Annotated in this window: 44 protein-coding genes and 3 pseudogenes; 19 read left to right on the forward strand and 28 right to left on the reverse strand. The window is 48.0% G+C overall.

Annotated features, from left to right (window positions below; translation table 11 throughout):
• Positions 1-278 precede the first annotated feature (278 nt).
• Together HRU42_RS04635 and HRU42_RS04640 are read left to right on the forward strand one after the other, a co-directional pair.
• A pseudogene (locus HRU42_RS04635) lies at positions 279-550 on the forward strand (efflux RND transporter permease subunit); the annotation flags it as partial.
• A gap of 167 nt (positions 551-717) precedes the next feature.
• Entirely contained in the window at positions 718-978 is a 261-nt protein-coding gene (locus HRU42_RS04640) for an accessory factor UbiK family protein (protein WP_295029172.1), read from the forward strand.
• A 72-nt stretch (positions 979-1,050) separates the two neighbouring features.
• Here HRU42_RS04640 and HRU42_RS04645 read toward each other — a convergent pair whose 3' ends face one another.
• Positions 1,051-1,890, reverse strand: a complete 840-nt coding sequence (locus tag HRU42_RS04645) for a DUF417 family protein (RefSeq protein ID WP_295029173.1) — start codon at positions 1,888-1,890, stop codon at positions 1,051-1,053.
• Positions 1,891-2,109: 219 nt separating this feature from the next.
• Here HRU42_RS04645 and creD point away from each other — a divergent pair, with 219 nt between their 5' ends.
• The 4 genes and pseudogenes from creD (at position 2,110) to HRU42_RS04665 (ending at position 6,617) form a co-directional block, all read left to right on the forward strand.
• The gene (creD, locus tag HRU42_RS04650; RefSeq protein ID WP_295029174.1) at positions 2,110-3,498 is read left to right on the forward strand and encodes a cell envelope integrity protein CreD; all 1,389 of its coding nucleotides are present in this window, start codon (positions 2,110-2,112) and stop codon (positions 3,496-3,498) included.
• A gap of 88 nt (positions 3,499-3,586) precedes the next feature.
• Entirely contained in the window at positions 3,587-4,393 is an 807-nt protein-coding gene (locus HRU42_RS04655; protein WP_295029175.1) for a phosphatase PAP2 family protein, read from the forward strand.
• A pseudogene (locus HRU42_RS04660) lies at positions 4,387-4,620 on the forward strand (sodium-dependent transporter); the annotation flags it as partial. The gene HRU42_RS04655 and the pseudogene HRU42_RS04660, both read left to right, overlap by 7 nt.
• A gap of 62 nt (positions 4,621-4,682) precedes the next feature.
• Positions 4,683-6,617 (forward strand): hypothetical protein, encoded by a 1,935-nt coding sequence (locus tag HRU42_RS04665; protein WP_295029176.1) that lies wholly within the window; start codon positions 4,683-4,685, stop codon positions 6,615-6,617.
• An 83-nt stretch (positions 6,618-6,700) separates the two neighbouring features.
• Here the strand turns inward: HRU42_RS04665 and HRU42_RS04670 are convergent, their stop codons facing one another.
• From HRU42_RS04670 to ilvC, 7 genes are all read right to left on the reverse strand, one after another.
• Positions 6,701-7,843 carry an alanine--glyoxylate aminotransferase family protein gene (locus HRU42_RS04670; RefSeq protein ID WP_295029177.1) on the reverse strand — a complete coding sequence of 381 codons (1,143 nt, stop codon included), beginning with the start codon at positions 7,841-7,843 and terminating at the stop codon, positions 6,701-6,703.
• A gap of 378 nt (positions 7,844-8,221) precedes the next feature.
• A complete protein-coding gene (gene ilvA, locus HRU42_RS04675; RefSeq protein ID WP_295029178.1) occupies positions 8,222-9,772 on the reverse strand; it encodes a threonine ammonia-lyase, biosynthetic in 1,551 nt (516 codons plus the stop codon).
• A 1-nt stretch (position 9,773) separates the two neighbouring features.
• A complete protein-coding gene (ilvD, locus tag HRU42_RS04680; protein ID WP_295029179.1) occupies positions 9,774-11,624 on the reverse strand; it encodes a dihydroxy-acid dehydratase in 1,851 nt (616 codons plus the stop codon).
• 220 nt (positions 11,625-11,844) lie between these two features.
• Positions 11,845-12,768 (reverse strand): branched-chain amino acid transaminase, encoded by a 924-nt coding sequence (locus HRU42_RS04685; RefSeq protein WP_295029180.1) that lies wholly within the window; start codon positions 12,766-12,768, stop codon positions 11,845-11,847.
• A 103-nt stretch (positions 12,769-12,871) separates the two neighbouring features.
• The gene (gene ilvM / locus HRU42_RS04690; RefSeq protein ID WP_295029181.1) at positions 12,872-13,099 is read right to left on the reverse strand and encodes an acetolactate synthase 2 small subunit; all 228 of its coding nucleotides are present in this window, start codon (positions 13,097-13,099) and stop codon (positions 12,872-12,874) included.
• A 138-nt stretch (positions 13,100-13,237) separates the two neighbouring features.
• Positions 13,238-14,893, reverse strand: coding sequence for an acetolactate synthase 2 catalytic subunit (ilvG, locus tag HRU42_RS04695; RefSeq protein ID WP_295029214.1), 1,656 nt, complete (start codon positions 14,891-14,893; stop codon positions 13,238-13,240).
• A 506-nt stretch (positions 14,894-15,399) separates the two neighbouring features.
• A complete protein-coding gene (ilvC, locus tag HRU42_RS04700; protein WP_295029182.1) occupies positions 15,400-16,881 on the reverse strand; it encodes a ketol-acid reductoisomerase in 1,482 nt (493 codons plus the stop codon).
• Positions 16,882-17,068: 187 nt separating this feature from the next.
• Between ilvC and ilvY the strand changes: the two genes are divergently transcribed.
• Both ilvY and HRU42_RS04710 read left to right on the forward strand, forming a co-directional pair.
• A complete protein-coding gene (gene ilvY / locus HRU42_RS04705; RefSeq protein WP_295029183.1) occupies positions 17,069-17,941 on the forward strand; it encodes an HTH-type transcriptional activator IlvY in 873 nt (290 codons plus the stop codon).
• 153 nt (positions 17,942-18,094) lie between these two features.
• Positions 18,095-18,904: a GGDEF domain-containing protein gene (locus HRU42_RS04710; RefSeq protein WP_295029184.1), complete on the forward strand. Its 810-nt coding sequence runs from the start codon at positions 18,095-18,097 to the stop codon at positions 18,902-18,904.
• 25 nt (positions 18,905-18,929) lie between these two features.
• Here the strand turns inward: HRU42_RS04710 and cysE are convergent, their stop codons facing one another.
• From cysE to HRU42_RS04765, 11 genes are all read right to left on the reverse strand, one after another.
• Positions 18,930-19,700, reverse strand: a complete 771-nt coding sequence (gene cysE, locus HRU42_RS04715; RefSeq protein WP_295029185.1) for a serine O-acetyltransferase — start codon at positions 19,698-19,700, stop codon at positions 18,930-18,932.
• A 262-nt stretch (positions 19,701-19,962) separates the two neighbouring features.
• Positions 19,963-21,069 carry a hypothetical protein gene (locus HRU42_RS04720; RefSeq protein ID WP_295029186.1) on the reverse strand — a complete coding sequence of 369 codons (1,107 nt, stop codon included), beginning with the start codon at positions 21,067-21,069 and terminating at the stop codon, positions 19,963-19,965.
• A gap of 240 nt (positions 21,070-21,309) precedes the next feature.
• Positions 21,310-22,173 (reverse strand): 4-hydroxybenzoate octaprenyltransferase, encoded by an 864-nt coding sequence (gene ubiA / locus HRU42_RS04725; RefSeq protein WP_295029215.1) that lies wholly within the window; start codon positions 22,171-22,173, stop codon positions 21,310-21,312.
• Positions 22,174-22,284: 111 nt separating this feature from the next.
• The gene (gene uvrD / locus HRU42_RS04730) at positions 22,285-24,450 is read right to left on the reverse strand and encodes a DNA helicase II (protein ID WP_295029187.1); all 2,166 of its coding nucleotides are present in this window, start codon (positions 24,448-24,450) and stop codon (positions 22,285-22,287) included.
• 125 nt (positions 24,451-24,575) lie between these two features.
• The gene (locus HRU42_RS04735) at positions 24,576-24,929 is read right to left on the reverse strand and encodes a RidA family protein (protein ID WP_295029188.1); all 354 of its coding nucleotides are present in this window, start codon (positions 24,927-24,929) and stop codon (positions 24,576-24,578) included.
• 101 nt (positions 24,930-25,030) lie between these two features.
• Positions 25,031-25,972, reverse strand: coding sequence for an SPFH domain-containing protein (locus HRU42_RS04740; protein WP_295029189.1), 942 nt, complete (start codon positions 25,970-25,972; stop codon positions 25,031-25,033).
• On the reverse strand, positions 25,969-26,916 hold the full coding sequence (locus tag HRU42_RS04745; RefSeq protein ID WP_295029190.1) for a slipin family protein: 948 nt from the start codon (positions 26,914-26,916) through the stop codon (positions 25,969-25,971). Before HRU42_RS04745 ends, HRU42_RS04740 begins: the two co-directional genes overlap by 4 nt.
• Positions 26,917-26,973: 57 nt before the next feature.
• Positions 26,974-27,435: an NfeD family protein gene (locus HRU42_RS04750; RefSeq protein ID WP_295029191.1), complete on the reverse strand. Its 462-nt coding sequence runs from the start codon at positions 27,433-27,435 to the stop codon at positions 26,974-26,976.
• 421 nt (positions 27,436-27,856) lie between these two features.
• Positions 27,857-28,618 (reverse strand): uridine phosphorylase, encoded by a 762-nt coding sequence (gene udp, locus HRU42_RS04755; protein ID WP_295029192.1) that lies wholly within the window; start codon positions 28,616-28,618, stop codon positions 27,857-27,859.
• Between the two features lie 457 nt (positions 28,619-29,075).
• On the reverse strand, positions 29,076-29,540 hold the full coding sequence (locus HRU42_RS04760) for a hypothetical protein (protein ID WP_295029193.1): 465 nt from the start codon (positions 29,538-29,540) through the stop codon (positions 29,076-29,078).
• A 308-nt stretch (positions 29,541-29,848) separates the two neighbouring features.
• Complete coding sequence (locus tag HRU42_RS04765; protein WP_295029194.1) at positions 29,849-30,733, reverse strand: radical SAM protein; 885 nt, start codon at positions 30,731-30,733, stop codon at positions 29,849-29,851.
• Between the two features lie 215 nt (positions 30,734-30,948).
• On the opposite strand from HRU42_RS04765, the gene HRU42_RS04770 reads away from it, so the two are divergent.
• Positions 30,949-31,194 carry a hypothetical protein gene (locus HRU42_RS04770; protein WP_295029195.1) on the forward strand — a complete coding sequence of 82 codons (246 nt, stop codon included), beginning with the start codon at positions 30,949-30,951 and terminating at the stop codon, positions 31,192-31,194.
• Positions 31,195-31,255: 61 nt separating this feature from the next.
• Here the strand turns inward: HRU42_RS04770 and HRU42_RS04775 are convergent, their stop codons facing one another.
• The 3 genes from HRU42_RS04775 to HRU42_RS04785 form a co-directional block, all read right to left on the reverse strand.
• Positions 31,256-31,714 (reverse strand): GNAT family N-acetyltransferase, encoded by a 459-nt coding sequence (locus HRU42_RS04775; RefSeq protein WP_295029196.1) that lies wholly within the window; start codon positions 31,712-31,714, stop codon positions 31,256-31,258.
• Positions 31,715-31,868: 154 nt separating this feature from the next.
• The gene (locus HRU42_RS04780) at positions 31,869-34,463 is read right to left on the reverse strand and encodes a TRAP transporter permease (protein ID WP_295029197.1); all 2,595 of its coding nucleotides are present in this window, start codon (positions 34,461-34,463) and stop codon (positions 31,869-31,871) included.
• A gap of 147 nt (positions 34,464-34,610) precedes the next feature.
• Entirely contained in the window at positions 34,611-35,573 is a 963-nt protein-coding gene (locus HRU42_RS04785) for a TAXI family TRAP transporter solute-binding subunit (protein WP_295029198.1), read from the reverse strand.
• Between the two features lie 664 nt (positions 35,574-36,237).
• On the opposite strand from HRU42_RS04785, the gene HRU42_RS04790 reads away from it, so the two are divergent.
• Together HRU42_RS04790 and HRU42_RS04795 are read left to right on the forward strand one after the other, a co-directional pair.
• Positions 36,238-36,963, forward strand: coding sequence for a YebC/PmpR family DNA-binding transcriptional regulator (locus tag HRU42_RS04790; RefSeq protein ID WP_295029199.1), 726 nt, complete (start codon positions 36,238-36,240; stop codon positions 36,961-36,963).
• Between the two features lie 241 nt (positions 36,964-37,204).
• Positions 37,205-38,245, forward strand: coding sequence for a DUF4382 domain-containing protein (locus HRU42_RS04795; RefSeq protein ID WP_295029200.1), 1,041 nt, complete (start codon positions 37,205-37,207; stop codon positions 38,243-38,245).
• Positions 38,246-38,337: 92 nt separating this feature from the next.
• Here the strand turns inward: HRU42_RS04795 and HRU42_RS04800 are convergent, their stop codons facing one another.
• Positions 38,338-39,693: an SO_0444 family Cu/Zn efflux transporter gene (locus HRU42_RS04800; RefSeq protein ID WP_295029201.1), complete on the reverse strand. Its 1,356-nt coding sequence runs from the start codon at positions 39,691-39,693 to the stop codon at positions 38,338-38,340.
• A gap of 2 nt (positions 39,694-39,695) precedes the next feature.
• Positions 39,696-40,175 (reverse strand): Zn(2+)-responsive transcriptional regulator, encoded by a 480-nt coding sequence (zntR, locus tag HRU42_RS04805; RefSeq protein WP_295029202.1) that lies wholly within the window; start codon positions 40,173-40,175, stop codon positions 39,696-39,698.
• Between the two features lie 310 nt (positions 40,176-40,485).
• Here zntR and purH point away from each other — a divergent pair, with 310 nt between their 5' ends.
• Positions 40,486-42,075, forward strand: coding sequence for a bifunctional phosphoribosylaminoimidazolecarboxamide formyltransferase/IMP cyclohydrolase (gene purH / locus HRU42_RS04810; RefSeq protein ID WP_295029203.1), 1,590 nt, complete (start codon positions 40,486-40,488; stop codon positions 42,073-42,075).
• A gap of 186 nt (positions 42,076-42,261) precedes the next feature.
• Positions 42,262-43,554, forward strand: a complete 1,293-nt coding sequence (purD, locus tag HRU42_RS04815; protein ID WP_295029204.1) for a phosphoribosylamine--glycine ligase — start codon at positions 42,262-42,264, stop codon at positions 43,552-43,554.
• A 66-nt stretch (positions 43,555-43,620) separates the two neighbouring features.
• Here purD and HRU42_RS04820 read toward each other — a convergent pair whose 3' ends face one another.
• Positions 43,621-43,830, reverse strand: coding sequence for a hypothetical protein (locus tag HRU42_RS04820; RefSeq protein ID WP_295029205.1), 210 nt, complete (start codon positions 43,828-43,830; stop codon positions 43,621-43,623).
• A gap of 144 nt (positions 43,831-43,974) precedes the next feature.
• Here HRU42_RS04820 and HRU42_RS04825 point away from each other — a divergent pair, with 144 nt between their 5' ends.
• The 4 genes from HRU42_RS04825 (at position 43,975) to HRU42_RS04840 (ending at position 47,774) form a co-directional block, all read left to right on the forward strand.
• Positions 43,975-44,676 carry a spondin domain-containing protein gene (locus HRU42_RS04825; protein ID WP_295029206.1) on the forward strand — a complete coding sequence of 234 codons (702 nt, stop codon included), beginning with the start codon at positions 43,975-43,977 and terminating at the stop codon, positions 44,674-44,676.
• 11 nt (positions 44,677-44,687) lie between these two features.
• Positions 44,688-45,422, forward strand: a complete 735-nt coding sequence (locus HRU42_RS04830; RefSeq protein ID WP_295029207.1) for a spondin domain-containing protein — start codon at positions 44,688-44,690, stop codon at positions 45,420-45,422.
• 82 nt (positions 45,423-45,504) lie between these two features.
• Positions 45,505-46,245, forward strand: a complete 741-nt coding sequence (locus HRU42_RS04835) for a response regulator transcription factor (RefSeq protein WP_295029208.1) — start codon at positions 45,505-45,507, stop codon at positions 46,243-46,245.
• Between the two features lie 53 nt (positions 46,246-46,298).
• A complete protein-coding gene (locus HRU42_RS04840; RefSeq protein ID WP_295029209.1) occupies positions 46,299-47,774 on the forward strand; it encodes a HAMP domain-containing sensor histidine kinase in 1,476 nt (491 codons plus the stop codon).
• Between the two features lie 121 nt (positions 47,775-47,895).
• Here HRU42_RS04840 and hemE read toward each other — a convergent pair whose 3' ends face one another.
• On the reverse strand, positions 47,896-48,960 hold the full coding sequence (gene hemE / locus HRU42_RS04845) for a uroporphyrinogen decarboxylase (RefSeq protein ID WP_295029210.1): 1,065 nt from the start codon (positions 48,958-48,960) through the stop codon (positions 47,896-47,898).
• 502 nt (positions 48,961-49,462) lie between these two features.
• Here hemE and rsd point away from each other — a divergent pair.
• The gene (gene rsd, locus HRU42_RS04850; protein WP_295029211.1) at positions 49,463-49,930 is read left to right on the forward strand and encodes a sigma D regulator; all 468 of its coding nucleotides are present in this window, start codon (positions 49,463-49,465) and stop codon (positions 49,928-49,930) included.
• A gap of 289 nt (positions 49,931-50,219) precedes the next feature.
• Here the strand turns inward: rsd and HRU42_RS04855 are convergent, their stop codons facing one another.
• Positions 50,220-50,957: a hypothetical protein gene (locus HRU42_RS04855; protein WP_295029212.1), complete on the reverse strand. Its 738-nt coding sequence runs from the start codon at positions 50,955-50,957 to the stop codon at positions 50,220-50,222.
• A gap of 250 nt (positions 50,958-51,207) precedes the next feature.
• Positions 51,208-51,381, reverse strand: a complete 174-nt coding sequence (locus HRU42_RS04860) for a hypothetical protein (protein ID WP_295029213.1) — start codon at positions 51,379-51,381, stop codon at positions 51,208-51,210.
• Positions 51,382-51,539: 158 nt separating this feature from the next.
• On the opposite strand from HRU42_RS04860, the pseudogene HRU42_RS04865 reads away from it, so the two are divergent.
• Positions 51,540-51,756: pseudogene (locus HRU42_RS04865) on the forward strand (alkaline phosphatase); the annotation flags it as partial.

The raw sequence follows: 51,756 nt of genomic DNA on the forward strand, positions 1-51,756 counted from the left end.
AGATTAAAAAGGGGTTCGAAGCTGGCGATCATACCAGAAACTCTCAGGTTTCAATCTGACAATTTAAATTTCCAATTCGTTGCATAATTTACATATAGAGAATTGCGTTCGGTAATTCTCTAACTTAAAATAGCGGCCGCACGTCCATTTACGCAGAATCCAACCGATTTTATAGGCAATACAAGTGAATGGATATTGCCTGCGGCCGAAAAATCATCGCCATCCAAGGGCACAAGGACTGCCTACGCAGCAAATAAGCCATGAAGCCAGTGTCGATACTCAGCAAGATGGACGCGATCAAACTGGCGGCTAGCATACGGTTACGCCCTATCCTAATGACAACGGCGGCCATGATTTCCGGCCTTATTCCTTTGTTATTCGCCGTGGGTGATGGTGCCGTCGCACGTTTCAATATCGGATTAGTGATCGTGTCAGGCCTAGCCATAGGCACCCTGTTCGTGCTACCTGTGATTACACCTATTTAGCACAGCGGCATCAAGCACTCCCAGTATTCGACGAAGCACTCATACTCGATACGCCACAAGCTTAAGTTTTAAGTTTTAAGTTTTAAGTTTTAAGTTTTAAGTTTATAACACTAAGGCCTGAATATTTTATTCAGGCCTTTTTATTTTCCAATAGCGGGTATGCTCAGGTACAATCCAGCTAATATTAAAAGCACTCGTATTTAAAGTATTAGCCAACGGCGGACCATAGATAATGATCAATCCAAAGAAAATTGAAGAAGTTGCCAAGCAATTAGCCGAAAGCCTGCCGAGTGGCCTGAAGCAATTCGCCGGTGAATTTGAAGATAAGAGTAAGCAGATCCTGCAAAACCAATTGATGAAGTTGGATCTAGTGTCCCACGAAGAGTTTGAAGTGCAGCAGCATGTTTTACTCAAGACCCGTGAAAAGCTCGAGGCCCTACAGGCACAGGTCAACGCGCTGGAAAAGAGACTCAACGAGAGTGACAGCGAATAAGTTTAACCTTATATCACTCGATATAAGGCATGACAAAAATCAAGAGCGCTTAAGCGCTCTTTTTATTGCCAGCTATTTGGCTTCTGACTTATTCGCTGCAAACAGCAATATACATCCTGCCAGCAAGACCAGGTCCTTGACGATAAACTGACCACTGCCAGTCAACAAAGGCAAGCCCCGGCTCATCTCATAGGCCGGTAAGCTGATGATAAAGGTCTGGGTCGCCATAAACGTTAATGCCGCAACCGCTAAGCCAAATGTCCTGGCCCAGACATATTTCCCACCGATAATAAGCCCAAAGACCGCAAGCAACTCAACCACGCCGATAAAATATGAGCCATGAAGTACACTAAAAATATCGTAAATCCAGCTAAATAGTGGACTCGTCGTCATCAATCTCTCGATGCCATCTGCTTCGAACTGAGTAAACTTCATGCCGCCTATCCACAGCATCACCAATACCACTCCGGCCCAGATGATCTTAAGTGAGAAGCGATTTAACTTTTGATGACCGGCGTAATGAGAGGCAATAAAAGCAGAGACGCCGACGATGGCCAGATACTTAATCAAACCCTGTCCGGCACCGATGGCCGGGAACCCGCCCAGACTATCGATCCAAACCGGGTGAGTGAATAACATCAGCATAGGTATCAAGGCCATTAGCGAATAGAGATAGAGGCCTGCATGACTCAGTTTATGCTTAGGAAAGATTAATGCAGCGACCACGCTCAGCTGTATGACGCCTAACAAGGCCGATAGCCAAGGGAGATCAGGCAAGCTTATGGTCGCGACTTGTTTAGCAAAATAGTCGACATCTAGGGCTGTAAATCGATTCATTGCAGTCGTCAGTAGGAAGAGTCCCAATAACACGCGTGCAACGGCTAACCCAGGTATAGATTTAATCTCAAACATTTCAATCTCCAATTCAGATGCAGCAATAGACCCTTAAATCGGAATAACTATTACACTGAAACTGAATACAATTATCTATCTAGCGCAGTTACCAATAAGCATAAGCTCCACAATTCTTCACAAGATTGCCATTTTTTCGCCATCATTGATCATAGCTTAGCCCCCATATCCATGAAGAAATTTGTTCAAATGGTGCCTATCACATTAGAGGGATTTTTCATGCTAGATCTTTTAACTTCTGCTAAAACTAATCTTACCCATAAAATACTACTGGTTGCGCTCTTATCTCTCTTGTCACTCATCCCATTGGGTTTAGTGATGGATATGGTTTGGGAAAGAGAGAACTTATACCACCAAGTGGTGGAGGAGATAGGTCAATCTTGGGGGGAGCGACAGCAGATCTCCGGGCCTGCTCTCGTCGTGCCCTATACCTATCAAGTTGTGCAAGAGACTGTCAATGATGAAGGCAAGGTCAGAAAATTTACCAGCACTTATCAGAATGAACTGGTGATCTTACCTAAGAAGCTAACGCTAAATATCGATCTCACCCATGACTTTCGTTCCAGAGGCATATTTCAGTCTCTGGTCTACAATGCACGCATCACAGGCTCTGCGAACTTCGAAGTCGCTGCGGCTAAGGTGCCAAACATGTCTAAGTTCGATATCGAAAATGCTCGTATCGTCTTCGGTATATCGGCCAATCAAGCCATAGATAAAATAGAGACCTTCGAGCTGAGAAGTGAATCTACAGGGGCGCTAATCGTTCAATCCAGCATAATGTCGGGCACAGGCCTATCAAACCAGATAGGACTGAAACGAGGCTTCCACCAACCCATTAAGCTAGAAGGTGGGCAGAAGAAATTAACCTTAAATTTTGCCGTTAAACTGAGAGGTTCACAATCTATCAGCGCACTCCCTCTGGGGGAACAGACCAGTATCCAGATCAGCGCCGATTGGCCCCACCCCAGTTTCAAGGGAATACTGCCGGCACATAGAGAAGTCACTCAGCAAGGCTTCAGTGCCAACTGGGAGATCAGCCATCTCAGCCGTAACTTTCCTCAAATTTTTAGCAAGAATCAAGAGATCGACTTGAGGGAGATAGAAGCCAATACGATACTGTTCGAGCCTGTCACTCACTACGGTAAAATTGAGCGTTCGGTGAAATACGGCCTGCTGTTTATCATACTCAGTTTCATCATATTACTGATATTTGAACTGAGTCAGAAGACCAGCCTGAGCCTGATCCAATATCTGCTGGTGGGATGTGCCATGACACTATTTTATCTCTTGCTACTGTCTCTATCTGAGCACTTAACCTTTTCACTGGCTTACATCATAGCGGCCAGCGTCCCAATCACTTCAGTTTCGGCCTATGTTGCCAGTGCTACATCCTGTATCAAGCGTGGCGGGATCATGTCAGCCATGTTGATAGCCCTATATACTGTGCTCTACTCCATCCTCAAGCTGGAAGATTATGCCCTGCTCATGGGGACCGGCCTCCTAGTGGTCATCATGTTGATCCTTATGTATGTCACTCGAGGGGCAGGACAAGAGACTTTGAACTCAGATAAACCCGACGACACCAGCCGAGTCGACCCATCAAGTTAACGATATTTAATTGATATTTCTGCCAACAGGGCTAGCTTGCCGCGAATGCGCAAGTTAGCCTAGGCACTTTTAAAATGAGGCTATCCCATTGAAGCGCCCATCCTCCTTTATGCCTTCCGTGCTAATTCCTATGATACTGGGCTGGATATTCCTGCTTATCATACCCGGCATCCTGTTTGTCTCTGACATATCGTTATTTCCCTGGTTGTCTCTCGATTCCACTGCGGCCGAAATACTTTTTTTGATAACTTCAAGTGGAACGTTTCCCTATGGCGTCGCGACAATATTCTTAGTATTACTCCTAAGCTATCGAAGACTGGAGCACTCAAGATTTTTTAGCCTATTTTTCGCTATCTCACTGAGCATGTGTACCATACTCGGACTCAGCCATTACCTTAAACCTTTCTTCAACGAGGCGCGCCCTAATGCGGTCTGGCTAGAGCAGCATTACTTGCTTAACACCGATAACTTTTACTCTCTTTCCAAAGCCGAGCGCAAAGAGCAGATGATGGCAGCAGTCAATCAGATCGAACACGCCGACACAGAGATAACCTTAGCGCCATTAGTGAAGCAGCATTGGCAACATGAAGTAGACTTTTCATTTCCCTCGGGGCACACCTTACTTGCTATCACCTTGACCATGGTTGCCAGCTATTACCTCCTGATAGCGGGTAATATATGGATATCCAGCCTGCTCTTTTTCTGGAGCATCGCCATGGGATTCAGTCGCATGCTACTGGGAATGCATTGGACGCAAGATGTACTCGCCTCGACTCTACTCGGTGGAATCATCGGACTTCTCAGCCTATTGGTTATTCACAAGGTATTTCCTTTAGTCTGGTCGATTTCGTCCAAACTAGCCCCACGGCAGATAAAAGCGGATCGGTCGCCATGATGATCATTCCCGCCATGTATGTGGCGCAGCATAACGGCGTACAGATTTTCGCCGCAGATGGCAGCCTACTTAATTCTGATACCTTAGGTGGTAACCTGCAATATATTTTAGCCTTCGTATTCTTCATCTTGATGACCATCTCAGGTCTGACATCGGCTATCTCTATCCTTGAGGTACCCACCAGCTACCTGATGGAAAAGAGAGAAATGGGCCGCAACAAGGCCACCTAGTTAATAGTCGCCTTAAGCATGGTGTTGTTAATTTTACTCAGCTTTAGGGAAGGAACTAAGTGAAAAAAAAACGTACTCAGCTCATCACAATGGTCAGCATAATTGTGACTATTGTATTTTATTTTTTATGGCCTACCCCTCAAAAAGTGCCGGCTCAGTCTAGTGTGAACGATATTGATACTGTGGCCAACACAGTTAATGCATCAAAAGAGATGGATACTCATGCTCCCAGCCTATCCGTCACCCGTTATCAACAGTGCAAACAGCTCATTGAAAATAGCCGTGCTAAATCGAATAACTTTGGTCGCTCCCAAGATTGGAGTAAATACCTCAATGACGGATACTCGATTGATGACATCACATCGGCAATCGATCACTTCTCAAACTCAAATTTCGCCGCCAGCTGGCGCGACGAGCAATTAAAGAAACAATCACAACTGAGCCTAAATAATTTAAAGATAAATGAATTATTGAAAAACGAAATCCCTGATCTGCCTGAAGATTTTAAGTTTAAAATCGCAGTTCCCAAACCAGCATTAGAAAGCATTGCCGATTTAACCGAAAAAGCGGCATTACAACTTATTAAAACGACAGAATTAAGCATCGATGATGTCGCTTGGTTAGTCAAACAGGAAGAGCTCTCTCAACAAGTATTAACTGAAGCCATAAACAAATTAGATGATATTAACCAAATGCTTGGCTATGACTTTATAGGGGATGAACTGCTATTATTGATTGATGTAGCAGCTTTTGAGGGGCGGGATCGTGTTGTCAGCCAACTTTTACAACAACACAGTACACTGTCTAACGATGCTTATCTTGGCTCGACCATGGAGCATGCTTTAGCCAAGCTGAGCTATGTCCTAGGAAAAGGCATTGAGGATGGTGCAGTTATCAGTCAGATTAATATTATAGAACAACTACAAGGCCTAAATGCAGCCGCCTTCTTCGATACACAAACGGATCAATCAGTATCAGGCTCCTTCCCGCGACACTCTTATCATTTTACCGAACAACAACTCGCCTCACTATCGGCGCACTATCAGCTAGACCTAACGCAAATACCAGCGAGAAGAAGGTTAGCTTTCGACCCCGATGCAAAACTGATCGTTAGACTCAGCCAAGAGCGAGACCTGTTACTTGAGAAAGAGGCTTCACCAGAACAACTACTTTCCTGCCAAGCTAGAATTTCTAAAATCGATAAAAAATGGCAACCAAAAACGCTTAACTATTATATGACTCAGCTAAAAAATGAGCATAGAGTAGTGAATGCGATCAACCTTCACAATATCGAACCAGCATTAGCACAATGTTTTATGGCAACGCAACAAACGCACCTCCCATTTTCTCACCCAAGAAATAAAGCACTAGAATCCAAGGTTTTTGGTAAGAAACTGCGTAACAATAAAATTCTTGAAGTAATAAAAATCATTGAATCCGCTAATTTAACAGAGGCACAACTGCGCTGGTTTTTCTATCAAATCCTCCCATGGGACGCCAGTTATTATCAAGCTTTACAAAGTAGTCGACTTAGGCAAGAACAGATAGATTTTACGTTACTGATGATGTATGGAAGAAATAACTCAATTTATTTCGAAGAGCTGCACATCAATGGACTCGACATTACTGGAACGGATCACACAGGAAAGACGCTTATTTATCTTAGCATCGAAGGACGTAAGTTAGATTTACTCAGTTACTTAGTCAGCCAAAGGAGTGACTATCATGATAAGCCTATCGGCACAGATCCTTTATACTTAGTAATAGATTCAAGCTATTACTTCAACCCAAAAAAAGTATTGGATTACCTTGAGGTATTGATGCAGCTCTCGCCACCTGTACACGACTACCATAGAAGAGCATTAGCACTGCTACGACTCAAATACCCTGAGCTCTACAGCCAAATATCAGCACGCTTTGGCGCATTAAAAATAACCGACGACACCCCATTACCTCTGGCGAGCTGTTACGGTAACAAACTTAACTCGGGATAAGCAAAACGGTTAACTGATAAAAAAATGCCAGTAAGTCTAGCTTACTGGCATTCGATTACGGATTATTTTGGCCAATATTAGATCTAATTCAACACTTCTTCCAAGGCTTTAAGACAAAGCGCTACATTCTCTCTTCTAGCGCCAAAGCCCATCAAACCGATGCGCCATGCTTTACCTGCCAGAGCGCCGAGACCGGCGCCAATTTCGAGGTTATAGTTTTCCAACAGCTGCTTACGCACTGCTACATCATCGATACCTTCCGGGATATAGACGGCGTTGAGCTGAGGCAGACGGCAGGTCTCTTCGACCACAAACTTAAGCCCTAATCCCTCGAGTCCTTGTCTGAGCACCTGGTGCATATCGGCGTGACGTTGCCACGAAGCCTCTAGGCCTTCTTTAGCCAGTATACGCAAAGACTCATGCAGGGCATAAAGCGCGTTAACCGGCGCCGTATGATGATAACTGCGCTTGGCACTGTTATCGGCGGTACCACTCCAATAGCCCATGACCAAGGTTTGATCCAAAAACCAGCTCTGCACTGGGGTGGTGCGACTCTTGATTTTCTCAACTGCAGCCGGAGAAAACGACACCGGTGACAGGCCAGGTACGCAAGAGAGGCACTTCTGGCTGCCGGCATAGATGGCATCTATGCCCCACTCGTCGACCCTAAGCTCGACGCCGCCCACTGAGGTCACGGCATCGACTATAGACAGGCAGTCATATTGCTTCGCCAGGCCGCACAAGGTTTTAGCATCGGACAGGGCACCGGTAGAGGTTTCGGCATGAACGAAGGCGAGAAACTTAGCATCCGGATGGGCCTTCAATGCCGCCTCGACATCGGCAGGACTGACCGCCTCTCCCCACTCATTATCGACCATCACAGCCGTGGCTCCGACGCGCTCGACGTTTTGACGCATACGCTCGCCAAATACACCGTTGCGACAAACAATCACCTTCTCACCCGCCTCGACCAAGTTAACGAAGCAGGTCTCCATGCCGGCACTCCCCGGTGCCGACACGGCTAAGGTCATCTCATTTTTAGTCTGAAAGGCATACTGAATAAGCGCCTTAAGCTCGTCCATCATGCCAACAAACAAAGGGTCTAAATGACCGATAGTGGGACGCGCTTGAGCGGCTAATACCTCAGGGTAGACATCGGAGGGGCCGGGCCCCATCAAGGTTCTACGCGGGGGATGAAACGCATCGATACTGGGTGCTGCTAACATATGACTTCCTCGAAAATCCCTTACATTAAAGATAAGGGGTAACTGTTTGATTAGTATCTAGTCTTAAGACAAAACACTCATTCCCTACGTATTATATTATCTAGCGTCACCTTGACTATGGTGAAGTGATTCTTGTGCCTTATGACATCTTATTGTCTATATCTACCTATCACAAGTGGACTAATGCTTGATGTCCAAATTCAAACCGGCGTTTAAAAGATAACATAAAAAAAGGACGCATATGCGTCCTCCGTTTTATTCGCTATTGCACCGACTCTGCCCGACTCCAGTATTCGAAATGTTCACTTCGAGACATATCTCTGCACTACTTTAATCTTCTTGCCTGTGCTATTAGCCATTTATCTCGACAAGACTAGCCTAATCTCTGTTAGCTAAGAACAGCTTATAAGCCGGACTCTGAGTCTCTTCATGATAGACGAAGCCCAGCTCGGTTAAGAACTGCTGAAATGCCATGTTATCGGACTCGGGAACCTCGAAGCCAGCCAAGACGCGACCGAAAGCGGCGCCATGGTTTCGATAATGAAACAGGCTGATATTCCACTTACTCTGCAGGGTCGTCAGAAACTTAAACAGGGCGCCAGGATGCTCGGGAAACTCGAAGCTGAACAGGCGCTCATCGAGCTTCTCCGGCGGATGCCCGCCCACCATATAGCGCACATGTAATTTCGCCGTCTCATCATGGGAAAGATCTTGCACCTCGAAGCCATCACTCTCCAACCTTGCAATGATTTTATCCAGCTCGCTCTGGCCTTCCGATAGACGGATCCCGGCGAACACTACCGCCTTATCCCGACTGCTGAAGCGATAATTAAACTCAGTCATCACCCGCTTTTCTAACAATTCACAGAAGCGCAGGAAGATACCCGGACGTTCGGGGACTTTAACTGCCAGAATAGCCTCTTTTTTCTCCCCAAGCTCACAGCGCTCAGAGATATATCTCAGGCTATGAAAGTTAACATTGGCACCACTGAGAATGGCGGCCACCTTCTCACCTTTACCCGCATCGCCCATATACTTCTTTAGACCAGCCAGAGCCAGGGCTCCGGCTGGTTCGGCTATGGCGCGAGTATCTTCGAAGATATCTTTCACCGCGGCGCAGATCTCATCCGAGCTGACGGTGATCACATCATCGACATATTCCCGTGCTAGCCTGAATGGCTCGGCGCCAATCTGCTTAACCGCGACGCCATCGGCAAACAAGCCGACCTGAGGTAAAATAACCCGCTCACCGGCCTCTAAGGCCGCCTTTAAACAGGCAGAATCTTCCGGCTCGACGCCAATAATTTTAACCTCGGGCATCACAGCCTTATAAAACGCGGCAATGCCGGCGATCAGGCCGCCACCGCCCACGGGAACAAAGACTATTTCTAAGTCCCTTCGTTGCTGCAGCATCTCCTGGGCTATGGTGCCTTGCCCAGCAATCACGGCCTCATCATCGAATGGCGCCACGTAGACGCGACCATCTGCAGCCGCAAGCGCCTGAGCGTAGATATTAGCCTGATCGAAGGCCTGACCATGAAGTACCACCTCACCGCCGAGACGCCTGACCGCATCGACCTTGATATCCGGAGTCGTTTCCGGCATCACGATCACCGCGCTGATGCCAAGCGCAGCAGCCGACATCGCGACCCCCTGAGCATGATTGCCCGCAGAGGCACACACCACACCACGCTGACACTCATCGGCTGTGAGCTCAGATATCTTGTTATAGGCACCACGCAGCTTGAAGGAGTGCACGGGTTGCATGTCTTCGCGCTTGAGGAACACCTGACAGCCCAGGCGGGCCGACAGCTTATTCAAACTAGAGAGTGGCGTGACTTTAGCCACATCATAGACAGAAGACAATAAGATCTTCTGTAGATAATAGTGCGCCAGATCTAGCCTAGCATTGGAGCTTGATGCCAACATATTAATCCTCCAACATGGTGACATCTCGCACCGCGCCTTTATCGGCACTGGTCGCCAGCAAGGCATAGGCCTTGAGTGCCAGAGATACGGAGCGTTCACGCCCAACAGGCTTCCAGGCCTGCTTACCGCGCCCTTCCATTGCAGTGCGACGAGCCGCTAATTCACTGTCACTGATGGCAAGTTTGATCGAGCGCGCCGGAATATCGATCTCGATTCTGTCACCTGTCTCAACCAGAGCTATGGTGCCACCAGCCGCCGCTTCTGGCGAAACATGGCCGATAGACAGGCCGGAAGTACCACCAGAGAAACGACCATCTGTGATAAGCGCACACGCCTTACCTAGGCCGCGAGACTTAAGGTAACTGGTCGGATAAAGCATCTCCTGCATACCTGGGCCACCTTTAGGGCCTTCGTAGCGAATGACGACCACGTCACCGGCAACCACCTTGCCCCCCAAGATAGCGGCAACGGCATCATCCTGGCTCTCGAACACACGGGCCGAGCCGACAAAGGTATGATTATCTTCATCCACGCCCGCTGTTTTGACGATACAACCATCGATGGCTATGTTACCGGAAAGCACCGCTAGGCCGCCTTCCTGACTAAAAGCAAATTCACGCTTACGGATACAACCGCCTTCGCGATCGTCATCCACACTATCCCAGCGACAATCTTGACTGAAGGCCCGAGTGGTCGGGATCCCCGCAGGTCCCGCCGTGAAGAACTTATGTACCGCCTCATCTTTACTCTGGGCGATGTCCCATTTGGCCAGTACCTCTTTCAAGTTTGTACCCGCCACATGGTAGGCATCGTTATGAATGAGGCCGGCTCGGTCGAGCTCGCCTAAGATACCCATCACGCCACCGGCGCGATGCAAGTCTTCCATATGATACTCAGGGCTCGCAGGCGCCATCTTGCACAAATGAGGCACCAGGCGTGACAGCCTGTCGATATCGGCCATGGTGAAATCAACTTTTGCCTCATGAGCCGAGGCTAACAGGTGCAATACCGTGTTACTTGAGCCGCCCATGGCGATATCTAAAGTCATGGCATTCTCGAACGCCCTAAAGTTAGCGATATTACGTGGCAATGCAGACTCATCGTCATGCTTGTAGTAACGCGTAGCCAGGTCCATGATGCGGCGACCCGCTTCTAAGAAGAGCTCGCGTCTGTCGGCGTGAGTGGCCAGCATGGAACCATTACCCGGCAAAGACAGGCCTAAGGCTTCGGTCAAACAGTTCATCGAGTTAGCGGTAAACATGCCGGAACATGATCCGCAGGTAGGACAGGCGCTGCGCTCAATCTTATCGCTGTCTTCATCCGATATGCGATCGTCCGCACCCGCCACCATGGCATCAACCAGATCCAGTTTGATGATGTTACCCGAAAGCTTAGTCTTACCCGCTTCCATTGGACCACCGGAGACGAAGATCACCGGAATATTGAGGCGAAGTGCCGCCATCAGCATACCTGGGGTGATCTTGTCACAATTTGAGATACACACCAGGGCATCGGCGCAGTGGGCATTGACCATATACTCGACGCTGTCGGCAATAAGCTCACGTGAAGGCAGGCTATAGAGCATGCCGCCGTGGCCCATGGCGATACCGTCATCTACCGCGATTGTATTAAACTCTTTGGCGATACCGCCCGCTGCTTCGATGGCGCCAGCGACTAACGAGCCCATATCTTTGAGGTGCACATGACCGGGAACAAACTGAGTAAATGAGTTGGAAATCGCAATAATTGGCTTACCAAAATCACTATCTTTAACGCCGGTGGCACGCCATAGGGCGCGGGCTCCGGCCATGTTACGACCTTCGGTACTGGTAGCTGAACGTAATTTAGGCATTGCGATTGTCCTTATTGAGCAGGGTCGAGGTGCTAGTTCCTAGTGCCTAGGAAGAGCAGACGATTCAAGATTATAGTTAACATTTTTAAACCTAAAAGATATAAACTTTCAGGTAGTGTATATTTCAATTGTGTGACTCATAAGCAAACCTAAAGATGACTTAATGTTTAGGTCATGTTCCACCACGAAGTGGCATCAATAGCGATGCGAAACCGATCTATTATAAGACCTCTAACCAACCCCACTTGTCTTGGGTCTCACCGGTAAACAGGCCGAAGAAGCTCGCCTGTATCGACTCTGTGATGGGGCCGCGCTTACCGGCGCCAACATCGATTCTGTCGACGCTGCGCACCGGCACGATTTCTGCCGCTGTGCCCGTCATAAATATCTCATCGGCGAGATAGAGGAACTCACGGGACATGGCCTCTTCGACCACTTCATAGCCCTTTTCACGAGCCAGGATGATGATGCTATCTCGAGTCAGGCCCATAAGGATGGCCGACGTCGAAGGTGGTGTATAGATTTTTCCTTTCTTGACCACGAACAGGTTAGCACCAGCACCTTCGCTGACCAGACCATTCACATCCAGGGCTATGCCCTCATCGAAGCCGTTACGCTTGGCTTCGGTGGAAATTTGAATCGATGACAAGTAGTTACCACCGGCCTTAGCGCCGGTAGGTATGGTATTGGGTGCGAGACGATTCCATGAGCTCACAGCCACATCGACCCCAGCTTCCATACTGTCTTCACCTAGATAGGCGCCCCAGGGGAAAGCCGCAACCATGACATCACACACGGCATCTTTAGGCGGAGTGATCCCCATGCCTACATCACCATAGAAGGCCAGCGGACGAATGTAGGCACTCTTGAGATCATTCTTCTGCACGCTGTCACGACAGGCCTGCATCAGCTCATCATGCGTATAAGGAATTGGCATGCGGTAGATCTTAGCCGAATCGAACAGACGTTGCACATGATCGGTAAGACGGAATCCCGCCGGGCCCAGGTGAGTATCATAGACACGGATCCCTTCGAAGACAGAAGATCCATAATGTAAGCCGTGAGACATCACATGCACCTTAGCATCACCCCAAGGTATTATCTCACCATTGAACCATATAAACTCTGCTTTCTTCGTGGTCATCTCTATTTCCTCACTCTCTGTCAATATTCATTGCAACAGGCGTTAACTGTTCACTTTGTTATTATCGCTAATCTAATAGCCTGTCATCAGTATCTAGTAAGCCTTAAGCCTGTACCCGACAGTCGATCACATCGACAAGCTTATCTAGCTGATTAGTCAGTAGCTCTATGGCCCGTTCACTCTCGACATGCATTGTGAGTCGAACATTGTGCTCACCTGCTAACTGCATATCCATCTTGGTCACTTTAAAACCGCGATGGCGTACCACTCTCAATACACGCTCCAACACTTCAGGCTGCTGCACTAAGGTTAAGCTCAATTGATAACTCATCTCTACTCCTATCCACTCGTTCTTACCTGCGTTGTGCGTTAAGTCTGCTTGTCCATCATGTCTGTTTGTCCATCTCTTCCATCATGTCACGATTACTGGCACCCGGTGGGACCAGTGGCCAGACCTTGATGGAGAGCATCATGTCTGTTTGTCCATCTCTTCCATCATGTCACGATTACTGGCACCCGGTGGGACCAGTGGCCAGACATTGTGAGCATCATCAATCCTCACATGCAGCAGATATGGGCCTTCGCAGCTAATTAAATGATCTAACGCTTCTTCTACCTGATCACGTGTGGTGATGGTGCGGCCGGGAATGTCGAATGCCGATGCCAAGGTGACAAAATCTGGGTTATCGGAAAGATCGGTCTCGCTGTAACGCTCCTCGAAGAAGAGCTGCTGCCACTGTTTCACCATGCCCAGCTTCTGGTTATCTATCAGCAAAATTTTAACCGCCAACTTACGCCGTTTGATGGTGGTGAGCTCTTGCACATTCATCATAAAGGAGCCATCGCCGGAGACGACCACTACGGTCGCATCGGGACGGGATACCTTAGCGCCGATGCCGGCAGGAAGGCCGAAACCCATGGTTCCCAAGCCCGAGCTAGACAGGTGGTCTTCAGGATTACGGAACCACATATGCTGGGCCACCCACATCTGATGCTGGCCAACATCGCAAGTCACCACACTATCTTCTGGCAATTTATCGGCTAAGCGTTTCAACATGGCGGGGGCGAATATTAGCTCACCTGGGCGATCATATTTCCATTGATGCTCGGCTTTCAATTGCCCAACCTCTTCGCGCCAGGGAGCAATAGCTAACTCGGTCGTCAATGCGGGCAACACCTGACGTAGATCGCCGGCGATGGCCACTTCCGGCAAGCGTAATTTACCCAACTCCGCCGCATCGATATCCAAATGAATCACCTTGGCATGCTCGGCAAAGGATGCTAAACGACCGGTAACCCTGTCATCGAAACGAGCGCCGACCACGATTAACAGATCACACTCCTGGACGGCAATATTGGCCGCCTTGGAGCCATGCATGCCTAGCATGCCCAGATAACCCGACGTGTCTTTTTCTATGCTACCCAGGCCCTTTAGTGTGGCCACAGAGGGAACACCCGTGGCCTGGATAAATGCACGCAATTGAGGAACGGCTCTCGCCATACCTACGCCACCACCCACATAGAGCATAGGTTTATGGGCTTGTTTGAGTAGCGTCAAGGCATCATCAAGTTTGCAGGTATCGGCTTGAGGCTGAGGGGACTTCTCCTGAATGGGAGTCGAGTACTCGAACATAGCGATTTGGATATCTTTAGGAATATCCACCAGCACAGGACCCGGACGCCCCGATGCTGCGATCTCGAACGCCTTATACAGGGTCGGAACCAGCTGCTCTATCTCGGTCACCATGAAACTGTGCTTAGTACACGACAGCGACATACCCAAAACATCGATTTCCTGGAAGGCATCGGTGCCAATCACGGCGGTAGATACCTGACCTGTGATGGCGACAACAGGCACAGAGTCAAGCAAGGCATCGGCCAATGAGGTCACTAAATTGGTAGCCCCAGGACCCGATGTCGCGAAACACACCCCAGTCTTACCTGTCGCACGGGCATAACCTAAGGCTGCAAATGCGGCGCCCTGCTCATGGCGACTCAATAGGTGTTCCACCGGTGCACCGTAAAGCGCATCATAAATCGGCATGATAGCGCCGCCAGGGTAACCAAAAATATTCGTCACCCCATGGTCGACTAGCACCTTGATCACGGCATCGGCGCCGCGCATCATCTGCCCACTATCCGCTTGTCCGGCCTCTGAATTGTCTTGCTGTGTCTGCCCTTGTTCCATCTGTATCTGTCACTCCATGCCGAACCTTAGCGGTTCAGTATTTGTAGGGTAAAGCCGTTTTGCATATTTCTTAGTCGGGCTTTAAACGAAAAAACCCCCGGTCCTTGCGGAGCGGGGGGTTAGTTGCAATCTTTACCTAATTAGGTTTATCGATGCGCCATGGGAGCCCCCCGCAGTGATCTAATAATCACTAGGGTAATAATCTCAATAATGAGTAGGGCTGCCTGGTTTACCATGCTTTGACTGTTTCCTAATGAGTTTGCTTAAATTCGGTGTTTTCTCGATTAAGATCGCGAGACCATCAATCAATACCACAAAGCCAATAAAAAACACAACAAAACCTTGTTACCGAGAAGAAACACCTGGTTTCATCATGCAAACGATACGTCAAAAATGATCCTTTGATTTTTCGGTTAACCTAGCCTCAATCTTGAAATTATCTGTTACTTCTCTTCGACGATTTGCTGCATAGCCGTCATATGGCCGCGTAGCTCGGCACCAATCTTCTCCACGCCAGTACCACGAATGGCGGCATTGACTTGGATTAGGCGTTGGTTATCGACACCATTGCAATTGTCGCTGAGTCCGCGACCTAGGTACTCCGGAGACATGGCATTGACGAAGTCACGCAACATAGGCACGGCGGCGTGATTAAACAAGTAACAACCATATTCGGCGGTATCTGAGATAACCACGTTCATCTCGTAGAGACGCTTACGTGCAATGGTGTTAGCTATCAGTGGTGTTTCATGTAGCGACTCGTAGTAAGCCGACTCTGCGACTATGCCAGCAGACGTCATGGTATCGAACGCCAGCTCGACACCGGCCTTGATCATGGCAACGAGGAAGATACCCTTATCGAAATAGGTTTGCTCGTCGATATCTTCGTCGCTAACCGGTGCATTTTCGAAGGCGGTCTCGCCTGTTTCGGCGCGCCACTTAAGCAAGTTTGCATCATCGTTGGCCCAATCGACCATCATGGCGCGAGAAAACTCCCCACCTATGATGTCATCCATGTGCTTCTCGAACAGAGGAGCAAGAATGCCCTTCAGCTCTTCGGCCATGTCAAAGGCCTTGATCTTAGCTGGGTTAGACAGGCGATCCATCATGTTGGTGATGCCACCGTGCTTTAGAGCCTCAGTGGTGGTCTCCCAACCTTGCTGAATAAGTTTCGCCGCGTAGCCTGGCTCTATACCATCGCTGACCATCTTCTCATAACCTAAGATGGCGCCAGTTTGTAGCATGCCACAAAGAATGGTCTGCTCACCCATAAGATCAGACTTCACTTCGGCAATAAATGATGAGTGCAGCACACCCGCACGGTCGCCACCGGTAGCGCTGGCATAGGCCTTAGCGATATCGAAACCTTGCCCCTTAGGATCGTTCTCAGGGTGAACCGCGATCAGAGTCGGTACGCCGAAACCACGCTTATACTCTTCACGTACCTCGGTACCCGGACACTTAGGCGCGACCATGATGACGGTAATATCTTCACGAACCTGCATCCCCTCTTCAACGATGTTGAAACCGTGAGAGTAGGAAAGTGTGGCTCCTTGCTTCATCAGCGGCATGATCGTACTAACAGCGTTAGTGTGCTGCTTATCCGGCGTCAGGTTAAGCACAAGATCGGCATCGGGAATCAATTCTTCTATGGTACCGACACGGAAACCGTTACCCGTGGCCTTTTGATATGAAGCACGCTTCTCTTGGATCGCCTCGGCGCGAAGTGCATAAGCGATATTCAAGCCTGAATCACGCATATTCAAACCTTGATTGAGGCCCTGAGCACCACAACCTAGGATGACGATATTCCAGCCCTTAATGAAGTCACAACCTTGGCTAAATTCATTAAGGTCCATGAAGCGGCACTGAGCCAGCTGTTCTAATTGTTGACGCAAATTCAGAGAGTTAAAATAGTTAGCCATCTGATGTACCACCTTTTGTATCGAATTGAGGAGAGCTGCTTCATGGGCTTAGATAACGTGAGCACGAGCAGTGATTGAGATCACTATAGCTGATGATTCTAATTGCTTAAAATGATATATTCGGGATACTATATTGCATTTTTTGCAACACCGATTAACTCAGTCCCTACGCCCTAATGAGGTAAAAATGGATATCAAAACAATCAAACTTTACCTGCACCTATCGGAAAGCCTGCATTTTTCCAGAACGGCTCAGGCCATGCATGTCAGTCCTTCGACCCTGAGTCGAGTCATGCAGAGGTTAGAGGATGAGGTCGGTGCCCAGCTTTTCCTCCGAGATAACCGCAGCGTCGCCCTGACCAGCGCCGGCGTCGAATATCGCCACTTTGCCGAGCAGACCTTAGATCACTGGACTAAGCTCAAGACCAAGATTGACCCTAAACAAGATCTGCTTAGGGGCAGATTGAACCTCTACTGTTCGGTAACTGCGGCATATAGCCACCTGCCTGGGCTACTCGATAGCTTTAGGCGGGAGCATCCTCTTGTTGAAATAACCTTGACCACAGGTGACGCCGCCAACGCGGTTAGCGAAGTGAAAAATAACCGCGCCGATATCGCCATCGCCGCCCTGCCTGACCCTTTCCCGGAAAATCTGCACTTCGCCAAGATAGATGACATCCCTCTAGTCATCATAGCGCCAACATATCGCTGTCAGGTGCAGGAATTATTAACTGAGTCATATATTCCCTGGGACCGTCTGCCCTTTATCGTGCCTGAACATGGGCCGGGGAGACAACGCATCGACAACTGGTTTAAGCAGCTGGGCCTGACGCCCAACATCTATGCCCAGGTCTCAGGGCAAGAGGCGATGGCCTCTATGGTGGCGCTAGGGTGTGGGGTGAGTATCACACCTGATATTGTTATTAATAACAGTCCTGTACGCGATAGAATTCAGATCATCCCGACTCCCATAGATATCCCCCCCTTCGAACTAGGTTGCTGCTGCAGAAACAATAAATTAGATGACCCGATAGTCGCGGCCTTTCTGAAAGTGATATAACGAATACCATTGCATAAGGCAATTAAAGGCTGGCACCGCATTTCAGTCTGGTTCGCCGCTACCTCCCGCATAATAAGTTCATCTATACTTAATTCAGAAACAATAAATCCACCACATGCCTGCTTAACTTATTGGAAATATCTACAGAAGACTATGGATATTCTTGCGATTGTCTTGGTAATTATTGGATTGTTAGGCCTTATTGCCTCTCTGGTTCCCACTCACCAGCTCTGCAATATTCCCGACCATCACCATAATGGCTGGCTAATCTTGATCAGCATGATCCTTATGTTTATTTTCGGCTATCTGGGATTCTTGTGGACCCTATTTACTCACCAAGGTGATACCTTAGACTTAATCATAGCTATCATCTTCTGTGGCGGTGGTGGCTTTGTCTATCTAGTGACTAAGATGAGTCGAGAGACCATCTTTGAACTAAAGCAAACCATTAGAGAGAAGCACTATCAAGCTCACCATGACCCTTTAACTGGCCTGCCCAATCGCAATCAATTTTATGAAGATATCGATAAGCTGATCGCCACCGAAGGGCAGATGTTTAGCTTCTTGATGATGGATCTCGATGACTTTAAAATGATTAATGATACATACGGTCATGCCGAAGGCGATCATGTACTACAGGTCGTTGCAGAGAGGATAATCAAGGTGATTCCACAAGGTGCAATTACGGCGAGACTGGGTGGCGATGAGCTTGCCCTAGTGCTTCCATACACCTTGGCCGAAGATGCAGTCACAATAGCTCGAGTCATCCAAAATGAGTTACTAAAAGAGATTAGCAGTGAAAACCATTGCATCATAATCATAGGTGTCAGCATAGGAATAGCTCAATACCCCAAAGATGGCGATGGTAGAAAAAGTATCATGAAGAGTGCGGATATAGCCATGTATCATGCTAAGAAGAGCGCCGAGCATTACCAGATATATGCCACCCAGCTCACACGATAGAAAGCAGGTTAATTGTCTGACTCGGCTATATCGTTTGTTCCATGGTTTCGGCTGGGCACATAGACTCGGGCTTACCGACCACTTTGGCGGGTACACCGACTACTGTGGTGTGAGCCGCAACATCGGTCAATACCACAGAGCCTGCGCCTATCTTAGCCCCTACCCCGATCTCGATATTACCCAATACTTTGGCACCGGCACCTATCATCACCCCGGCACGGATCTTGGGATGACGATCACCCTGCTGATTTCCCGTGCCACCTAATGTCACTCCTTGCAGCAGAGACACATTATTTTCGATAACCGCTGTTTCACCGATAACAATACCCGTAGCGTGGTCAAACATGATGCCCGTGCCCATCTTACAGGCCGGATGAATATCGACACCGAATACTTCCGAGTTCCGACTCTGAATGAATTGCGCTAACTCGGTGCGGCCCTGATTCCAGAGACAATTTGCCAGGCGGTGTACCTGAATAGCCTGGAACCCCTTGAGGTTCAAGATGACCGTGAGGTAACTTACAACCGCGGGATCGCGCTCTTTCACCGCCTTAATATCTGTGGCCACATTGGTTAGCATCTGCTCGCAATGGATGAAGGCTTTATCGAACAATTCACGGAAGGTAAAAGGCGACACCACTCCATCTGAGAGTTTATTGGCCACGATAAAGCTGAGCGCCGAACCCAGACAATCGTGATTGAGTATCGATGAATAAACATGACTGGCAAGCAAGGGCTCCTTACGAACCAAGGCTTCGGCTTCGACCCTAAGCTGTTCCCAAACTTCATAACGCATATGACGTAAACTCTTAAATAATGAACAAAGAAGATGTGAAAATTAAATATCTGTAAAAAAAATGCAGCAACGTAAAGTCTAACCTAATCTGAGAAGAAAACATTAAGCTATAAGAGCAAATAGCTATATGGCATAACCAACTCAAACCAGTAGCGTAATACAGGACAGCGTTAGGAACCGAGTAACATTAAATATTCACTAATGAATAAGTTGATAAATCAATCGGTAAATTTCTGTACTAGACCAGTAAACATATTCTTAGTCATTGGTTCACACCCGAGTTAACCTGAGCCGGAAAATCATCGGATTTACCCGCGAGTTCACTAACTTGGTTCTGACTCATCAGTGCATCTTTAGCAAAAATATTGTCGGAATATTTTTGGATATAGTCGGCTAATTTCTGAGGCTCAGAGACATGCATATCGATGACCTCTACTCGTTCGGTCAGTTGGCCTAGGCCACCAAAATAAGTCTGAGGCCTGATAAAGCTCAACTTGATATTGCTGCTATCACCATAGCCGAAATGCAGCCCTTCCTTGTCACTTTTTCTCGGATAACTGCCCAATTCAACACTTTTTATCTCTTCAATTTTTATGGATATAAAGCCCCAGACACTATTGTTGATAACCAGCTTGTTTTTATGACCATAGATAGAGAAATGGCGGGAGATCCTGTAATTGGCAGCCAGCATGATCACACCATAACCAGTAATGCTCGACACTATAATGGCCAGCAACTCACTCCAGGGAGAGATGATCACATAAGCTAAGGCGGCCATGACCAGGGTCCCCAGAGTCATCATCAACCAATGCCATCTGGCAGCCGAACGTAATTTTAGACTGGTGATGCCGCTGACATGATTTCGTGACAAATAAGGAATGGCGTAGTACCAGCTCGCAGGCTCCGATGCCAAGACGAGTGCCAATGAGCGTTTCTTATCGTCTTCTTCTTGAAAGGTATCTAAGATATGCACTCTGGGATCAGCGGATAAGTTACGTGCCTGCCACAGAGCCTTGATGATACTCACCATAAGATATAATTCGATAGCCAGTAATATGGCAATTATCGGGTAACGCAGCCAGGCGATAAACTCAAAATAGCTCGCTATTTCAGCCGGAAAGCTCAACCTTGCCATCAAGCTACTCGAGCTAAAAATGAGCAGCATCTTCCACAGCTTCTGCTCACCCACCTTGATAATGCAATACCAATAGATAGCCGGCAGTATGAAGAAATACAGCATCGAGAATACCAACACATACAGATGGCTATTTGTCTCATCGAGGTTTTCTGGAAGCAGCTGAAAGCCCAATGTATAACTGATGATTGCACTGACAAGAAAAATCAGCCTGAACTTTATACTAGACCTCATAAGCCCCTCCAACGAATAGATGTTGTCATCATGTTACATGATATCTTTTGCCTAGGAAGGAATTAAATCGCTGTGGTCACTGACATATCGCCAGTGGCTTTGAGGCGTTCAATTTTAATGATGCAGGGGCCTTGAGTATGTAAGTCTGTTGCTGAAATTGATAATCACGCTCGAACCAATGAATGTAGAGACCCAGAATGAAATAAACATTGAGCCAGCAGGCTCAATGTCTTAAAAAGTTTAAATAAGGTAATCAACGCCTAAGGCAACAAACAGGGCTAGACCTGCCCAGTTATTATTCAGGAAGGCCTTGAAGCAGGGAGCCCGCTCTCTGGCGTAAATCAGCTTCTGTTGATAGAGGCTAAAGCCAACAAACGTGATCACACCTAAGGCATATACCAGACCACGGTCTGCCGCCCAACCCGCCGTAATAAAACAGGCTAATGCGCCAAGCTGAAACAAACCAATGATCTGCCTATCATATTGACCAAACAAGATAGCAGTAGATTTGATGCCAACTTTCAAGTCATCTTCTCTGTCCACCATGGCATACATGGTGTCGTAGGCCACGGTCCAGCACCAGTTGGCGAAGAATAACCACCAAGCCTCGGCGGGAACACTGCCGGTCTGCGCCGCGTAGGCCATAGGAATCGACCAACTCCATACCACACCGAGAAACATCTGCGGCATGTTAGTAAAGCGCTTAGTAAAGGGGTAGATGACAGTCAATATGATGCCAACGACAGATAACTGGACAACCAGAGGATTGAGCATCAAGACTAGGCCCAAGGCAAATAGGCCCATTACTGCAAATAGTAGCAGCGCCTCTTTGCTGGATATCTCACCACTGGCCAGGGGCCGGGACTTAGTCCTGTCTACGTGGGAGTCGAGGTCCCTATCGGCGTAATCGTTAATAATACAACCGCAAGCGCGCATCACCACCACACCTAAAATAAAGATCACCAGCACCTTAACATCGGGCATGCCACCAGCGGCCAATATCAACGCCATCAGGCACGGCCACAACAGCAATAAGGTCCCTATTGGGCGGTCCATACGGGAAAGACGCATATAAACGTCTAATTTCCCCTTTAAAAAACTCATCATTCAGGCTCTCCCAATACCGCTCAAACGCTTAATTTAACGTTATAAATCTAACCAGGTTAATCATCATAAATGACATATGACCGACACACTCAAGGACTATAGCGCTTTTCAGCAAGTCTCCAGTCGAGCATAAGCAACAACCAGCCACTTACTGCCGACATCATAGAAATTGACTTGTACTCTGGCTTGGGAACCACTGCCCTCGGTATTGGTCACCTTACCTTCACCAAACTTATGGTGCATCACCCCTTGGCCTACCTTAAAGCCCGAATCATTCACCACTATGCTACGAGTAAGAGTAGTACTGGTTCTCCTAGGCGTACTCACCTGAGTCTTAAGGCGGATCTCCTCCACATGCTCAGTGGGGATCTCTTTAATGAAGCGTGATGGCCTGGCGAAGTTTTCCCGGCCATAGATTCGACGCGTCTCGGCATGGGTGATGTAAAGCTTCTCCATGGCCCGAGTCATGCCTACATAACAGAGACGACGCTCTTCATCGAGTCTATCCCCTTCATCCATAGCCATCTGGCTGGGGAATATTCCCTCTTCGACACCGGACATAAACACCACAGGAAACTCCAGGCCTTTAGCCGAATGCAATGTCATCAGCTGCACCGCATCGGTAAATGCATCCGCCTGCCCTTCTCCGGCCTCGAGCGCAGCATGAGATAGGAAAGCACTAAGCTCACCCATATCTTCTATCTCTTCGGGCATGATAAAGGTACGTGCTGCGGTGACGAGTTCATCGAGGTTTTCCACACGAGAACGCGCCTTTTCGCCTTTCTCAGCCTCATACATGGCCTTGAGGCCTGACTTGGCTATGATATGGTCGGTAGTGCGATGCAGGGTCATCTCTTGAGTATCTTGCTGCATCTCTACGATGAGGTCCATGAAGCCACGTACAGCATTAGCCGCACGTCCACTGAGCAGCTTCTCCTCGAGGGAGCGTAAGCAAGTTTGCCACAGGGTTAACTGCTGCTGCCTTGCGGTAGAACGTAAGATATCGAGTGTGCGTCCACCTATCCCGCGAGCAGGAGTATTGACCACGCGCTCGAAGGCCGCATCATCATCTTTATTGTTGATGAGACGCAGATAGCTCATGGCATCTTTGATCTCTTGGCGCTCGAAGAATCTCAAGCCACCATAGATACGATAGGCTAAGCCCTTGTGAAGTAAGGCTTCTTCTAAAACCCGAGACTGAGCATTAGAACGATACAGGATGGCGCAACTGCTTAGTTCTCCGCCCATATCGTGCCAATCACTGATGCGTCCAACGATAAACCTAGCTTCATCCATCTCATTAAATGCACAGTATATTGAGATAAGCTCGCCGTCTTTATCTTGGGTCCACAATTTCTTACCCAGGCGATCTGGGTTATTGGCGATCAATGCGTTAGAGGCCTTGAGGATATGACCGGTGGAACGATAGTTTTGCTCCAGACGTATGGTGTTAGCCTTGGGAAAATCCTCGAGGAACTTGTGTAAATTCTCGACTTGAGCACCGCGCCAACCATAGATGGACTGATCGTCATCGCCGACAATCATCACATTAGCACCGTCGCCGGCCAGCACACGGATCCAGGCATACTGAATCGCGTTGGTATCCTGGAACTCATCCACCAAAATATGCTTAAACCTGTCTTGATAATGTTTAAGTACATGGGGCTTGTTGAGCCATAACTCATGGGCACGTAATAGAATTTCGGCAAAGTCGACCAGACCGGCTCTATCGCAGGACTCCTGATAAACTTGATAGATCTGCAATAGATTCTGCTCTATTGGGAAACCACCCGCATCGATGTGCTTTGGCCTTAATCCCTGATCTTTCTTGCCGTTGATGTAGCCCTGGGCTTGACGAGGCGGATATTGCTTCTCATCTAAGTTAAGACTCTTAAGAATACGTTTGATTAGACGTAGCTGGTCATCAGAGTCGATGATCTGGAACGTCTGGGGCAAGTTAGCGTCTTGATAATGGGTTCTTAGCAGACGATGGGCTAAACCGTGGAAAGTCCCTATCCACATGCGGCCCATATTGCTGCCACTGACCTTCTCCACTCGCTCGCGCATCTCTGCCGCCGCTTTATTGGTGAAGGTTACCGCTAAAATTGAATATGGACTCTGCTGTTCGACCTGCATCAGCCAGGCAATTCTATGGGTCAATACCCGAGTCTTGCCACTGCCAGCCCCTGCCAATACCAACATGCTGGATAGCGGCGCCCCTACAGCTGCGCGCTGCTCATCATTCAGGCCGTCTAGTAAAGAAGATACGTCCATTCTTGCCTCCAAAAAATCGAGCAAGCAGTATAACAGGAGCGGGGGATGAGATCCTAGGTTCTAGGCAGTTATAGCTGCGAAGGCCGTCATCTTGGCTTCTCCTTCCTCGCGCCTAAAACCTAGTTTTAGACCTTCTGTGCTGCCACCACAGATATCTCGACTAATAATACATCACGGGCCATCTTAGCCTCGACACAGGCACGAGCCGGTGCATGCCCCTCGGGAACCCAGGCGTCCCATACCGCATTCATCTCGGCGAAGTACTGCATATCCTTGATATAAATTGTCGCAGAAAGAATATGCTCTCTATCACTTCCCGCCTGTTCAAGCAGAGCATCAACCTTTTCTAGCATGCTGGATGTCTGTTCGGCTATGCCTTGGTTGGCGTCTTTGCATACCTGACCACAGAGATAAATAGTGCCATTATGCTTAACGATACGACTCATACGGGTACCCGTTTCTAAACGTTCAATTGTCATTGTAATGCCTTGTTAAAGAGGTTAAAAAGTATTTTTCAGCAATGAAAACGGCCCAACAAAGGTGTGGGCCGCGAGTGATGTAAGCTTGGCTTATCTAGGCACTATTTCTGTGACGAGTCATCCTTGAGGCCAATGCTGTCCATCCAATAATCGAAGTCCATCATATTGCCAGGTAGCACTATTTTACTGGCACTATGACTCAAACCATCGAGTTGCTTAAGGTATTGAGCCCCGAGCTGCATACGCACCACATTCTGCCCCCCAGGGGCGGAGATGACTTCTGCTATACGCTCTATAGATTCAGCGGTTGCACGAGAAATAGTTAATATCTCCTCTGCTTTACCCTCTGCTTCATTGATGCGACGTTGCATCTCACCCTCAGACAGGTTAATCATCTCAGTCTTAAGCCCCTCAGAGCGATTGATCTTGCTCTGCTTGTCACCCTCACTCTTGGCTAGCAAGGCACGGCGTTCACGCTCGGCATTCACCTGCATCTCCATGGCTTTCTTTACCGTATCGGGTGGAGTGATATTCTTGATCTCATAACGATGGACTCTAATCCCCCATGCGGCCCCCGCCTGATCGAGCACTTCGACCACCTTGGCGCTAATCACATCACGCTCTTCGAAGGTACGATCTAGGGCTAGAGTGCCTATGACAGAACGCGTCGTCGTCTGGGCTAACTGAATGGCCGCGTAACGATGATCTGTGATGCCATAGCTGGCTTTAACCGGATCTATCACCGAAATATAGATCACCCCATCGACCTCAACATTCACTTCATCGCTTGAGAAACACTCCTGTGGTGGCACATCTATGGTTTCCTCTTTTAGCTCATGGATATAGGTCACCTTATCGACGAAGGGGATCAAGGCATGGAAGCCTGCGTCTAAGGTAGAATGATATTTGCCTAAACGCTCGACGATAAAGGCCGATTTTGTTGGCACTAAGCGAATAGATTGAAATAATTTGATGATGAAGACGGCGAAGATAAGCCCCCAAATGCCCAACACGATAAAATCTGTATCTATTCCTGCAATCATGAGCGAGCTCCTTTCACTGTATTAGTCTTTGACGAAGAGGAGCTTACTGCATTGGTCACCTGCTCCATCCCCTCAAAAAAACCTTCCAACTTAGCCATCTCGGCTGGCACAACAGAGACATCAGCCTGTTCCAATATCTTACCGAGCTGACAGATAAACTGTTCTTTTAATTGCATATTCATTGCATCATTACCGCCATTAACGGCCAGTGCCGTCGACAACATACCCATGCCTTCCGCTTTCGCCTTGGCAACTATGCTGATCTCCTTAGCCGTCCCCTTAGCCTCGTTGATACGCTTCTGCTTCTGGCCCTCGGAGACATTGATTGCTTCTTGTCTCTCACCTTGAGATAAGTTGATCATCGCCGCTTTTTCGGCATTGGCTAAGGTGATCTCGGCGCGCTTTCTTCGCTCCGCCTCCATCTGCTTCTCCAACGTATGAATGACGTGTCTCGAGGGGGTGATATTCTTTATCTCATACCTGAGTACCTTGATGCCCCATGAGGCGGAGGCTTTATCTATCTCACGCACGATGGACTCGTTGAGGCTATCCCGCTCAGAAAACGTCTGACTCAAGCTCAATTTACCTATCTCAGAACGCATAGTTGTCTGAGCGAGATTAACCGCGGCAAGACGGTAATTTTCGATGCCGTAACTGGCAAGCTTGCCATCCATCACCTTGAGATAGACTAAACCGTCGACCTCAAGCTGAGTATTATCTTTCGAGATACAGCTCTGGGGTGGCACATCTAAGACCTGCTCACGGATCTCATGCTTATATGCGACCCTATCGAAGAAGGGGATCAGGAAATGAAATCCAGGTTGTAGTACGGCACGAAACTTTCCTAGACGCTCGATAACATTCACTTCGCGCATGGGGACGATTAACATTAACTTGTACAGCATAAAAAAGATAAACAGCACAAATAGGGTAAACACAAACATAGATTCCATCCTTACTTATTGATTAATCTGTTGTTAAATAGACCACGGGTTATTTGATTATTCTGTCCCTTCGTAGGGCTCGACAACGAAGGCAATATTATCTCTGCAGATGATACGCACCCGAGATCCGGCTGCTATTTCGCTGCCATCACCTAGCGCTGACCATTCAGTTCCTTGAAACTCGATACGGCCTTGTTTCTGCGCTGGGCCTATTGCCTGTTTAACTAGCGCTATTTGATTATAGAGATCCAACTCCTCGTCCGTGCTGGCCACATGAACATCTCCACCGACCAATTTCTGCGTCACTTGTCTAAAACTCAGCAATAGAACGATAGATACGATAAACCACAGGGTCAAGGCCTGCACGATTCCATCGACGACCCCAACAGCCAAGGCTCCAGCAACCAGTAAACAGGCGCCGCCGAGTAAGATGACAATGCCACCCGGGATAATTATCTCCGCCAGCATCAAAAAAACACCCAGACAGGCCCAGATGAGGATGGGATTAGAAAACTCCATATTTCCCCCTAAAATCATAGTTTCCATAAAAAACCACTATATCAGTAGTTAGCACCTTTCGCGACATAATATGTCAAGCGTGAGCGTAAACTGAGTTGCTCTTGTCACAATAGTTTGATTAAAAAGGATTATTCTGATTATTGATTATTGATTATGATTATTATTTTTATTCATACCCTTACCCCTGCGTGAACGAGTCAGTTTCGGCCCAACCAAGATGAACAACCAATGGCTTTATTTAGTGGTGTAGACGGCATAGAGCGGCACACCTATGCGGTGAGCGCCACAGACCATTTCTAATCCATAATAACGAAAAAGGCGCCTGAGGCGCCTTTTTTATATCTGTACTCGTGTCCAAGCTGCACTAATTAGAGCTAAATTGAATCAAATAGCGCTAATTGCAGCTAAGCTCTGACTGATATTATTCAGCCAATAATTTCTTCGCCGCCGCAACAACGATCGAGATGGCACTGACCTCTGTTTTCTTCATCATAGCTTCATCAGGGATCTCCTGCTGAGTACGATTCACGATAACACCCGCAACACAGGCTGCACGCCAACCTTGAGAAGCACACATGGTGAATAACGTCGATGATTCCATCTCATAGTTCAACACGCCTAAGTCTTGCCACTCTTGCATCGAGCCTTTGAATTGACGAGTCACTCGACCGGAAACCGTATCGTAACGCTCTTGACCTGGATAGAAGGTATCGGAAGATGCGGTGATGCCGATATGTGGCTCGAGACCCGCTTCGCGACACGCAGCGACCATAGCGGTAGTACATTCAAAGTTAGCAACGGCAGGGTACTCCATTGGAGCGAAGTGCAAGCTTGCACCATCCAAACGTACCGATGCCTGTGTCACTATCACATCACCAACATTAACTTGAGGTTGAATTGCGCCCGTCGTGCCTACGCGTAAGAAAGTCGTCACGCCCAGTTGCGCCAACTCCTCAACGGCAATAGATGTCGATGGACCACCGATACCCGTTGAGCAGATAACCACGGCTTTACCGTCTATATATGCCAGATAACTGGTATATTCACGATGGCTGGCTAGAAATGTCGCCCCTTCCATCAATTCGGCTATACGCTTTACGCGCTCAGGATCCCCTGGCACTATCGCCAAACTTGCTCCATCTAACATTTTTTTGGTCAAGCCTAAATGAAATACATCAGACATGGTGAAAACCCCTTTCAATTTTGATTATAATTTTCTGCTAATTTCGACTTTAACCTAGTATCGAAGCAGATAAGGTTAACTCGATCACACTTTTTCTGGCAACTGGTAAATATGTGATGTAATCCAGTTACAAAAAGCGATTCCTTGGTCTATCGTGTCTAAATAGCATAGATGTCCATAGAGCTCAGTAAGATAGGCACACTTGCGAAGCCAACTCGTTCAAATTAACTCATTTTAGTCTGGTTGCCTCAAATCACATTCATCGCTATAAACTGAGCTAATCTAAACTTGAATCAGGGGAAAAACTGCGGGAGGGATTCTCGAGCCTCAAGCAAGCCGAATAAATCAGGGCTTGGTGTGAGACTTCACTGAAAATGGGCGCTAAGCGCCCATTTTATTTATAACCTGTTAGCTAACACCAGAATATCGAAGCGGCCATCACTAGGCGCCACTGAGATTATTTCAACTCCATGAGCAAGGCTTCACTCGACTCAATAAAGACCACATCGATTATTTTAAGTTTATCTAAGCGGATCAATGTCGCCTTATCTTCCTCACCGGGTAGCATATTAGTCACATCCCCTTCCCTATCCAGCCCCATGGAAAAAGGCAGTTTTTTCATCTTAGGAATAGCCACGAATCTGGCAATTAAAGAAGGCATGCCACTGATATCTGACACATACACTAAGCTATTAAGGCCTTGCTGATCATCGGCCTTAAGCTGTTCGAGGGCTTCCTTGATGATATCGCCGCCTTTCATGTTGCGGCTGAACAACAGGACCTCAGTGGCAGAAGATACTGTCACTTCATTTTCAAACTGATCTTGCAGTTGGAACGAGGACATAAGCTCGCCCTCGGCATAGAAAGATGCCTGAGTAAAGCCGGCAAACAGGGTACAGATGGCAAAAATAAACGCTCTCATTATTTAGTTCCTGAATTAAGTCATATGAGGCGATAGAGTATCCTACCCCTACTGATATCACCTCAAGTGTCGCGCTAATTGATGATCTTCTTCACGTTGAACCTCAAGTAGCACAAGATGCCAACAGGCGCCCTAGCAAAAGGCTAACAATATAGCGACAAATATCAACAGATATGGGTAACCCGGTCATCCAGCCTCAATGAGAAGGGCATCAATGGCTTCAACCATATAGCCAGCCAGGTTATTACTCCATACCCTAACTGCCCCTAGTCATCCCCAAAATACATACATGAGCCTAGATTAGGCTGCTAGAGACCCCGCTGCCATTCCTGTCTGAGTATCGTCTCATGAGGTCTGTGTATTGCACCTTCGACAAGAGCAAGCAGCTCGTTCTTGTCCTTGCCTAATACGCCTTTGAGCACCAGATAATTCGATGCATGATCCGAACGAAATATCGTTTTATTCAACTCCAAATTTTGTAACAGGGTATGCATTTCCTTGAATAGCCCCATCTGATCGGGCAGTTGAAAAATTCCGTCATAGGCTTTATCCATTCTCTGTGTGCCCAAGGGCAAGGTCACGACTAGAGTCGAAAGGAATTCTGGCTGGGCAGCATTCATCAAGCGAGCCGAGTTGATCGCATGCTGCTCAGTGAGATCTGTTCCACCTAAGCCATTGAGAATCATCACAGATGACTTTATACCGGCAGCCTTTATCTTATGCAACGCCTCCAGGGAAGACGCATAGGTCTCACCCTTCTCGATACGCTTAAGCACCTCATCGTCGCCACTCTCACAGCCGATATAGAGTAAGGATAAGCCTAGTTCCCTCAATCTAAGCAGCTGTTCTGGGCTCTTATTTTTCAGGTTTCTCGGCAAGCAATAACTGCTTATTCTTGTAACCTGAGGCAAGTGTTCCTTGATCAGCAAACAGATCTCTTCCAGTCTGGAAAAAGGCAGGCTCATGGCATCGCCGTCGGCCAGAAAAACCCGGCCAACACTCACTCGCCGACGAGCAATCGCCTTTATATCATCGGCCACTTTATCCATTTTCTGGGCACGAAAGCGTTTCTGTGGTGCCGTGTACATGTCACAGAAGCTGCACTTATTCCAGCTACAACCATTAGTCACCTGCAAGATAAGTGACTTCCACTCAGATGGGGGACGAAACACAGGCTCGATATAATTCAGCAAGTTAACCTCTTCTAATAAACTTATACCTAATAAAGTGTGAACTAGCTCTCAAGAAAGACTTTTATCGATTCGTAAATAAGCATACGATGATATAGTTCACTTTTCGATCAGCGCGAGCTGTCACTATAACAGTTCACCTAGCCTCTCTCGAGAGGGAGCGCACGAATTGCGGCAACAGACAGGCAGCATCGGCCTGCATACGTGAAGATGAAAATATGCAAATAGCACAACAACCGCAAGATAGGCGAAGTACCGAGCTGGAGCAAAGCGAACATTGGTACTTAATGACCGCCGAGCAAAAGATCGCATTATACAGCCTACATAGATTCGGTTATCGACTCTTGTTTGTCCGCCATTTGCCCTCTGGACCATTAGCAGTGATCGCACAGCATGACCAAGTGGCGAGTATCGATCAGGATGGTGTAGTCGATTTCGACGCTGAGATCCAGCTAAGGGAATGATAGCAATTTATTGTGGTCATCCCCAGAAAAGAGCGCTCCCCCTTATCCCTGGAGTGCAACTTTATTTACCGGTTTTATAGAGCATATCCAGATGTGGGATCCCATCCTCCAGATACACCTCAGACACAGGATCGAAGCCTAACTTCTGATAGAAACTCTGCAAATATTCTTGTCCGCCTAACTGAATATCCTCATTGGGCCAATAGGTACCAGCGACTCTCATGGATTCAGCCATCAGTTGATGGGCGACACCGGCTCCCCTAGCTTGCTCTGCCACGGCAACACGGCCAATACTCACCTCTGGATAGCTCACACCCGGGGCCAACACTCGTGCATAGGCCACAATATCACCCAGAGAATTTCGTCCAAGCAAATGCCGTGTTTCACTGTGTCGGTCTTTATCATCCAGCTCCGGATAGGGGCAGTTTTGCTCCACCACGAAGATATCGACTCTGAGCTTTAGCAGCTCATATAACTCATCGACTGAGAGTGCATTAAATGCCAAGTCGCTCCACTGCATTTTCATTCTCCGTCAGGGCAAAAACTCAGTCTATCACAAGGCCCATAAATCTAAGCCTCACTGCCCGGATTTCATCTCAATGCCAAACACACAGACATAAAAAAGCCGCGAACTGGGTGTTCGCGGCTGATTCGATGGTGTTAACTAGAAACGCTTAGTAACCCGGCACAGACTCGGCTAGCGGCTCAGATTCTACTCTTCTACGCTGACGCCAGAAGACGAATCCTGCCAGCATCAGGGCCGGAATGAATATCCATTCTTTAGCGAAGCGAATATTCGTCTGTTGTACCGCGATAACTTGCTGATCGAAGTCAATACCTGCCTTCTGGGCGTTACTGGAGAAACCGACCATGTCGACTATTGTCTGGCCTTTATCGTTTTGCACCAGCATCAAGCCAGCATCATCGAGACGTTGCTGGGCAGTATCAGCCTGAGGCAACTCCAGCATCACCACCATCTGCTTACTCTCACCTCGATACGTTTGATAACCCATCATCAAGCGTAGCGGCTCATCATCTTGCAGCGTCTCAACAACCTGAACTATCTCACTACCAGGAAGGTCAATAAACTCAGGTTGGAACTGATTCAGCCAAAAATCAGGACGAACCAGGCTAAAGGCGACCAGAATAAGTAGCGCCGACTCATAACGCTTATTGAAGGTCACGAAATATCCCTGCATTGCCGAAGCGAACAGACACATGGCCACTAAGGTATAGCTAAAGATGAATATCATCTGCCAGATGCTATCTATGCCCACCAAGATGATGTCGGTATTGAAGATAAACATAAACGGTAGAACCGCAGTCAACATGGCATATTTAAAGGCTTGCACCCCAGTCTTAATCGGATCGGCCTTAGAGATTGCCGATGCCGCGAAGGCCGCCAAACCCACTGGAGGAGTGATGTCTGCCATGATGCCAAAATAAAACACAAACAGATGCACCGCGATAAGCGGCACAATCAAACCATGCTGAGCACCTAAACTAATCACCACTGGCGCCATCAGGCTAGACACAACAATATAGTTGGCCGTTGTCGGCAGGCCCATGCCCAAGATCAGGCTGATCACCGCGATCAAGACCAACATCAAGCCTAAGCTACCACCGGACAATACCTCCACCAGCTCGGTCATCACAGGGCCCAGGCCTGTCAAGGTCACGGCGCCGACGACCACACCGGCGGCGGCAGTAGCCACGCCTATGCCGATCATATTTCTGGCCCCGATTTCTAAGCCATCGAGCAGATCTCGTACACCCGCCTTGATATCAGCCATTCCCCTATTCTGTCCCCTGAAGAAGCTAAATAGCGGTCGTTGTGACAAGAGAATAAAGATCATAAAGGCGGTAGCATAGAAGGCCGAAAGACCTGGAGATAGCTTCTCCACCATCAGACACCAAACTAAGATAACCACAGGTAACAAGAAGTGCAGACCAGACTTAACCGTAGGACCAAGCTTAGGCAGCACAGGCATAGTACTGTTAGCATCGTCTACCTCTAGGTCCGGATACTTAGCACTGCGAGACACCAGGAAGACATAGGCCAGCAAGGTGCCCACAGAGATGAGCCAAACCGCGGCATCACCAGTATTGGTCTTGATAAAATCCAATACAAAATACACCACACCGGCGAGAATAATCAGGCTGGAGATGGTGATACCCGAGCGCAACAGGCGTACCTTCCAAGGTGCCGGCGCTTCGGTGCGCGGTATGCCCTGCAGGTTAGCCTTCAATGCCTCGAGATGCATGATGTAAAGGAAGGTCAGGTACGCGGCAATCGCCGGAATGAAGGCGTGCTTGATCACCTCCACATAGGGGATGCCCACATATTCCACCATAAGGAACGCCGCGGCGCCCATTATCGGCGGCATGATCTGCCCATAACAAGATGCAGCAACTTCTACTGCACCGGCCTTGTAAGCCGGCATCCCCATGCGTTTCATCAAGGGGATGGTAAAGGTGCCCGTCGTGACCACGTTGGCGATGGAAGAACCTGAGATCAATCCAGTCATACCCGATGCGAGCACGGCCGCCTTGGCAGGCCCGCCGCGCATATGGCCCAACAGAGCAAATGCCATCTTGATAAAGTAATTACCCGCTCCAGCCTTCTCTAACAGGGCACCGAAGAGCACGAACAGGAAAACGAAGCTGGTAGAGACACCTAAGGCTATGCCAAATACCCCTTCGGTGGTGATCCACAGATGACTGGCAGCCTTGGACAGTGATGCGCCACGATGGGAGACCACCTCAGGCATCAAGGGGCCGGCGAAGATATAAAACAAGAACACGCACGCGACTATCATCAAGGGCGGGCCTAAGGCGCGACGAGTGGCTTCAAGCAATAAGACCATGCCAATCACTGCCGCATAGATATCCATCGAGATGGGCGCGCCCGGACGACTAGATAACTGCTCATAGAACCAGAAAAGATACAGGCAGGCGCCTGCGCCCACGAAGGCAAACACCCAATCTAGGATGGGAACACTGTGTTTATTCGACGATTTAAAGGCTGGAAATGCCGTAAACGCGAGAAAAACGGCAAATGCCAGGTGGATCACCCTAGCTTGTGTATCATTGATGATGCCGATATTTAGCATAAACGGCAGCGGCGAGGCATACCAAAGTTGGAACAAGGCCCAAGATAAGGCAATACCGGTAATGAGCTTGCCAGCGAGTCCTTTCAACTGCCGAGCTCCGGAATCACTGCTGGCGGCCATGTCTGCCACGGCACCTTGCTCTTGTGTTTTTTGCATATAAATAACCTGCTTGGACTAATTGTTCTATCCCTCGACGGGCAGCACAAAAATAGAATTTTAGAAATCTAATGACACATTAGGGCAGTGTAGAAACACTACACTGCCCTAAAATTTAACCAAATTTTTGTCTTGCGATTTGCTGACCTAGTCGATTAAGCCAACCTCTTTGAAGTACTTCTCAGCACCTGGATGTAGTGGCGCCGTGTTACCTTCGAGCATATCTGCTTTAGTCAGGTTAGCGAAGCCAGGATGTAGGCGACGGAAGTTATCGAAGCTGTCGAATACCGACTTAACCACCCAATAAACCGTCTCATCCGAGACCTTACTGCTGGTCACCAATGTTGCCTTGGCGCCAAGGGTCGTCACAGGCTCATCATTGCCACTGTACATGCCACCTGGGATGTCGTAGGAGACAAAGTAAGACGTAGACTCGACCATCTGCTGCACTTCCTTGTCATCGACACTCACGACAACCGTATCACAGGATGTTGTCGCTTCCTGCACCGCACCATTTGGGTGACCCACGAAATAGACCATGACATCGATCTTGTTGTCACAGAGTGCCTGGGCTTGCTCGGCTGCTTTTAGCTCGGATGCGAGACGGAAATCGCTACGGGTCCAACCTTTAGCATCCATGATGGCTTCGATAGTGGCACGCTGACCCGAGCCTGGCTCACCGATATTGACGCGCTTGCCTTTAAGATCGTTGAAAGTGGTGATGTCGGCATCTTTACGAGCGACAACAGTGAAAGCCTCAGTATAGATAGAGAAGACTGAACGTAGCTCTTCATAAGGCTCCGCATTGGAAAATGCACCTTCACCCACAATAGCATTGTATTGCTGATCAGATTGGGCGATACCGAATTCAAGCTCACCCGCTCGTAAGGTATTGAGGTTGTAAACTGAACCACCGGTACTCTCGACCGAACAGCGCATGCCGTGTTCTTGGTTATTCTGATTAACTAAGCGACACATGCCGCCGCCAGCAGGATAATAGATCCCGGTGACACCGCCTGTTCCGATTGTGATAAATTCTTGTGCCTGGACTAAGGGGCTCAATGCCATAGTCGATAGCGCCGCTGCAGCTAATATAGATTTCTTAAACATGCTTGTTTCCTTCAGTTCGTAAAGTGTCGGCGTGATATTTTCCCAACAAGACCTGCGGGCCCTCAAGTTCAGACACCAGCTCAAAGTCATTGACTCGATGAGCATAAGATGAACTTAAAAACAATAAATTTTCACATTCACTTTATTGGCACGCTCTAATTTAGAGTTAAACACTCATAGATCTGGCCATTTCAAGCAAGTCCAACCAGAATAAAAAGCCCAGATAGTGAAATATACCGCCAAGAGATAAACCTACAGGCAACACAAAGTTCGCTTTTGCAAAATTCAGGCATACAGAGGAAAACAAATTGATCGAAATGCATCAAAATGTATCACTCAGCGTGATCCCATCGACGTTTACAGGGTATTAGCTTAGGTTTGCAGCATGATATATTGGAAAATGGATAATAGCCAAGCAATATATCAACTAAAGAGGCTAATACAGGGCCAATACTTCAAGTAGAGTTGAAGAAAAAACAGATCCCATTTAAGGTCAAATTGTTTTAGCCAGAGTAAGCGTAAAGCACTCTAATCTAGAACCAGATCGACTAATTGGTCTAAATCGGCGTCTGCGTCTCAAATTAAAAACTCCTCACCTGCAAAAATGGCTTTAAAGCTGCTAACATTGCAGACAATTTTTTTAAGCTTAATGAGATAGATCAAGATGGGAAGAGCATACCAAAACCGCAAAGAGTCTATGGCTAAAACTGCTGGCCAAAAAACCAGAATTTACTCAAAATACGGTAAAGAGATTTACGTTTGCGCTAAGAATGGTGGCTTCGACCCCGACGGCAATCTGCCACTTCGTCAAATGATCGCCAAGGCTAAGAAAGATCAGGTTCCGGCTCACGTGATCGAGCGCGCTCTCGAGAAGGCCAGAGGCGGCGGCGGCGAAGATTATGTCACTGCCCGTTACGAAGGTTTCAGCCCAGGTGGCGCCATGGTCATAGTCGACTGCTTAACCGACAATGGTAAGCGTACCTTCACCGAAGTGCGTCAAGCCTTCGTTAAAAACGATGCCAAGCTAGGCGGACCTGGTACGGTTGGCCACATGTTTGACCATCAAGCCGTATTTGCCTTCAAGGGTGAAGATGAAGAAGCCGTACTTGAAACCCTGATGATGGCCGATGTCGATGTCACCGATATCGAAGTTGAAGACGGTATCGTCAGTGTCTTTGCACCGCACACAGAGTTTTTTAAGGTGAAGACCTCTTTGACCGAAGAGACACCGGATATTAGCTTCGAAGTGGAAGAGATCACCTTCGTGCCGCAAACTTTTACTGACATCACAGATCCTGAAGTGATTGAGCAATTTGAAAAATTCTTAGCGGCTCTGGATGATTGTGACGACGTGCAGCACGTCTATCACAACGCTGAGTTACCTGAGTAAAGCCGCCAAACCAAGGTGCTATTTCCCTCATAGCGCCTTGGAATATTAACCTTTCGCTCATCGCAGATTAACCCTTTTACATCTTCCGCGCCTAAGCATCATTCTTAATAGACTTTTCAGTCTCTATCCCTATCCTAATCTCCCACGGAGAACTATATTTAACGCAATACCATACTAAGAGAGCACAATAACGAGACGACAAAGCGCTTCTTAGATTCAAACATAAAATATTAGGTGAAATATGAAACATACCAAGACAATACTCGCTATCGCCCTGACTGGCCTGCTAGCAGGTTGTGGTGGCAGCGATAGCAGCACACCAGACACTCCCGGAATATTTAACCTGGGCGTATCGGATAATCCAGCCGATGCCGAAGTCGTCAATATTGCCTTTAAGCAAGTCGTGTTAAAAAATAGTGAAGGCTCTATCTCGTTTGATGTCGCAGAAGGTGGTGAACTCAAACATGTGGATCTGCTTTTGGTGCAAGGTCAAGAGGTCGAAACCTTGGTCAGTGGCCAATCTGTCCCCTTGGGTGAATACCAGATGTGTATTTACATCCAAAAAAGTGAAACCGCTAATGCCGAAAGTTCATATGTAGAAACAGCCGATGGCATCGAAGGCCTAACGACCAATAGCAATGGCAGCTGTGGTGGCGTTGGAGCAGAAGATGAAGACACTGGCCGCCTGTTCTTCAATAAAGCGTTTACTATCGCCGCTGGCACCAACACCTTTGTCGCCGAGTTTAATCTAGCCAAAGGTCTGCAAGCCCCTCATGGCGCTCATGATTACTGGACACTCAAACCCACTTCGGTGCAGCTGGTTAATGTCTCAGATGTCGGGGCCATAACGGGTCAGATTAGCCCAGAGACCATGGCGAGCTGTGAATCAGCCGCCGTTGAACTGGGTTTAGCCGATGTGTACAGCCCGGCAGTTTATCTCTACCCGACGGCCACAGCATTAGCCGATATGGCAGATTTTAGAGGGGATGAAGTCCCTTACCTACTCACCGAAGTGGCGCCCATTGCTTCGGCTAGAGTCAATGAGATAACCGATGGAGCAGAGGCTGTAATAGGCCATGAATATGAATTTGGTTTCGTCGTCGCCGGAGATCACAGCTTAGGCTATACCTGTGTTGCACAAAATGATGACCCGGATGCAGCCAACAAACCTGACGATTTAACTGATGCATTCTTTATCCATGTCGATGAGCAATCAGTTGATGTGATACTCGAAGAAACCGTCGAGCGTCACTTTCCCATAGATTTCGATCCAGATGCTTAACAGCAATGAATAGTATTAAGGCACTCATCTGAGTGCCTTAATACTGATCTATATAATAGCTATCTTGATGTCACCTTAGTGACGCTAGCGGTTTATGAGCAACAATCTCTGCGCCACCAATTCTTAGGCAGCTTATCCAGCATGACTTTCGCCATAAGAATGGTTAACAAGATCCCTGAGCTATAGACGATGACATCGGGCAACATATTATGCTCTTCACCCACTTGAGGCATGACCACGAACCCGAAGGTGTCTACCAGATAGTTCACTATGATGCCCGACACTATCGCGACCCCGAGCACGCCCCCTAAGTAACCCAGTAACGCACGCTTACCCAGCTCCTTAGCTACCACACCTAAGGTGGCTATGTTCGTCGCCGGTCCCGCCAACATGAAGACCAGTACGGCGCCGGGTGATACCCCCGCCAGCAACAGGCCCGCGGCGATAGGCGTCGATGCGGTAGCGCAGATATACATAGGCACAGAGATGACCACCATCACTAGCATGGCTAAGATGCCGTCACCCCACTGCGCCATGAAATCTGCCGGCACATAGGTCTGTACTAATGCGGCGAAGAACAGGCCGATCAACAACCAGAGGGTGATGTCTCGCACTAGATCAGTCGCAGCGAAATGTAAGCCCTTGCCGATACGGCTAATCACAGGTGTCCCCCTAAGCTCGGCGGCGATGTCCTTGGTCGACTCACAGCAGCTTTCATCATCACCGGCAGCCGACTCGCTCTTGGCAGAGCCGCAACATGAAGACTCTTCCTTTGGCGCTTGGGCTTTACTACTACAACATGAGTCTGCAGTAGCTGCCGAAGCTGGACTTGTCATAGGCGTCGCCAACAGACTTTCACCGGCGGCTATAGGCGTCATAGTCACGACGGGAGCCACCTTGGGCTCTGTCTTAAGTCCAGCCTTAGCAACAGAACTACAACAGGCGCTCTCAGCCTTAGGCTCAAGCTTCTCTTTTTTACTGCTACAGCAAGATGAGGCAGCAGGACTTACCTTTGCCGAATTTGTTTTCCCCGCATCTTTATCTGTTAACGGATCTTCATCCCTGCCGACTAAGAGTCCGGCCACAATCGCACTCGCGACAGCCGCTATGGGTCTTGCTATGGCCATGAAAGGGCCGAGTAACACATAAGATACCGCCACAGAATCGATGCCAGTTTCCGGGGTTGAGACTAGAAAGGAAGTCGTGGCAGCCTTTGAGGCGCCTGAGCGGCGCAGGCCGACGGCTGCCGGAATCACTCCGCATGAACATAAGGGCAAGGGAGCACCTAGAATAGCCGCCTTGACCGTGGTCTTAAATCCATGACCACCAAGCTGCTTCTGCATCCACTCCATGGGCACAAACATCTTCAGCATACCGGCCAAGAATAACCCCAGCAGCAACCAGGGAGCAGAATCTAAAAAGAGGTCAATAAAATTCGCAAACAACATACCTAACCCTTATTTTGGCAATTTTTTGTGTACTGAAAATCATCATGGTGATGGCCATGATTCTCACATTTAATATTATCTGTATTGGTCTCGAGCGCTTCCAATATGGAGCAATGCTCGGCGCTCTCAGGGCCACCACAACAGGCATCGGATAATCGCTGCAGCGATACCTGAAAGTATTTAAGCTCGGCTATCTTAGCCTCGACATGAGCGAGTTTACTGTCCACCATGCCCTTCACATCGGCGCACGCCCAATTCGATTTATCTAACTCGATGGAGAGCAATTCGCTGATCTCGGCTAAGGTAAAACCCACCGCCTTGGCTCGCAAAATAAAACGCAGTCGCTCGGCATCATTTTCCGTATAGATCCTATAACCGGAATCGGTGCGTGAAGATGGCGATAACAGGCCATGTTTTTCATAAAACCTTAAGGTATCGGCTTTCACTTCACACTGTTTAGCTAATTCTCCAATTCGATACATGTTTCGGCTCCGCTTGGCCCAATTGGCTCTCATTTATGGCGAGTATAAACCTTGGAGTTAAATCTAAGGTCAAGGGTTATTATGCGACTTATTTATGACCTGTGCTTGTTCTCCTGTGCGTATTGTGAAATCGCGCAGAAAAAAAAAGCCTATGAAGCCATTTTACGGTAAAATGTGCGCGCAGGAATAGGGGCTCATCAAAGCAGCTAGAATTGAGGGACTTTTGGAAAGTGGTGAGGCGTTTTACACCTTGACGCCACTGAGTTTTCCGAAAGATCCTTAAAAATAACTACTGGACACTGTACCCAAAATGAATAATGCCAGACCCATTCGTCGCGCGCTGTTAAGCGTTTCAGATAAAACCGGAATCCTTGAGTTTGCTAAAGCATTACATGCTCAAGGCGTAGAACTGCTATCTACTGGTGGCACCGCCCGCCTTTTGGCTGACAACGGTGTGCCTGTCATTGAAGTATCGGAACATACCGGACATCCGGAGATCATGGATGGTCGTGTCAAAACCTTGCACCCTAAAGTGCACGGTGGCATCTTGGCGCGCCGCGGTATCGACGAACTTGTCATGGAACAGAACGGCATCAAGCCTATCGATCTTGTGGCGGTTAACTTGTACCCCTTCGCAGAGACAGTCGCCAAAGAAGGCTGCACTCTGGCTGATGCAGTCGAGAATATCGATATCGGCGGCCCGACCATGGTTCGCTCTACGGCTAAAAACCACAAAGACACTACCATCATAGTTAACACTCGAGATTACGATCGCGTTATCAAAGAGATGAATGACAATGACGGCAGCACGACCCTAGAGACTCGTTTCGACTTAGCGATTGCCGCATTCGAACACACCGCCGCTTACGATGGTATGATCGCAAATTACTTTGGTACCATGGTCCCAGCTCACAGCAAAGACGAGTGTCCTCAAGACTCTAAATTCCCACGTACCTTCAATACACAGCTCATCAAGAAACAAGATCTGCGTTACGGCGAAAACAGCCATCAAACGGCCGCTTTCTATGTTGACGCTCATATCGATGAAGCCTCGGTTGCCAGCGCGATTCAGTTGCAAGGCAAGGCCCTGTCTTACAACAACATCGCCGATACAGATTCGGCTCTCGAGTGTGTTAAAGAGTTCAGTGAGCCGGCCTGTGTCATCGTCAAGCACGCCAATCCATGTGGTGTGGCTATCGGTAGCAACCTACTGGATGCCTATAACCGTGCATACCAGACCGATCCTACGTCGGCCTTCGGTGGCATCATCGCCTTCAACGGTGAACTAGACGAGAAAACCGCCAGCGCTATCGTTGAGCGTCAATTTGTCGAAGTGATCATCGCGCCCAAAGTTAGCCAAGCCGCTCGTGATGTCATCGCCGCTAAGGCAAATCTGCGTCTACTTGAATGTGGTGAATGGGGCACTAAGACTAATAGTCTCGATTACAAACGCGTCAACGGTGGCCTGCTGCTACAAGATCGCGACCAGGGCATGGTAGCAATCGATGACCTTAAGGTTGTCAGTAAGCGTCAACCCACAGCCGCCGAAATGAAAGATCTTATGTTCTGCTGGAAAGTGGCTAAGTTCGTTAAGTCTAACGCCATCGTTTATGCCAAGAACAGCATGACTATCGGTGTGGGCGCCGGCCAGATGAGCCGTGTCTACAGCGCAAAAGTCGCCGGCATCAAGGCCGCAGATGAAGGCCTAGAAGTGCAAGATTCGGTGATGGCATCGGATGCCTTCTTCCCATTCCGTGACGGTATAGATGCGGCAGCCGCTGCTGGCATCAGCTGTATCATACAGCCAGGTGGTTCGATTCGTGATGAAGAGATAATAGCCGCAGCCGATGAACACGGCATGGCCATGGTCTTCACCGGAATGCGTCACTTCCGTCATTAATTGAAATAAGGAGCTAGCAACTAGGGTTTAGCTCCTAGCTCCTCGAATTTCGAACCGAATTGAAATTTTTAATATTTAGCGCAAAGCCATTATTTCTAGGTCAAGGAAAGCACGCAGTGTATACCCATACACGAGCATGCTTGACACTGAGATAGGGGAAATGGCGCAGCGATAAAGGATAAAAAAATGAATGTACTAGTTATAGGTGGAGGCGGTCGTGAACATGCACTGGCATGGAAGGCGGCGCAGTCGGCTCAAGTGGACACAGTATTTGTCGCACCGGGTAATGCCGGCACCTCGAGTGAACCCAAGTTAGAAAACCTAGCCATTAATGTCGAAGATATTGCGGCTCTGGTCGCTTTTGCCCAAGATAAACAGATCGAGCTCACCATAGTGGGCCCAGAAGTACCATTGGCTATGGGTGTCGTCGATGCCTTCAATGAAGCCGGATTACCCATCTTCGGCCCGACTAAGGGTGCGGCGCAGCTGGAATCATCTAAAGCCTTCACCAAAGACTTCTTAGCTCGTCATAATATTCCAACGGCTGCCTATGCAAATTTCACCGACATTGGACCGGCTAAAGCCTATGTCACCGAGATGACAGCAAGCACAGGCTTCCCTATCGTGATCAAGGCCGATGGTTTAGCGGCGGGTAAAGGCGTGATTATCGCCGCAGATCAGGCGCAGGCCGATGCGGCTATCGAAGATATGCTCGAGGGTAACAAGTTCGGTGACGCCGGTTCCCGCGTGGTTGTCGAAGAATTCCTAACAGGCGAAGAAGCCAGCTTTATCGTCATGGTTGACGGCAACAACATACTCGCTATGGCCACCAGCCAAGATCATAAGGCGCGTGATAACGGCGATAACGGCCCTAACACCGGCGGCATGGGTGCATATTCTCCTGCCCCCGTAGTGACTCAAGCCGTCCATGACTGGACGATAAATCATGTGATCCGCCCAACGGTTGATGGCATGGCGGCTGAAGGCAACGTCTACACCGGCTTCCTTTATGCCGGCTTGATGATCTCTCCCGACGGCAGCGCTAAAGTCTTAGAATATAACTGTCGTTTCGGCGATCCAGAGACTCAGCCTATCATGATGCGTCTTCAGTCAGATCTGGTAGAACTTTGTCTCGCGGCTACACGTGGTGAGCTGGACAAGGTCACCGCCGAGTTTGACTCGCGCGCAGCCGTAGGCGTTGTCTTAGCCGCAGGTGGCTACCCGGAAGCATATCGTAAGCACGATGTGATCTTAGGCTTAAACCTTGGCAACAATGACGCCAAGATATTCCATGCTGGTACCTGCATGAAAGACGGCCAGGTGGTGACTAATGGTGGACGCGTGCTTTGTGCCACCGCCTTAGGACACACAGTGACAGAGGCGCAAGCCAGCGCATACGCCTTAGTCGATACCATCCATTGGGATGATGTCTACTTCCGTACCGATATTGCTTATCGCGCTATCTCTAGAGAGAGTTAGAGAAAGCTAACGCCTAAGCGCCCAAGATTAATGTAGAAGCCCTCTATTGAGGGCTTTTTTATGCCGTCAGACCCTGAGAGTCGGGTCTGCAGGGCCGATAACTGGACAGAGGTTGAGGCTCTCTCGCCAGGCTTCATCTAAGCTAACTCTCTTAACTAGGCTTAACTCCGGCAGGGGCACAGCATAGATATTGGCGAACAAGTCTAACTGAACGATATCTCTAACAAACTGAGACTCTATGGTAACTAACTCAGTAAGACGACCAATAAACCACAAACAATCAGCATTAACTCAAAAATGAGATGTGACACTTTCGTGATACTTTCTTATCCAACTTGTGACTAAGTCGCGACAACCCGGTGACATCACTTTGTAACAATCAAAGGATACCGAATCGATTCGTCTACAAGGAGATACACCATGAAGCTACACCACACCACTCGCCTGTTAATTCTCGGCAGTATGATGAGCATTCCAGTCTCTGCCGCCGATTTAGAGATAAGCATCACCAACTTGACCCATGGCAACCACTTCACTCCCATTCTCATCACGGCCCATGATGATGCCAGTCATCTTTTCCAAGCCGGTGAGATGGCCAGTCCCGCGTTGCAAAAAATGGCAGAGGGTGGAGCCATTGCAGATCTAGCCGCGGCAGCGATGGGCAACAATGAGATAACCGTGGAGAATCCAGCCATGGGACTCTTAGCGGCAGGCGCCAAAACCAGCGCTATCATGTTAGATACTCAGGCTATGACCCATCTGTCGATAGTCGCCATGGTGTTACCGACCAACGATGCTTTCATCGGACTAGACGCATGGGAGATACCGACCACTCCGGGCACCTATACCCTTAACATCAATGCTTATGATGCGGGCACCGAAGCGAACGATGAAATTATTAATGGCGGCGGCATGCCAGGTACACCTGGGATCCCGGCAGCACCGGGAGGCGATGGCGGCACCAATGGCACCGGCGTCATGGACAGCAGCAGTAATACTCGTGTCCATATTCATCCGGGTGTATTAGGCGATACCGATACTGCGGGTGGCATGAGTGACCTAGATAGCCGCATCCACAGATGGCTGAACCCGGTCGCCAGAGTCGTCGTGGTCGTTAAATAAGGGGCTTAATCATGAGTATAATCAAACATATGACCCATAATCGACTCACAACATCTATGGTGCTAGCCACTCTAGTTAGTCTGAGTGCCTGTTCAGATAATGACAATGACGCCATGGATACACCCGAACCGCCACCGGTTCCGGTGCCGACACAAGATTACCGAGTCACTGTGACCAACTTGACCGCCAATCAGCCCATGTCTCCTATTGCCTTAATAAGACATCAGGCAGGCATGACAGTATGGCAAACAGGCGAGCCGGCGAGTCTGCCCCTGGAAACCTTAGCCGAGTCTGGCGATAGCGCGGGCTTTGCCGATATGGAGGGCATAGATGCACTCGTCAAGGGTCAGGGAATTTTAGCCCCTGGCATGACAGAAAGTATCGAGCTCAAACTTAGCCCGGATGAGGTCGCCTCAATCTCGCTGCTCACCATGTTAGTTAACACCAATGATGCCTTTGCCGGAGTCAACAGTGTGTCTCTGATGGATCTAGCGGTTAACGCCACGGTGAAATTCAACTCCATCGCCTACGATGCTGGCACCGAAGCCAACTCCGAAGCGAAGGGAAGCATTCCCGGACCTGCGGACAGCGGCGAAGGCTTTAATGCCGCGCGAGATGATGTCGATAGGGTTCATGCTCATCCAGGTGTCATCAGCGCCGACGATGGATTAGCCGACTCGGTATTATCAGCCTCCCATAGGTTCGATAATCCTGTGCTAAAGATCTCCGTCGAACGTCTAAAATAAACGCACAAAAAAATAATTGTTCGAAATAAATACCGCCCGAGTCAGGTCTATTGATTTACGGATCTGCTTTGGGCGACTCAAGATGAATGGAACACAGAAGGCACTTGGTGAACACTATAGCCACCATATATTAGTCGTGGAAGATGAGCCTGATCTGGCTAACTTGATCAAGCTAAATCTCAATACCTTGAGCTATGGCGTGTCCCATAGCACCACATTGAAACATGCAAGAGCAGCATTAGAGACCAAGCAATTCGATCTTATTCTCATCGATCGCATGCTTCCAGACGGAGATGGCATCATGTTGTGCCAGCAACTCAGAGAGTCGGGCCAAACGGTGCCATGCATGATGTTGACGGCTAAAGATTCCGAGGCCGATATCGTACTCGGATTAGAAGCGGGAGCAGATGATTACCTAGTTAAACCATTCAGCGTCCTAGAATTGAGAGCTAGGGTCAAGGCCTTGCTGCGCAGGAGCCACCTGATAGAAGACCAGCAAGAAACACGGCTGGATTTTTATGGTATTACGATTGACTGTACCACCCGAGAAGTGATTGCCTTCGATACCCATTTAGATCTCACCGCCAGAGAGTTTGATCTCTTGCTGTTTATGGCTAAGCATCCCAAGCAAGTTTTCAGCCGCATGCAGCTGCTCGAGGCCGTATGGGGTTACTCATATAGCGGATATGAACATACGGTCAATAGTCATATTAACCGTCTGAGAGCCAAATTATCCCATTGTGCATCCACCGCAGACTTAGTGAAAACCGTCTGGGGAGTAGGATATAAATTCTCGCCACCGAGCCAAGCCATGAACCATTAATAAATCAGCATGATAGGCCCGATAAACTGCTGAATCGCTCTAAGGACTAAACCATGAAGAGTTTATTTAGCCGACTGCTGTTGTCGGCGAGTGTGATTGTTTTCATCTTAATGCTAGTCGTTTGGCAGTGGTTTCAATTCAGCCAAGACTTTAGCCGTAATCAAGTACAGCAGTCTCTGCACCAAGAATTAGCTCTGCATATGGCACACATCAACCCCTTGCTGTCTCAAGGGATCACCTCAGATGCTGCATTAAAAGAAGCCTTTCATGACTTTATGCTTCTGGGACCAAGTTTCGAGATTTACACCTTAGACATTCAAGGCAATGTCATCGCCTATGATGCCAAGCAAGAGAAAATAAAACGCCCACAGATATCGACTCAGGCCATAGAGGCCTTCATCGAAGGCGGTGAGCTGCCAATTAAAGGCATGGACCCTAGATCGAGCGATAGCAATAAAATATTCTCCGCCGCCCATCTGCAAGATGCCGCAGGCAAGATCACCGGTTACCTCTATGTCATCATAGGCGGCGAAGATTTTGATATGTGGCAATCCTTGGCCAGTGAACACCAGGCGCCGCGGATCTGGGGAGGCATGCTTATAGGGGCTGGCATCTTTGCCTTACTCCTATTTGCCCTGCTAGCCAGATACTTGACCGCGCCGCTATCTAGGCTCGAACAAGACCTGCGTCTGGTCGAAAACCAAAGACTCGACGATGGCTTAAGCCTATCTCATGATTACCGCGGTAGCATAGAGATCCGTCAACTGAGCTTACATATAAAACGCTTACTCAATGAAATAAGTGAACAACACCAGGCCATCAACCACCAACAGCAGGCGAGGCATGATTTCATGTTGCACCTGTCACATGACCTTAAGACCCCGCTGACTTCACTGCAGGGGTATATCGATACCTGGTTATTATTGCCTGCCGATGAACGCAGCAGTGACCTCATCGAAATCGCCGCCAATTCGGGTAAGTATATACAGCAACTGCTGAGTCAGATGCTGGAACTCGCGGCACTGGAAAACGGCCAGATAACGCCTGACTTGAAAGAGACTAAGCTGAGCTTATTGCTGGAAGAATTAAAACAATATTTTGCCCCTCGCGCCAAGAAACAGAAGGTTCAGCTCGACTTCGAAATAGACCAGAACCTGTCAATTTTCACCGACCCTCAGATATTGATGCGGGTCCTGTCTAACCTGGTCGATAATGCGATTCGCTACACGCCATCGGGTGGCATCATAAGTATCAAGTTGATTGCCGCCAACCCCAGCCCGAAAGATCTAAATCATCGAGGTCTCTGGCTCAGCGTATCCGATAACGGCTCAGGCATGCATAAACATGAGCTGCAGGCACTGCAACAGATGCGTAATAAACCTAGCTTTAAACGCGATGATATCTTGCCGCAACTCGGAGTGGGGCTGGCGATAGTGAGGCAATTACTAGGTCTGCTGGAGTGTAATATCAATATTGATAGCACCCCGGGAGAGGGCAGCTGTTTTCAGATAGAGCTGCAGAAGATCTAGTCTATATTTGCATATGAGTTTGAATTTGATAAACATCGGAGCAAAAAAAGACCCGCCTTAAAGGCGAGTCTTCTCGAATAACCTAGCGCTAATGACTTATCGCCAAGCGCTTAGCCATAAGTTACTTATGGTATTGCGCCGACAGCTCATGGACTGACTTGATGAATGCGCCAGCATGCTCTGGATCGACATGTTGATGGATACCATGGCCTAGGTTAAATACATGGCCGGTTCCTTCACCGTAGCTAGCAAGGATTTGATCCACTTCCTGATGAATACGCTCAGGTGAAGCATAGAGTACCGAAGGATCCATGTTGCCTTGAAGCGCGACTTTATTACCGACACGGCGACGTGCGTCACCGATATCAACGGTCCAATCCAGACCCAGTGCATCACACCCAGTCTCAGCCATAGACTCTAACCATAGACCGCCACCTTTAGTGAACAGGGTAACAGGCACCTGACGACCATCGGCATGACGAGTCAGGCCGTCGACGATCTTCTGCATATAGCGCAGTGAAAATTCACGGTAGGCATGGTGAGACAATGCGCCGCCCCAAGAATCGAAAATCATCAAGGATTGAGCACCGTTAGCGACTTGTGCATTCAGATACAGGATCACAGAATCGGCAAGCTTATCTAGCAGCATGTGCAGTGCGGCTGGCTCTTCGTAGGCCATCTTCTTGATCTTTTCGAACGTCTTGCTCGAACCACCCTCGACCATATAAGTGGCAAGTGTCCAAGGAGAACCAGAAAAACCAATCAGAGGAACTTCACCCTTAAGCTCACGACGAATAGTGCTTACCGCACGCATCACATAACCTAGCTCATCTTCCGGATCTGGAATAGATAGCTTCTTGATGGCATCGATAGTGTCGGTCGGACGCTGAAAACGTGGGCCTTCGCCAGTCTCGAAATAAAGACCTAAACCCATGGCATCTGGAATAGTCAGAATATCAGAGAATAAGATAGCAGCATCTAAATCATAACGACGTAGCGGCTGTAGCGTCACTTCACAAGCCAGATCTTGATCTCTACAAAGAGACATGAAGTCACCGGCCTGAGCGCGGATGGCTTTATACTCTGGCAGATAACGGCCAGCTTGACGCATCATCCAAACAGGAGTTCTGTCGACAGGTTGTTGCAATAACGCACGTAAATAACGATCATTCTTTAGTTCTGCCATTTGGCTTGATTCCTAAACTTATAGTGATATCCGCTTGGGTCGCTAGTTTAGCATTTACGTTAATAAAGTAACCTTAATCTGAGTATTTATGTGACAAAACCCCCAGATACGAAATTTCCCCCCGATGAACCGTCTTAGCGCACTCTCCAGCATCATAAAGTAAAATATTCTGACAAAAAATAATGTTAATGTTCTCAGTTTGACAGAAAAAAGTTGCACACCTCTCCGGCCTTTGGTATAAAAAGTCTGCGCTAGCAAGAACAATCAAGAAGCTCGTCGCATCGAGCCCGCAAAAACTTTACTCGCCCAGCGATAGATTTCTATCGCTGGGCATTTTATTTTCTAGCGGATTCAACTCTCTATCTCACTTCGTTTTCTGTATACAAAACAGCCATGTTAACTATTTACGAATATCTCACTTATATCGGCGAAAATGGTTGATCAATACCCTATTTGTCACCTACATTAGAAGTCAGGGAAGCACTTTAAAATGGGAACAATCATGTTAAAACGACTCGAGAAAGCTGAAAGAAAGTGGGGCGGCTCTAACACTCTTATCGATCACTGGCTTAATAATCGTCGCCAACTACTGATCAACTATTGCCAAATTGCCGGTATCCCGCCCTATGAGTCGACTGAAAAGTCACTTCCCACCGTTAAGACAGTCAAAGAATTTTGTGACTTGTTAGTGGACTATGTCTCCGAAGGACACTTCGAAGTTTATGATCGAGTCGTCACCGCATGTGAGAGAAATGGCACATCGAGTAAATCTCTTGCGCAGAACCTGGTCCCACGGATCAGTGAAACCACAGATTCGGCCTTAGACTTCAATGAAAAGTATACCGAATCCGTCGATGACCAAATCCTATATCAACTCGATAAAGATTTGTCGTCACTGGGTCATGCGATGGAGACACGGTTCGAATTAGAAGATGAGTTACTGGAAGTGCTGCACACTAAGCATTCATAGGCCTTCATGCTGCTATCAAAGACAATACTAGACACTGCCAAGCAAGTGCTTGGCTTCAGTTACCGCCGCCTACTCGAATCAAAGGTCAGTAAACCGTATTTAAACCTGATGACATTCGGTACATCGTTGACGGGTCTAGTTCACTTACCATGCCTTGCTAAACCACTATTGAGCAGTTCTCTTACAGCTGCTCAATTTTTATGCGAACCTTTAGTCAAGTACACCCTATAGTCAGTCGCTAAAAATTGCTTCACGAACCCAACTGAAGACGTACTCCCCCGAACGCTGCTTAAATCACCAGCTCTGACATATGATTGTTTTTAAACATAATTACATCAACTTTAAAAAACTTACTCTTTTCTGACAGTTGTTTAAATGTCCAAGGTGGGGTGATAACTGATATATTCTGGACTCCGAGCTTATTCAAGTCACCGATTGAATAATACCAACCTACATAATCACCGACAGTTTCATATTTTTTATATGCATCACTTTGACCCAGTGTGGTTATTTTCTGATTAACGTCTATTTCTTTATAAAAATCGGCTTCTCTTGCAAACGTTTTTGCACCATATTCATCGAACCATTTTTGCTTTGCCTCACGCTCAGATTTGGGTAGAGTATTGATATAGTCAACCATACCAGCAGCCATGCCCGTGGTGCCACCATGAAAGCCAATCAAGGCATGTGTTGAAATTGATTTTTCATCTGCTGCAGGGAAAACGTAGTTAGCACAAGAAGATAAGCAATACTCAGTGACTTCTATATTTAGGCCATTTTGGTTAATAAACTCAGCTAAATCTAGACCGGTATTGACTTCGCCGCCAACACTTTTAATTGATATCCAGCTTATATTTGTGCTATTTTTTTTGTATAATTCAAATACCTGATTATTGGCTTCTTTTGTTAACGCTCCTTGATAGATAATCTTATTATCGTCTAAAAATACTGTAGTTCTTTCATCCGCATAGCACAATTCACTTGCACAAACCCAACCTAATACAAACATACTTAACAACTTGGACATACCGATTCCTTTTGGTATAAAATAAGGTACATGATAACTCTTCCGACAAACTTCCTAACCTAACTATTGAAAATCACCACTATTATTAATTATTCTACGTCATTATTGTCTCACCCTTCGAGCTTCTACGTCCAGTGAATTAAAAACGTCAGCCCAAGCCTGGTCCCAGCCATTCCTTCTTGGGCTAATACTTTGTCCAATAGTTGCTAATGGTAGATAATAAGGTGAGCTATATACGCTGCAACAATCACTATGAGTCTTTCTTCTCTATGGTGATCTCTAATATCTTGCTGTCTGTGGCAAACCACTTCTGCACGTAGAGGGTGCCAAGCACGGGGGCCTGACCCGGCTCCGGCATCTCTTGGTAGCGCACGCTATTTTTAGTCTCTTTCTCATATTCAAATTTCAAAATTTTCTTAGACATCTTTACCTCATCAATTAAAAATTAGAGTCCATACTCAAACCGAAATATTTCTGTCTTATTAATGCAACCTGATCACCCTATATTAATCAGCAACTCAGTTACATCTAATCAACAAGAGTGTCTTCGACAAACAAGACAGGGATCGGACAATGACAAGTATAAACAAAAGTATGCTCGCAATAGCAATTTCAATGATTTTACTCACGGGCTGTAATGATGACGAAGTTAACACCGTCGAAGTCATCAAAGAAGTCGAAGTCATTAAGGAAGTGGCTCCGGTAGAGATCACCAGCGTCAAGAATGTGATCCTTATGATAGGTGATGGTATGGGCGCTCAGCAGGTCGGTCTTCTTGAGGAATATGCCAGACGCGCAC

Origin of the sequence: Shewanella sp. (genome assembly GCF_013214165.1) — a bacterium.
Lineage (GTDB): Bacteria > Pseudomonadota > Gammaproteobacteria > Enterobacterales > Shewanellaceae > Shewanella.

Bases quoted from the DNA above. Each gene is read 5' to 3' on its own strand.
- HRU42_RS04685 (WP_295029180.1), bottom strand. From the start codon at position 12,768: ATGACCACGAAGAAAGCAGAGTTTATATGGTTCAATGGTGAGATAATA.
- ilvC (WP_295029182.1), bottom strand. From the start codon at position 16,881: ATGGCTAACTATTTTAACTCTCTGAATTTGCGTCAACAATTAGAACAG.
- HRU42_RS04795 (WP_295029200.1), top strand. From the start codon at position 37,205: ATGAAACATACCAAGACAATACTCGCTATCGCCCTGACTGGCCTGCTA.
- HRU42_RS04670 (WP_295029177.1), bottom strand. From the start codon at position 7,843: ATGTTAGCAGCACCCAGTATCGATGCGTTTCATCCCCCGCGTAGAACC.
- purD (WP_295029204.1), top strand. From the start codon at position 42,262: ATGAATGTACTAGTTATAGGTGGAGGCGGTCGTGAACATGCACTGGCA.
- hemE (WP_295029210.1), bottom strand. From the start codon at position 48,960: ATGGCAGAACTAAAGAATGATCGTTATTTACGTGCGTTATTGCAACAA.
- HRU42_RS04740 (WP_295029189.1), bottom strand. From the start codon at position 25,972: ATGATTGCAGGAATAGATACAGATTTTATCGTGTTGGGCATTTGGGGG.
- cysE (WP_295029185.1), bottom strand. From the start codon at position 19,700: ATGCGTTATGAAGTTTGGGAACAGCTTAGGGTCGAAGCCGAAGCCTTG.
- ilvY (WP_295029183.1), top strand. From the start codon at position 17,069: ATGGATATCAAAACAATCAAACTTTACCTGCACCTATCGGAAAGCCTG.
- HRU42_RS04735 (WP_295029188.1), bottom strand. From the start codon at position 24,929: ATGACAATTGAACGTTTAGAAACGGGTACCCGTATGAGTCGTATCGTT.
- HRU42_RS04720 (WP_295029186.1), bottom strand. From the start codon at position 21,069: ATGAGGTCTAGTATAAAGTTCAGGCTGATTTTTCTTGTCAGTGCAATC.
- HRU42_RS04750 (WP_295029191.1), bottom strand. From the start codon at position 27,435: ATGGAGTTTTCTAATCCCATCCTCATCTGGGCCTGTCTGGGTGTTTTT.
- udp (WP_295029192.1), bottom strand. From the start codon at position 28,618: ATGTCTGATGTATTTCATTTAGGCTTGACCAAAAAAATGTTAGATGGA.
- HRU42_RS04800 (WP_295029201.1), bottom strand. From the start codon at position 39,693: ATGTTGTTTGCGAATTTTATTGACCTCTTTTTAGATTCTGCTCCCTGG.
- HRU42_RS04860 (WP_295029213.1), bottom strand. From the start codon at position 51,381: ATGTCTAAGAAAATTTTGAAATTTGAATATGAGAAAGAGACTAAAAAT.
- uvrD (WP_295029187.1), bottom strand. From the start codon at position 24,450: ATGGACGTATCTTCTTTACTAGACGGCCTGAATGATGAGCAGCGCGCA.
- HRU42_RS04855 (WP_295029212.1), bottom strand. From the start codon at position 50,957: ATGTCCAAGTTGTTAAGTATGTTTGTATTAGGTTGGGTTTGTGCAAGT.
- ilvG (WP_295029214.1), bottom strand. From the start codon at position 14,893: ATGCGCGGCGCCGATGCCGTGATCAAGGTGCTAGTCGACCATGGGGTG.
- HRU42_RS04640 (WP_295029172.1), top strand. From the start codon at position 718: ATGATCAATCCAAAGAAAATTGAAGAAGTTGCCAAGCAATTAGCCGAA.
- HRU42_RS04775 (WP_295029196.1), bottom strand. From the start codon at position 31,714: ATGCAGTGGAGCGACTTGGCATTTAATGCACTCTCAGTCGATGAGTTA.
- ilvA (WP_295029178.1), bottom strand. From the start codon at position 9,772: ATGTTGGCATCAAGCTCCAATGCTAGGCTAGATCTGGCGCACTATTAT.
- purH (WP_295029203.1), top strand. From the start codon at position 40,486: ATGAATAATGCCAGACCCATTCGTCGCGCGCTGTTAAGCGTTTCAGAT.
- ilvM (WP_295029181.1), bottom strand. From the start codon at position 13,099: ATGAGTTATCAATTGAGCTTAACCTTAGTGCAGCAGCCTGAAGTGTTG.
- HRU42_RS04835 (WP_295029208.1), top strand. From the start codon at position 45,505: ATGAATGGAACACAGAAGGCACTTGGTGAACACTATAGCCACCATATA.
- ilvD (WP_295029179.1), bottom strand. From the start codon at position 11,624: ATGCCTAAATTACGTTCAGCTACCAGTACCGAAGGTCGTAACATGGCC.
- HRU42_RS04840 (WP_295029209.1), top strand. From the start codon at position 46,299: ATGAAGAGTTTATTTAGCCGACTGCTGTTGTCGGCGAGTGTGATTGTT.
- HRU42_RS04830 (WP_295029207.1), top strand. From the start codon at position 44,688: ATGAGTATAATCAAACATATGACCCATAATCGACTCACAACATCTATG.
- HRU42_RS04790 (WP_295029199.1), top strand. From the start codon at position 36,238: ATGGGAAGAGCATACCAAAACCGCAAAGAGTCTATGGCTAAAACTGCT.
- HRU42_RS04825 (WP_295029206.1), top strand. From the start codon at position 43,975: ATGAAGCTACACCACACCACTCGCCTGTTAATTCTCGGCAGTATGATG.
- HRU42_RS04710 (WP_295029184.1), top strand. From the start codon at position 18,095: ATGGATATTCTTGCGATTGTCTTGGTAATTATTGGATTGTTAGGCCTT.
- HRU42_RS04760 (WP_295029193.1), bottom strand. From the start codon at position 29,540: ATGAGAGCGTTTATTTTTGCCATCTGTACCCTGTTTGCCGGCTTTACT.
- HRU42_RS04785 (WP_295029198.1), bottom strand. From the start codon at position 35,573: ATGTTTAAGAAATCTATATTAGCTGCAGCGGCGCTATCGACTATGGCA.
- HRU42_RS04645 (WP_295029173.1), bottom strand. From the start codon at position 1,890: ATGTTTGAGATTAAATCTATACCTGGGTTAGCCGTTGCACGCGTGTTA.
- ubiA (WP_295029215.1), bottom strand. From the start codon at position 22,173: ATGAGTTTTTTAAAGGGGAAATTAGACGTTTATATGCGTCTTTCCCGT.
- creD (WP_295029174.1), top strand. From the start codon at position 2,110: ATGCTAGATCTTTTAACTTCTGCTAAAACTAATCTTACCCATAAAATA.
- zntR (WP_295029202.1), bottom strand. From the start codon at position 40,175: ATGTATCGAATTGGAGAATTAGCTAAACAGTGTGAAGTGAAAGCCGAT.
- HRU42_RS04745 (WP_295029190.1), bottom strand. From the start codon at position 26,916: ATGTTTGTGTTTACCCTATTTGTGCTGTTTATCTTTTTTATGCTGTAC.
- HRU42_RS04780 (WP_295029197.1), bottom strand. From the start codon at position 34,463: ATGCAAAAAACACAAGAGCAAGGTGCCGTGGCAGACATGGCCGCCAGC.
- rsd (WP_295029211.1), top strand. From the start codon at position 49,463: ATGTTAAAACGACTCGAGAAAGCTGAAAGAAAGTGGGGCGGCTCTAAC.
- HRU42_RS04770 (WP_295029195.1), top strand. From the start codon at position 30,949: ATGCAAATAGCACAACAACCGCAAGATAGGCGAAGTACCGAGCTGGAG.